This is a genomic window from Terrirhizobium terrae, from assembly GCF_030323265.1.
GTDB lineage: Bacteria > Pseudomonadota > Alphaproteobacteria > Rhizobiales > Rhizobiaceae > Neorhizobium.
The window spans coordinates 3,642,199-3,697,334 of record NZ_CP104992.1 but is presented as its reverse complement, the minus strand read 5'-3'; the positions used below and the strand labels follow the sequence as shown (position 1 = coordinate 3,697,334).

Here is a 55,136-nt window from a genome sequence, read left to right as displayed (position 1 = left end):
TAGGGCTCAATATAAGACGGGTGGTTGTGGCTCTCCATCTTGAAGACCACGACGTCTCCATCATCGATATCGACGACGCCGGCGTTTTCACCCGGTCCCTGGATGACGCGACGGCCCTTGGTCGGCAGCGTGCGCAGCCACTTCTTCGACGACTTGTAGGAGCAGTGCTCGTTCCACATGGCGGAAAAAATGCCGAGTTCGGTAAAGCTCGGTTCGCGGCCGATCAGGTCCAGGATGCGCTGGTATTCGTCGGGCTTGAGGCCGTGGGAGGCGATGAGTTCCGGGGTGATCTGGCGGGAATTGGAGATCGTCATCTTTTATCCTGGGATGGCTGCCGGTCGGGGCTTTTGGGCCTCTTTAGCCTAACTGCTCCACGAGTGCGACAGGAAAATCAGCCGCAGTGGGGAATGGTCGGGGATAGCGCGCGGCAGGGCGCAGGAACCGGCCCGGCCCTTCTAGCCGACGCTGTCGTAACCGGCCGAGCCGCTGTCCAGAAGGCTCCGCACGGTATTCAGTCCGTCAGCGACCTCCTGCCGTGAACGAGGCTGCGAGAAGCCGAGGCGAACGCGATGGGTGATCCGGTCGGATCGACCAGCCCTGAACTCGTCTTCGTCATCGAGCAAGACGCCTTCCGCATAAACTGCGTTCTTGAATGTGGCGGAAAGCCAGGGTTCCGGAAGCTTCAGCCAGAGGAAGGGAATGTCGGGACTGGAATTGAAATCGTAGCCGGAGAGAACGTCGCGGGCAATCGCTTCACGGGCGTTGATCTCCAGCCTGCAGCGTTCCCAGATTTCCTCGGCGGATCCGTTCAACACGAGCCGAGAACACAGTTCGGCCAGGAGGAATGGCAGGCCGCCGGTGATCATCTTGTGGGCGATGCGGACACGCTGGGCGAAATGGGGAGGGCAGGCGACCCAGCCACCCCGAACGCCGGCCGACACGGCCTTGGAAAGCCCATCGACGACGAAGGTTCGCTCGGGAGCGAGTGCTGCGATCAGCGGGATATCCTTCTTGTCCATCGCGCCATAGAGATTGTCCTCGATCAGCCAGATATTGTGCTTGCGGGCAATCTCGGCGATCGCCCGGCGCCGATCTTCCGGCATGGTGGCAAGTGTCGGGTTCTGCGCCGACGACATGAAGAAGGCGATCTTCGGATGCTGCTGTACGCAGGCGCGCTCGAAATCATCCGGCAGCACGCCGTATTCATCGGAGGCGACGAGCGAGATGCGGCGGCCGACGAGCCCGGCGGCGCGGCTGACCTGGGAATAGGTCATGTGCTCGAAGACGATGCGGTCGCCAGGATTGGTCAGAACGGTGATAATGGACATGATGCCGGCATGAGCGCCGAGTGTCGGCACGACCGCGTCCGCTTGAGGAGCCCAGTCGCCATAAGTCAGCCAACGCACGCCGGCCTGCTGCCAGCGATCGGGAAAACTGCGGGTATAGCCCGCAACCTCCAGCGGATGGTCACGCATGATGTCCTGCAGGAGAGCGGATATGGTCTCGCTCTGTCCGACATCCGGGGCTGCGGTGCTATCGAAGCGGATCTTGCCGTCCGGCGTGTTGAGCGGGCGGGTGCCGGCGAGGCTCGCGGTCACCGAATCCTGATGTTCCTGAGGCGCGGAGTCGTCATGTTCGAGAACATAGGTCCCGCGTCCGACCTCGCCGCTGACGAGGCCGCGCTCGTGAAGGAGCGAATAGGTTCGACTGATTGTGCCGATTGTCACCCCAATGTCATAGGCGAGATTTCTCTGTGGTGGCAGCTTGCCTCCAGCCGGCAATTGGCCGTCGGATATCGCCTTTTCCATCTGGTCGGCGAGACGGATGTAGAGCGGGCCGGAGCCCTCGCGAATATCGGGAAGCCAAGTTGTCATAGTGACAATTAAGTACATTGTACTCGTTATTGAGTCAATCTATCTACATTGCACCAGATGCAACGCGCTCAGGAAGGTGTGACATGCGCAAGCTCGATCAGTATATGGTGACAATCGATACAATCTATCCCGACGCCTATCAGCGCGAAGCTGGATTTGTCGTGACCGGCGATCTGATGGCTCCAGCCGCAATGCCTGTGCGCCACGGCGGGCTTGTCGGATTGTTCGACAGGGTGGGGAATTGGTTCGCGCGCCGCAAGGGTCGGCAGGCTCTGCTCGAGATGAGTTTGGAGCAATTGCGGGATATAGGCGTCAGCCGCGTCGACGCACGGAAGGAAGCGGCCAAGTCGCTGCTTCTCGGATAGTATTCAGAGTTCCTGCCCGATAAAGCAGGTCAGCACAGCCCATTCGGCATTCCCAACCGCCGGATGGGCTGTTCTTTAGCAGCTTGAGTTGCCTGCCGCCCAGCGCTTGACATCGCCATTGATGCGACCCGCGACGGGCTCGTTCATCAGTGGCCCGAAGGCGCTGAGCTGGGCCGGCTTGCCTTCCGCCTGGACCACGAGAAGAGGTCGGATATCGGCCGAGCCCTTGCGGGTCAGGAGGATGCGCGGGCGTCCGGAGAAGGAGGTCAGTTCCGGTGCAAAGGCATAGGATTTGAAGGCGGCGTCACCTGACTTGAACCAGCAGCGGTTGGCGGCGACAGCCACCTTTTCCATGATGTCCAGAGCCGATGGGCTCGACTGGACGACAGGCTTTGACTGGCATGCCGCCAATGCGGAGCCGAGAACGACGAGGAGAGGGCAGTCGAAAGACGGCGTGAAGTCCGCATGGCGTTCCCGGTTCTCTTGAGGGGGCTATCAGGCAGCAGCGATGACATCGAGGGCGGAGGCGAAGATGCCACGGCCATCGTTGCCGCCATGGGCTGCCTCGATGAGGTTTTCCGGATGCGGCATCATGCCGAGCACGTTGCCGCGAGCATTGACGACGCCGGCAATGTCTTCGATCGCGCCGTTCGGATTGGTGCCTTCGGCATAGCGGAAGACGACCTGGCCGTTGTCGTTCATGCTCTTCAGCGTGTCGGCGTCAACGAAATAGTTGCCCTCGTGATGGGCGACCGGGCAGCGGATGACCTGGCCCTTTTCATAGGCGCGGGTGAAGTCGGTCTCGGCATTAACGACTTCGAGCTTTACTTCCTTGCAGACGAACTTCAGCGAGGCGTTCATCATCAGCGCACCCGGCAGCAGGCCCGCCTCGACGAGGATCTGGAAGCCGTTGCAAACGCCGAGAACCTTGACGCCCTTTTCAGCTTTTTCCTTGATCGCCTGCATGACCGGCATGCGGGCAGCGATCGCGCCGCAGCGCAGGTAGTCGCCGTAGGAGAAGCCGCCCGGAATGACGATCAGATCGACGTCATCGGGAATGCTCGTTTCCGTCTGCCAGACGGTGATCGGCGCCTTGCCGGAAATCTTGGTGAGGGCGGCGATCATGTCGCGATCGCGGTTGAGGCCTGGGAGCTGGACGACGGCTGACTTCATGGCTTTGGTCCAAACCTTGCTTGGGCTTCCTGAAACTCGCGCAGTTCCAGGCGGTTTTCGATCCTCTCCATGCGTGCATCCAACTGATGCACCACATTGTAGAGATTGCTTATGTCGCTTTGCTGCGCCTGCATATTCAGGCGCATTGCATTTATCTCGTCACGCAAGTTCCGGATGGCCACATCCGATTTGTCCGCGCGTTGGTGAAGCCGCCTGAGCAGTTCAGTAAGGAATTCGTGTGAAATGTCAGTCAAGGACCGCTCCACTTGCCCCAAATCGATCACCAAAGAGCTTCTTCTTCAGTGCTTCGGTTTTGGCTCGACCTTCCGCTAGCTCCCGGTTTGTCTCTTTCATGAACAAGACAAGTTCTTCCAGGGCTTCCAGCGTGCGCTGACTGCGCGCGTCAAGCTTGAGCATTTCTTCGTAGAGCATTTCCTTTGTGACTTCGGACATCACACGCTCCGCAACCTTTAGTCGATTGCGATAGTGTAGTTCTCGATGACCGTGTTTGCCAGAAGCTTTTCGCACATGGCCTTGAGGTCGGTTTCGGCCTTCGCCTTGTCGGCTGTGTCGAGTTCGAGGTCGAAGACCTTGCCCTGGCGGGCCTGGTGAACGCCGTCGAAGCCGAGGCTGCCGAGAGCGCCTTCGATGGCCTTTCCCTGCGGGTCGAGAACGCCGTTCTTGAGCGTAACGGTCACGCGTGCCTTGATCACTTCAATTACCCCTGATTACTTGACCAGAACCGGACCCGTACCGCGGATCGGCTCGTTTTCATTGATGATGCCCAGACGGCGGGCGACTTCTGCATAGGCCTCGACAAGGCCGCCAAGATCACGGCGGAAGCGGTCCTTGTCCATCTTCTCTTTCGTCTCGATGTCCCACAGGCGGCAGCTGTCTGGCGAGATTTCGTCGGCCAGAATAATGCGCATCATGTCGCCTTCGTAGAGGCGGCCGCATTCGATCTTGAAGTCGACGAGCTGGATGCCAACGCCAAGGAATAGACCGGACAGGAAGTCGTTGACGCGGATTGCCAGCGCCATGACGTCATCAAGCTCGGCCGGGTTGGCCCAGCCGAAGGCCGTGATGTGCTCTTCGGAAACCATCGGGTCGGCGAGTTGGTCGGACTTGTAGTAGAATTCGATGATCGAGCGCGGCAGAACCGTGCCTTCCTCGATGCCGAGACGTTCCGACAGCGAGCCGGCGGCGACATTGCGCACGACGATCTCAAGCGGGATCATCTCCACTTCCTTGATCAGCTGCTCGCGCATGTTCATCCGGCGGATGAAATGCGTCGGAATGCCGATCTTGTTCAGGTGCGTGAAGAGATATTCGGAAATGCGGTTGTTCAGCACGCCCTTGCCGTCGATGACGTCATGCTTCTTCTTGTTGAAGGCGGTCGCGTCGTCCTTGAAAAACTGGATCAGCGTGCCCGGCTCCGGACCCTCATATAGGATCTTGGCCTTGCCCTCGTAGATACGGCGGCGACGGTTCATGATGTTCTTGTCTCGTTGTGGGCGGCAGCGGGGCCGCTGTGGATCGTGTTTGAGGCGGTCCCATATCCGAAAAGATTCGTTTTCACAATGCGGGCGTCTCGGAGCAGGCAAATTGCCGGATATTGGTCGGACATAGAATCAGCCCCTACAAACTACATTGGTTTGCAGGGTGGTGTTCGACGGTTTTTGATTTTCCACGACAGTTATCGCCCGGGAATGATCAACCATACGCTCCCGTAGCGGGGATCAGAAAGACCTGCGTGCCGGCCGCGCCACTCAGTCTGGTGGTTTAGCCATTGAAATGCGACCGCAATTTGTCGGTCTCCAATCTATGTCGTCGACGTCTGCGGGCATCAAAGGGAGCGATTGGTGGCTTCGGACGTTATGGCTTTCGCCGGAATTCAGGGAGGACCTTACAATGAGTGGCATGAGTGATCGTGAAAAGGCGTTCGAGAACATGTTCGCCCATGATGAGGAGCTTAAGTTCAAGGCGCTGGCACGCCGTAACAGACTGGTCGGACTATGGGCTGCGGGGCTGCTTGGCAAAGCCGATGCCGATGCGTATGCGCGTGATATCGTCATAGCGGATTTTGTCGAGGCCGGGGACGACGATGTCTTCCGCAAGCTCAGAGACGATTTTGCCCAGGCAGGTGTTGATATAGCAGACACCGATATCCGCACCAGGATGGTCGACCTGCTGGGCGAGGCCGCGCGTCAGGTCGAAAACGAATAGGCAGGCGACGAATAGGCCGAACACTCAGCCGGCTTTTGCCTGTGGCGAGAAGAAGACGCAGCGGTTACGGCCCTGACGCTTGGCCTGATAGAGCGCAATGTCGGAGTTTCTCAGGAGCTGGCGTACGTCGATGTCGCGGCCATAGTCGCTCGCAACGCCGATGCTCGCCCCGACGCGACAAAGTTGCCCCTCATAGGCCACTGGCCTGCCAAGGCGCCCGATGATGCGTGTTGCGGATGCGGGAAGTGATGCTTCCGAGTTGTCGATCGGCATAACAACCACGAATTCGTCTCCGCCGATCCTGGCCACAAAATCCTGCCGGCGGACCGACGAGCGCAGCACTTCGGCCGTATGGCGAAGCATGGCGTCTCCGGCGCCGTGGCCAAGGCTGTCGTTGATGTGCTTGAAACGGTCGAGGTCGATGTGGAGGACAGCGATGCCATCGCCGCTACGGTGGCATTCGGCGCTCATTCGATCGAGCACCTCGTCCAGATAGCGCCGATTCGGCAGCTCGGTCAGATAGTCGTGCATGGCGCTATGCTCGATCCGCTCCTTGGCGGCCTCAAGTTCGATATTGCGCGCCTCGGCCAGGATTTTTGCCCGCTCAAGATCGCGATGCAGGCGGACGTCTTCGGTGACATCCCAGTTGGCACCGACAGTCATGTCGTGGCCGTTATTGTCGACAAACGACATCGTTCGGGCACGAATGATATGTTCGGAGCCGTCGCGAAGCAGCACGCGGTACTGATCGGAGAAACGAGAGCCATCACGGACATGCTCGTCGACCTTGGCCAGTACGCGTTCGGCATCGTCCGGATGCAGCAAGGTCTCCCAGAGCCCGCCGACCCTGACATCCTCGCGACGGGAGAGGCCGTAGATGCGAAACATTCGCTCGTCCCAGTCGACGATACCGGTGGTCAGGTCGCATTCGTATACGCCGACGCCGGAGATCTCGAGCGCCATGTCCAGCCGCCGGGACATGCGGGCGGCGGCCTCTTCTGCAAGCTTGCGGGCGGTAATGTCCGTATCGGTGCCGACAATGTGGGTAGGCTTGCCGTTCTCGTCCCAAGCGACGCAATTGCCGCGGCATTCTATCCAGATCCAGTGGCCATCCTTGTGTCGCTCACGATAGTCGAAGACCGCATAATCCGGATCGCCTGCATTCTGGCGTTCGATACTGTGCAAGACGCGATCACGGTCGTCGGGGTGGAGAAGGTCGAGCCAGGCGGCGGTGCTGGCGGGCAGGGGATCGTCCAGTGTCATGCCGCGGATACGTCGCCATGTCGGAGAGTAATATTTCTGCCCGGTCGCCCAGTTGTGGTCCCATACTCCGGTGACGGAACTCACCAAGGCGTTGTTCCACCGGCTTTCAAGAGCGGAGAGTTCGGAAATCTGTTGCTTGAGGGCCGTGATGTCGGCAAAGGACGCTGCTATGAGTACAGCTTCGCCATGCATCGTAGACGGAGCGGCGAGCGTCACAGTGGCCCAGCGAAGCGTGCCATCCGGTCGGGGCAGGCGCAACTCGATGGCGGCAGTCGAACCGCCCTGCCAATTGGCGATGAGTGCATGGAGAGCCGGACCATCGTTGGGGTGGAGAAGGTCCGCAAGGAAATCAGGACGCGTCTTGCTCCAGTTCGCCTCGAATGCCCTGTTGAGATGCAGCAGTCGACCGTCCCTGTCGATCAATACCGTCGGGAAGGGAACCGCTTCGAAAACGGCGACAAGCAATCCGATATCGGATGAGGCTGGCACACTGTCTTGGGTATTCGATAGAGATGACATCGGATCGCCTGTGCTCGAAGCATTGGCGTATCTTAGAAATGGCGAATTAAGCCAACCTTAAAATTGTCCCTGCAAATGAATATGCCGACGACAGGTTGCGGAAGCCCGTGCGTCTTGCACATCGCGAGCCATCAGATTCAGCCCTTGAGCCGCCCCAGGAACTGCGCGAAGACCATGGTGCCTTCAGGCCAGGGGCCATGGCCGGATTCGGCATTGATGTGGCCGGATTCTCCGGCATCGATCAGCAACGATCCCCAGGCTGCCGTGATGTCGTCGGCATGCTCGTAGGAGCCGAATGGATCATTGCGGCTGGCCACAGTCAAAGACGGGAAGGGCAGCGGATCGCGTGGATAGGGCCCGAATGTCATCAGGTGCTTAGGCCGGATGCTCGGATTGTCGACCTCCGGAGGGGCGACGAAGAAGGCGCCCGCGACCTTCTTCTCGAAGCGGGGGATGGCATGAATGACCGTCGCCACGCCAAGCGAGTGGGCAACGAGCACGACAGGCCTTGTGGAGGCATTCACTTCCTCCACAAGCTTGTCGACCCAGTCTTCCTTCACTGGCTTCGACCACTCGGCCTGCTCCACCCGGCGGGCCGTTGCGAGCTTCTGCTCCCAACGGGTCTGCCAGTGGGTCGGGCCGGAATTGGTGTAACCGGGGACGATGAGGATATCGGCTTCTGATGCTTTCATGCGGCCTAGATGGACCTGACTGCCGTCGATATCAAGCTTCGCCAAACACGCGGGTGAAGATCGTATCGACATGCTTGGTGTGATAGCCGAGGTCGAACTTCTCGCGGATCTCTTCTTCGGAAAGTGCTGCGCGGACTTCTTCGTCCGCCAGGAGCTCTTCGAGGAAGTCCTTGCCCTGTTCCCAGACCTTCATCGCGTTGCGCTGGACGAGACGGTAGGAATCCTCGCGGGAGACGCCAGCCTGGGTAAGCGCCAGAAGCACGCGTTGGCTCATGACCAGTCCCTTGAACTTGTTCATGTTCTTCAACATGTTTTCGGGATAGATCACCAGCTTCTCGATGACGCCGGCAAGGCGGTTCAGCGCGAAGTCGAGGGTTACGGTCGTGTCCGGGCCGATGGCGCGCTCGACGCTGGAATGGCTGATATCGCGCTCGTGCCAGAGAGCAACGTTTTCCATCGCCGGGACAACCGACATGCGCACGAGACGGGCAAGGCCGGTGAGGTTTTCGGTCAGAACCGGATTGCGCTTGTGCGGCATGGCAGACGAGCCCTTCTGGCCCGGCGAGAAGAATTCCTCCGCTTCCAGAACCTCGGTGCGCTGCATGTGCCGGATTTCAATCGCGACGTTTTCGATCGACGAGGCGATGACGCCAAGCGTGGCGAAATACATGGCGTGACGGTCGCGCGGGATGACCTGCGTCGATACCGGCTCGGCCTTGAGGCCGAGGGCCGCCGCGACATGCTCTTCGACGCGCGGGTCGATATTGGCAAAGTGCCGACGGCGCCGGAGATGGCGCAGGTGGCGATTTCCTCGCGAGCTTCCAGAAGACGGGTCTTGTTGCGGTCCATCTCGGCGTAGAAGCGGGCGAAGGTCAGGCCCATCGTGGTCGGTTCGGCATGGATGCCGTGGCTGCGGCCGATGCGGACGGTGTTCTTGTGCTCGAAGGCGCGGGTCTTCAGAGCAGCGAGCACGCGGTCGACCCCGGCGAGCAGGATATCGGTGGCGCGGACGAGCTGGACATTCAGCGTCGTGTCCAAAACGTCGGAGGAGGTCATGCCCTGGTGGATGAAGCGGCTGTCGGGGCCGACGAACTCGGCAAGGTGGGTCAGGAAGGCGATGACGTCATGCTTGGTGACCGCTTCGATCTCATCGATGCGGGCGACGTCGAAAACGGCATTGCCGCCCTTTTCCCAGATCGTCTCCGCTGCCGACTTCGGGATGACGCCGATTGCAGCCAGTGCGTCGCAGGCATGCGCCTCGATTTCGAACCAGATGCGGAACTTGGTTTCCGGCGACCAGATGGCGACCATTTCCGGTCGGGAGTAGCGGGGGATCATGGGCAGCTCGCTTGCTAGACAAAAACGGTAATTGCCGCCGCTCTATCAAGAAGAACGGCGAAGCTCAATCTTTTAGGAAATCGAAGGTGCATAAGGCTGTTAGTGAGGCACGGCGCATGCGTAAGTTCCGCCCGCTCGCGTTGACTGCCGGGGGCTTTAGTCGCGTCCGCCGGCCGCTGAAACTAGTGCGGCAATATTTGCCTCGTAAGCCGACTTCTCACCGCCCTTGTAGATGGCCGATCCGGCAACGAAAACGTTGGCGCCGGCGCGACGTGCATCGCCGATCGTGGCAGGCGTGATGCCCCCATCGACTTCCAACTCGATTGGGCGGTCACCGATCAGTGACTTGATCCTGCTGATCTTGTCGAGGCAGGCCGGAATGAAGCTCTGGCCACCGAAGCCGGGGTTGACGCTCATGACCAGAATGAGGTCGACGTCGTCCAGCACGTTTTCCAGAACGGAAACAGGCGTTGCCGGGTTGAGCGTCACGCCGACTTTCTTGCCGAGCGAACGGATGGTCTGGAGCGAGCGATGCAGATGCACGCCTGCCTCGGCATGGACGGTGATGCCGTCGCAGCCGGCCTTGGCGAAGGCTTCAAGATAGGGATCGGCCGGAGCGATCATCAGGTGGCAGTCGAAGAAGGCGTCGGTGTAGGGTCGCAGCGACTTGATCACGTCGGGGCCGAAGGAAATGTTGGGCACGAAATGGCCGTCCATGACATCGAGATGCACCCAGTCTGCGCCCGCATCGACGACATCCTTTACCTCCTGGCCGAGTTTTGAGAAATTCGAGGCCAGAATAGATGGGGCGATGCGAAGCGGCAGCGTCATATTTCGGTTCTCCTGTGTCATCCGCCGACTAGCATTGCCTGTGGCCGGCCGCAATCGTCATTCGGTTTCGGGCGAGGGCAGGGTGAAATCAGCGCCGCGCCACTCGAGCAGGCGATAGGGATTGTCAGCGAGTTCGTGGTTCCGTTGAAAGCCCAGATCGCCGATCACCGTATGAAAGCGGATTTCCAGCAATATGTCGGTGATCTTTCTGTCGCCGCTCGCCTGTTCGGTGGCCTCATGGGCGACTTGTACCGCGGCATAGGCGGGCAGAGCATTACCATCGGGTTCGCCGCCGCGCTGCCTGAGTGCGGCGCTCGCCTCGGCGGCTTCCGGCAGCGACTGGTAGGTCGGGAGCGTTACCGCAAGGGCTCCTTCCCGCAGCGGAACGGGCCGGTTGGGCCCGCGCATCACATCGCCGCCCAGAACGGTCAGGGAACGCCTTCGGCCACTGCATCGCGCATAATGATCGAAACGTCATTGCGATCGGCGCCGATCAGGACATGCGTGGCGCCGGCCTTCTGCAGTCTCCTTACCAGCGCGATCTGCTGCTCCTGGCCGGGTCGCAGCGTGTCGGTGAAGACCGGGGTGATGCCGATTGGCGCTAACTTCTGTTGTACTGCATTGACGAGTTCGCGTCCGTAGATCGTTCCGTCGTCGATCAGCGCGATCGGATCCGCCTTCCAGCGTGCCGCGATGGCTGCTGCGACCTGCTCGGCCTCGGCGGCTTCGGCAGGCGCCATGCGGAAGAACGGCCAGTTGTTGCGTAACGCATCTTCCATGAGAATGGGTGAGCGTACCGAGATGGTGATTGCGGGGATATCGTGCACCGTTAGCGCAGGCATGGCGGTGGTCAGCGTCTCTACACAGAGAAAGCCGACGGCGACATCGACCTCGCCGTCAATGAGCGCTTTAGCCGCAGCCTCTCCGCCCGGTTCGTTGCAAGGTTCGTCCACTTCGACAAGCGTGTCGCCGTTATTCTCTGCAGCAGCGCGGGCGCCCTCGAAGACCTGCTGACCCAGCAGCGCATAGGGACCGGACTTTGGCGCCACGACGCCTATCGTTGCCGCCGATGCTGCATTGGCCAGCCCGACCAACCCTGCGGCGAGCGCGAACGAGGCGATGAGTTTCGTATGCTGTGGAGGCATGCCGGTCCCTGCTTTCATCCGTCGCACCTTTAACGAACAAGGCAAAGGCGTCAAAGTCTTTTGCGGATGTAATACGTCGGTGACGGCCAGCGGATGATGAGATGGATCATCAAGTGAATGATTTCCGTAATTTGGTGATCAAAATCTGCTGACCGCTCTGGCAGTTTTCCGATGCAGTCACCATTTCAGATGTGATCAATCCGCCATTTCCCGTAAGGATATTGTCATGAACCCAGTCGACGCCCTGGATCCGTTGCTGACTGCACAGCATTGGCGCGAAGCCGGACGGGATGTGGCGATCGCGACGGTGATCGAAACCTGGGGCTCTGCGCCACGTCCAGCCGGAAGCTGTCTCGTGATCGACGGCGAGGGCAATTTCGAGGGTTCTGTCTCCGGTGGCTGTGTGGAAGGTGCCGTGATTACCGAAGCGCTCGATGTCATCGGTTCTGGAGAGCCGCGCATGCTGGAATTCGGCGTCGCCGACGAGACCGCGTGGCGTGTCGGGCTCAGTTGCGGCGGGCGTATTCGCGTTCGCGTCGAAAGGCTTGCCTGATGCGGCTAGAAACGCTGGTGGCACTGAATGCGGCCCGCACAGCCCGCAAGGCAGCGGTTGTGGTGACGAACCTTTCCACTGAAAGTGTCGACGTCGTCGTGGAAGGGGCAATTCCTGCCTCGGCCCTGTCAGATGAGATCATCAATGCCATGCGCAGCGGCAAGGCGGTGACGATAGAGCGTGACGACGCGAACTATTTCATCAACCCCCATCTGCCACCGCCGAGGATCGTCGTGATCGGCGCGGTCCATATCAGTCAGGCGCTGGCGCGAATGGCGCCGATTGCCGGCTATGACTTGATGATCATGGATCCGCGAACGGCGTTTGCGACCGAGGAGCGATTCTCGGGCACGCGCGTGGTGGCGGACTGGCCGGAGGATGTGCTGAAGAGCGAGCCATTCGATGCATACACAGCTGTTGCGGCCTTTACCCACGATCCGAATATCGACGACATTCCCTTGTCCGAAGCCTTGAAGGCGAACTGTTTCTATGTCGGCGCTCTCGGCAGTCGCAAGACCCATGCAAAGCGTGTGGAGAGATTGATCGGGATGGGCCGAAGCGAGGAGCAGGTCGCTCGCATTGCTGCGCCGATCGGGCTTGATATCGGTGCCGCCAGTCCGGCCGAGATTGCCGTTGCAACACTTGCCGAGATCGTCGCCGCCTTTCGCAAGAGAGATCTCTCTGATGGCGGAATGCGCGCATGAGATATGGCGACTTCGAGATCGATGATGCCGAAGGCGCAATGCTCGCCCATTCCATTCGCCTAAAGCAGGGGCGTTTGCCCAAGGGACGCGTGCTTGGGGCAGATGACCTGTTGCGTCTGCGAGATGCCGGCGTACGATCGGTTGTCGCGGTAAAGCTCGAAGCCGATGATCTTGGCGAAGACGATGCGGCAGCGCAGATCGCAAATGCGATTGAGCTCGATCATCTCCGCTTCTCCGAAGCCACGACCGGACGGGTGAATATCTACGCCCGCCTGGACGGGCTTTTCGTGGCCAACAAGGCGGTCGTCGACGCATTGAACCGCATAGATTCGGCAATTACCATGGCCTGTTTGGCGGATCACGTGGCGATCAAAGCCGGCGACATGGTCGCGACGATCAAAATCATTCCGCTTTCCGTTGCCCGCGAGCGGGTGAGGGAGGCAGCCAACCTGTTGCGCGATGCGACGCCTTTCGAGGTGAAACCTTACTGTCCCCGATTGGTGACATTGATCGCGACCGAGCTGCCGTCTCTCAAGCCGTCGGTGATGGACCGGACGGCCAAGCTTCTTGCGCAACGCCTTGCCGTGTCCGGTAGCCGGCTCGTCAATGAAGTGCGCGTGCCCCATGTCAGAGGCGCAGTAGCCGAACAGTTACAGCAGTTTACGAAAACGCAAATTAATGAGCCGGCTATGATTGTCGTGTTCGGGGCTTCCGCTGTTGCTGATCCGGAGGACGTCATTCCTGCGGCAATCCGCACTGCCGGCGGGGTAGTCGAGCGCGTCGGAATGCCGGTGGATCCCGGCAATCTCATCGTGATCGGCCGTATCGGCAAAGTGCCTGTACTCGGAGCACCCGGTTGCGCCCGCTCGCCCAAGGAAAACGGTTTCGACTGGATCCTGAACCGCATCATGGTTGGCGAGACGGTGACGGATGCCGACATTACCGGCATGGGTGTCGGAGGCCTGCTGATGGAAATACCGACCAGGCCAAGGCCACGGGATGGAGATGGGGATGGCGACAGACCGATCGCCGTCGGCAGTGTGCTTCTTGCCGCCGGCCAGGCGCGGCGGATGGGAGCCGGCGGGCCGCACAAGCTGCTGGCGGAATTCGATGGCATTCCGTTGGTGCGGCGCTCGGCGCAGGTCTTGCTGCAGTCGGATCTGGCCTCGGTGGTTGCCGTCACAGGATATCGGCGGGCAGAGATGGAGCAGGCATTGTCCGGGCTCGATCTCGGCATCCGGTTCAATCCGGATTACGAAAGCGGCATGGCGAGTTCGCTGGTCTGCGGCTTTTCGGACGATGCTGTGGCCAGGCATGACGGCGTACTGGTGATGCTTGCAGACATGCCGGCAGTCTCGGCCGAGCAGATTTCCTCGCTGGTGCGGGCATTTCGTGAGGAGGGCGGCCAAGCGATCGTGCGCTCGGTGTTCGAAGGGAAACGCGGAAATCCAATCATATTGCCACGTTCGACCTATGCCGCCGTGCTAAGCCTCCAGGGCGATATCGGCGCGAGAGCGATCATCGAGAATTCGGGCCTTCCCGTGGTCGATGTCGATATAGGTCCGGCGGCACATATCGATGTCGACACACCCGAGGCCGTCATCGCGGCTGGCGGGGTTCTGAAGGAATGACCCGGGGAGTAGGGGATGGACAACGCTGCGATAGAAGAAATGTTCGAAGGCCTCGGTCCCGTCACCATCAAGCGGATGTTCGGCGGCAAGGGTATCTATCACCAGGGGCTGATCATCGCGATCGACCTTCGGGACGAGGTCATGCTCAAGGCCGATGCCACCAGCGCCTCGGCGTTCGAGGACGCGGGGGCCAGGCAATGGGCCTATGAAGGCAAGAAGGGCAAGCCGGTGCTGATGCCCTATTGGTCAATCCCGGACGAAGCACTGGATGACCCGGACGAGATGCGCAAGTGGGTGGTTCTCGCCTTTGAAGCCGCAATGCGCGCGCCTCGGCAGCAAAGCTGATTGCAGCACTCAATTTAATTGCCGCAAGTGCAAGATTTCGCGTATTGCGCAGAATGCTGCAGCGCGAGTATCTTTCACGGGTAATGGGGGATGTGGTTCAGCTACGGTTGGGCCGACGACAGCATCCGACGATACTCGCAAGCGATTTTCATCAAGGCAAGGCCGTCCTGGACATCCAGGACGGCTTTTTCATTTGGCGTTCAATTGTTCAAGTGCTTGTCTTGCGAACACCGACAATGGCTGCGGTAGGTGATCGATGTCGATCCACTGTAGATCGGAGTGTTTGTCCGGCTCTGTTAGCCGCGGCTCACCGCCGAAGTTCTCGGTGAGGTAGATGAGCGAAACCCAGTGCTGATCTTCCTGCCCAAGGATCGCCTCGACCACGCCGACAAAGTTGACCTGGCCGATTTGCAGACCGGTCTCCTCCTCTGCCTCCCGCCGGGCAGCATCGGCAGCACGTTCCATAAGGTCGATCTTGCCGCCAACAATGCTCCAATGGCCTGCCTCGGGAGCTTTGAGGCGCCGGCACATAAGAACCCGCCCGTCCTCGCGACGGATGATCAAGCCGACGCCTATTCCGGGGTAGTCCTGTCCGGGCAGAGCGTTTTGCGTCACGCTTTTACGGCGTTTGCAACGATCAGCATGAAGGCCGGGATATCATCGCCGAAACCTACCGGGGTCGGGCCGTCGTCGTGGTCGCGGTGGCGGCGGCGATCACGGTTGTCGTTGTTGGCCGAGTTGGGGCGGCGGTCACGATTGCCGTTGTTGGCAACCTGATCGCGCTTTTCAGGACGACGATCGGATCTCTTGTTTTCCTGCACTGCTTCCACGCTCGTTTCTTCCGCGACTGTCTGCTTTTCCTGGGAAACCGCCTGCTCCTGGCGACCGCCACGATTGCGATCCCGACCACGTTCACGGCCCTTGCGGCCGCGGTCCTGATCATGGCTTTCCATGGGGGCGGGTAGGGCGGAAATGTCGCCGTTCAGCCATTCGATCTTTTCGCCGATAAGCTTCTCGATCGCATCGAGGTATTTCGTGTCGGCGCGCGTTACCAAGGTGAATGCCTTGCCCGAACGTCCGGCGCGGCCGGTACGGCCGATGCGGTGGACATAGTCTTCCGCGTGGATCGGCACGTCGAAATTGAAGACATGGCTGACGTCCGGGATATCAAGACCACGAGCCGCGACATCGGATGCCACCAGCAACGTGATGTTATTGTCCTTGAAATTGGCCAGCATGGTCGTGCGGGAACGCTGGTCCATGTCGCCATGCAGAGCGCCCACCGAAAAGCCGTGACGCTCGAGAGAACGGAAGAGGTCGGCGACGTCCTTCTTGCGATTGCAGAAGATGATGCCGTTCTTCAGGTCGTCCTGGGTCTTGATGAGGTCGCGCAGCACGGCGCGCTTCTCATAGTCCTTGTTGTGCGATGAGACGAGACGCTGCGTGACCGTCTTTGCCGTGGAGGACGGCTTGGCGACCTCGACACGTTCCGGGTTCTGCAGGAACCGGTCGGCCAGTTTCTGAATCTCCGGCGGCATGGTGGCCGAGAAGAACAGGGTCTGACGGGTAAACGGGATCATCTTTGCGATGCGCTCGATATCCGGGATGAAGCCCATGTCGAGCATGCGGTCGGCTTCGTCGATGACCAGAATTTCGACGCCGGTCATCAGCAGCTTGCCGCGCTCGCAATGGTCGAGAAGGCGACCGGGCGTGCAGATCAGAACGTCTGCGCCACGTTCGAGCTTGCGATCCTGCTCATCGAAGGACACGCCGCCGATCAAGAGCGCCACGTTCAGCTTGTGATTCTTGCCGTACTTGTCGAAGTTTTCCGCGACCTGTGCAGCGAGCTCTCTCGTCGGCTCAAGAATCAGCGTGCGCGGCATACGTGCCCGGGCACGACCCTTTTCCAGAAGCGTCAGCATGGGCAGCACGAAGGATGCCGTCTTGCCGGTGCCCGTCTGCGCGATGCCGCAAATATCGCGGCGCTGCAGGGCATGCGGGATCGCTCCGGCCTGGATCGGAGTCGGCGTTGTATAGCCGGCATCCGTGACGGCGGAGAGTACTTTCTGGCTCAGGCCAAGATCAGCAAAAGTGGTCAAAGGAAATACGTTTCCGTTCCATTCAAGGAGAACACAACTCGTCGGCACGCAGAATTGGGGCGACAACAGGGCGCGACATATGACCAAAAAGCCCGAAAGTCAAGAAAACCGGGCCTGCTCAAGGTCTTTTTGGTGAATGAAAGCAATCAGGCGGCGATTGGCCGCAGAAAATGCCCGCCAGTCATTCAAGATAAGAGGTCAGTTTCATTCCGGCGTTGAGGAAGCGCATCGGATCGACAGCCATGCCGTTGCGGCGAACTTCATAGTGAACATGCGGTCCCGTGGACCTGCCCGTTGAACCCGCGCGGCCGACGACATCGCCGGTTTCCACCTTGTCGCCGACGCTGACGAGGATCCTCGACATGTGCCCATAGCGGGTGGAGATGCCGTGGCCGTGGTCTATTTCGACCATGTTGCCGTAGCCCCCGGATGGACCTGCTGCGACGACAGTTCCGGCGCCGGTGCTTTTCACGTCATCGCCCGTGCGCGCCTGGAAATCGATGCCGGCATGCAGTGCGAGCCTGCCTAGAAACGGATCCATGCGGTTGCCGAATCGGCTGGAAATGCCGTGGCCGGGAGCAGGGTTGGAGAAGGGAAGGTCACGCGCGGTTTCGCGCACGCTCTCGAGGCGGGTCAGTGCCGCGTCGAGTTCTCCCAGGGATGAATCAAAACGGCTTTCACCGAGCTCCGGCGCCACATAGGGTCCGCCGACACCTTCTTCGGCCTCTGCCGCCCCGCCTGCATCGGCAACCTGCTCGACCGCCACGCCGCTGCGCTTGATGATCGCCGTAATCGCATCAGCCGTCGCGGAAGCGCCCGTCGTCAGGTTGGCGATCTTCGCCAGCTGCTGGCTTTCGAGTGTCTTGAGCGAAAGTGTCACCTTGGAAAAGATGCGGTCGGCCCGGTCTGCTGCGCCTTCGCGGAGGCTGGTTTCGCCGATAATGGATGCGGCATTCAGAGGGCTCGCGTTTGAGGTGCCAGCGAGAAGGCCTGCAATGGCAGCCGAGCCGCCGCTCAAGGATGCGCGCTTGCCGTCGTCGGCAGGAGCGTAGGCGGCCGGCGCCGTCAGCGGGGCGTCCAGCCCGGATTGTTCCGCGCGATCGAGAAGCGAGCCGAGTTTCCCATGACGGGAGAAGATCGCGTCCTGCTGTTCCAGAAGCTTTTCCACTTTTTTCTCGACGACCTGCTGATCGAGAAGCTGACGGGAGGTGATGCGGTCGAGCTGCGCCCGCAGCGCTGCGATCCGATCCTCGTAATCGTGCTGCATGCGCGCCTGACGGGCGATCGTCGCGCCGATCAGGTCATCGCGAATGACGAGATAGGAGGTGGCGCCGAGATATCCGATCATGGTCACGCCCGCAAAGCAGAAGGCGAGGGCGACCATCCAGGGGCGCAGCGTCAGATGCCTGATCTTGTCGCCGCTCGCCAGAATCAGGACATGCTGCTGGGTGCGTTTGCCAAAGACCTTGTTTCCGGCACCCTGCGCCACGTGCTGCTCCTGAAAGACGAGTCAATTCCGATGCTTGTCCGGTGCGATTACACATCCTTAAGGTTAACGAACGCTTATTTAGGCGCCCCCTTTGCCACGCGGAGTTCCACGCCCGCGAAATATCATCACTTTTGGAGTGATTATCACCTGAAACGGTGCTAGTTGCGCTCTCGCAGTCAAAACACATCCACAGAGTAAAGAGATGTCCAGGTTCAAGTCCGATTTCCTTCGCACGCTCGACGAGCGCGGCTTCATTCACCAGATCTCCGACGAGGCAGGTCTCGACGAACTGTTCGCCAAGGAAACCGTGACGGCCTATATCGGGTTTGATCCGACCGCGCCCAGCCTGCACGCCGGCGGACTGATCCAGATCATGATGCTGCACTGGATGCAGAAGACCGGCCATCGTCCCATATCGCTGATGGGCGGCGGCACCGGCATGGTCGGCGACCCTTCGTTCAAGGATGATGCGCGCCAATTGATGACGGTGGACACGATCGAGAGCAATATCGCCTCGATCAAGCGTGTCTTCGCCAGCTACCTGAACTACGGCGAGGGTTCGCAAGACGCGCTGATGATCAACAATGCCGACTGGCTGCGCGGCTTGAATTATCTCGAATTCCTGCGCGATGTCGGCCGTCATTTCTCGGTAAACCGGATGCTGTCCTTCGATAGCGTCAAGACGCGTCTCGACCGCGAGCAGTCTCTGTCCTTCCTGGAATTCAACTACATGATCCTCCAGGCCTATGACTTCGTCGAGCTCAACAAGCGTTATGACGTGCGGCTGCAGATGGGCGGTTCCGACCAGTGGGGCAACATCGTCAACGGCATCGACCTCGGTCACCGCATGGGGACGCCGCAGCTCTATGCGCTGACTTCGCCGCTGCTGACCACGTCATCCGGCGCCAAGATGGGCAAGTCGATGAACGGCGCCGTGTGGCTCAACCCGGATATGCTGTCGGCCTATGATTTCTGGCAGTACTGGCGCAACACCGAGGATGCCGATGTGTCGCGCTTCCTCAAGCTCTACACCACGCTGCCGATGGACGAGATCGCACGACTTTCCGCGCTCGGCGGTTCGGAGCTCAATGAGGTGAAGAAGATCCTCGCCACCGAGGTCACCGCCATGCTGCACGGTCGCGAGAATGCAGAGAAGGCCGCCGAAACCGCTCGCAAGACCTTCGAAGAAGGTGCGCTGGCCGATAACCTGCCATCGATCGAAGTCGCTGCCGCTGAACTGGAAGCCGGCATCGGCCTCTTGGCACTGATCGTCAAGGCAGGTCTCGCGTCGTCGAATGGCGAAGCCCGCCGTCACGTTCAGGGCGGCGCTGTGCGTATCAACGACGTTGCCGTCTCGGATGAGCGCAAGGTGATCGGGACCGGCGAAGTCACGGCCGATGGCGTCATCAAGCTGTCGCTCGGGAAGAAGAAGCACATCCTGGTGCGCCCGGTCTGATCAAACGACAAGCAATCTAAATTATTGGAAAGGCCGCCTCAGCGCGGCCTTTTTTCATTGATGGGTGCGATTACTGGAACTCGAAGATCTGCCGGAAGACACCGGGCGCGATGATCGACAGCGGATTGACCGAGAGCTTCGGCTTGTCGAACGGTCCCTGCATCTTGAAGGTGATGCCCAGCAGTCCGCGATCCCTGCCATTACCAAGGATGGCGCCGATCAGTGGGAGTTCGCCGAACAGGCGGTTCAGGCCATAGGCGGGCATGAATGTGCCGGTCAGGTCCATGGCGCCGCTGGCATCGCGAACCGTGCCCTGGAAGGTCGCGCCGATCTGCTCGCCGCGGACCACGCCGTTGGCCACGCCGAGGGCGCCGTTGCGATAGACGAGCGAGGCATAGGCCCGCTGAAACCGTGCGGAGCTGACGTCGATGTCGCGCTTGACCGCCGAGTTCAGGCTCTGGCCATTCTGCCCCACGGGCGTTGATACCAGCGACTGCAGGCGTTCTTCATTATTGATGGCGAAACTGCGGATATCGACAGCCCCGTCCCAGTCGTCGCCGCGGGCCTTCAGCTTGAGGTTCAAAAGGCCGCCGCGCAGATTGTCGTAAAGATCGGCGAAGCGTACGATCGCGCCGGCGTCTCCGCTGGTGACCGAGATCGTATCTCCGCGGGTCATCTCGCTCACCAGCGCCTGTCCGCTACCCGTGACTGCCGTGATATCGGCCCGCGATATGGTGTCGCCACGCATTGAAAACGCGACGTTGACGTTGGACAGAGCTTCGTCATTGAAACCGACTGCCCGATCAACCTTGGCGCGCAAGGTGGTGCTATCCCCTTTACCGCTACCACCACTGCCGCCCGTACCCTTGTCGTCGCCGGCGCGCATCCTGGTGATCAGTGGCCTGATATCAACGCTCTCGCCGTTGATGGAAACGTCGTAGGCACCTGAGGCGCGCTTGACCACGACGCTGTAATTGTCCGCTGGGGAAAGCTGGACTCGTGTCAGACTGGCTGTCGAAAGGCTGCCTCCCGACAGCTGGAATTCGCCCCTCGCACCAAAACTGTCGCCCGAAAGCTGAAAGTCGCGGATGTCGGTCTGTTTCGCGTCGCCGGTCACGACATTGAATTGGGCCTTTGCCCCAATCCCGCTGCCTTTCGTCCAACCGATCATCGGTGCTGTGAGAACAGCGCGGGTGAGATCCAGCGTGACTGCCTGACGCTTTTCGTCGACGCGGGTTAGCTCAGCGACAATCGTGCCGTTGACGATATCGGAGAGGCCCGGCACAAGCTTTTCGCGCTGCTGATTATCCAGGCTTGCCTTGATGATCCGCTCGCGCTTGACGGTCGAATTCGCGTCAACCGGTTCCGTCAGCGTAATATCGGCAGGCACCTCGTCGATCGTGCCACGAGCGGAAAGTCGGGCAGCCTGCGTATCGACATCGAGCGAGCCGGTCAGAGCGGCAATCTTGTGGCCTTCCATCTCAGGCTGCAGATTGACGCCCTCCAGGGCGATACGGGCGTTCCATGTCGGCTTCGGCGGGTTCTGGTCGTTGATCAAGCCAATGCGGGCCTGGATATCGGCCTTGGCGCCACCAGAGAAGTCTTCCGGTTTGAAATCTGTACCTCTTAAAGCGCGCACCGGTGCGAAATTGGCGAGTTCCGTAACCGCGTCGGCATTGCCGGAAAGCTGTAGCGCCATGTCGGCCATAAGCGGCTTTTCATACGTGTTCGGAAGAGAAAACGACCGCCATTGACGGTGACAATCCTGCCGGAAGGGGCGTAGGTCGCAGCTTTGCTGAAATCCACCGCCAAATTCTCGCCCTTGAGGGCAAAGCGCGCGTTTATATCGCGCAGGGGCGGGAAGTCGCCGGGTAGATTGAGGCGTGAATCGGCGAGGTCGAAGCTGATCTGCAGTTCGTTGCCGTCGAGTTCCATCGGAATCCCGGGCCCCTTCATGCGCCCGGCCGGAATGAAGACGGCGATGGTGCCGTCGGTTAACTCGCCGCCGAATAGATTCTGCATGATCCAGTCGCGGGGTTTGCGCGCCATCCAGAAGGGCCAGAGCTGTTTGACGCCCGTGACCTGAAATTTCGGCAGTTTGCCGCCGAAGCTGATCTCGGGTGATTTGTCGCCAAACTTGACCTTCAGCGAGGCCGCCATGTGGCCAAGGGGCTAGACAGGCCCATCTCGTCGAATTCGAGCTGCCGATCCCCGGATAGATAGCGACCGGTCGCTTTGAGATCGAAGAATGCCGGCTGTTCGCCATCGGTCGCGCCCACAGCAGTCGCGCCACTGACCAGAATGTCGAGGCCAAACCCGAGCCTCGCATCCGCGGTGTTCAATCGGTTGAGATCGATGATTGCACCGGTGAAGGGAAGAATGGTAGGGCCGAAACGTGCCTCGGATTTCAGGATCTCAATGGAGTTCTTGTCGAAATCATAGGCGACGTTGATGGTGGCGCCGCTGAAATCCTGCTCGATTCCGTCGAAATAAAAGTGACCTGGCGCATTGCGGAGGGTGGCCTGCATGGCGGGCTGCTGGGCGTCACCACGGGCGCGGGCGGCCTGGAGGTCGAAATCCAACGAGCTTTCCAGGCCCTCTCTCGGCAAACCGTCGTCCGTCCTCTGTAACAGGAAGGGCGTGACTTCAAGGCCAGACAGGCGTGCGGAGAGCGCCGCGGTGACGCCGTCGACCGTCTTCGAAGCAGCCGTCAGATTCTGCAACGCGGCCGTTGACCGTAATTGTGCCGTCGACGCCGATTTCACCTGTCTCGGTCCGGGCGAGCCTGAGATCGGTGACCTCAAGGACGGTCGGGTTGCGTCCCGGCGGTGCCGGAAGCACAATCTCGATACCGGCCAATCGAATGGAGGCGGTACCGGTTCGTTCGATCAGGCCTCTGGCTTCATCCAGACGCTGGAAAGCTTGCTCAAGCAGCTGCGGTACCGCGTCCACTCGCACCTTGGACAAAGCGATCGGGTCGCCAGAAGGGAGCTGAGCTGTTTCCAGGCGGATTGACTGCGCCTCGATATTGTTGATCGAGATCCGGCCGCCGAGCAGCGCCAGCGGATCGATCGCCATGCGCAGCGCACCGGCCCGGCTGAGATGCTCGCCGGTTGCCTGCTCGACTATGTCCACGTCACGCGCCTCGATGGCGATACGGAAATCCGAATCAAAGCGGATCGCGGTCGAGCCGACCGTGGAGACGTAACGCGGGCCTATGGCATTATTCAGTGCTGCCTGGGCGCGGTTTGTCAGCGTGCCATCGACAATGCCGCCTTCGATGGCGAAGACGGCGCTTCCGATCGCCACCAGGACCAGCATGACGAAGAGCACTACCGTCTTGCCGAATCGCCATGATCTGGTGCGATGGGGCGGGCAGTGAACGATGATCGGATCTTCGACCTGCGCAGACGGAAGGTCATGCAGCGGAACGATATCTTTCCGGCTGAAATTGATCTTCTCTCCGCGAATTTCGGCCATTCAGTGCAGAACTCGTCCTTGGCATCCACCGCTGATCTGGACGCGTCAAATGTCAGTATATACCCATTGCGGCGACAATCTCTCAAGATGCTGGCGAAAGAAAGGACACCGATGACCGATCTCGCAATTGGCGCAAAAGCGCCCGAATTCGAACTGCCCGGAAACAACGGAACGATGATTTCCTCGGCAGCTTATGTGGGCAAGCCGTTCGTTGTTTACTTCTATCCGAAGGACGACACGCCGGCCTGCACGACCGAGGCGATTTCCTTTTCACAGCTTCTGCCGGAGTTCGAGAGAGGGTGCAGCCGTGGTCGGCATATCGGCAGACAGCGTCAAGAGGCATGACAATTTCACCAAAAAGCGTGAGCTGACCGTCGCGCTCGGCTCGGACGAGAATACCGAGGTCTGCCAGAGCTACGGCGTCTGGAAAGAGAAGAGCATGTACGGCAAGACCTATATGGGAATCGAGCGGACGACGTTCCTGGTGGACGCAGACGGCAAGATCGCCCGCATCTGGCCGAAGGTGAAGGTTGCCGGCCACGCCGAGGAAGTGCTGGAGGCGGTATGCGCGCTGTCGCGGTGAGCGCGAGCGGCCCACAGACTATTCCGTTCTCTCAGGAGGAGGCGATCAAGGGCCAAACCTCGGTCGCACCTTCATAAATCATGGTCGCCGCTACATAGACGATCACCGCAAGACCTACATAGGAGATCCAACGGAATCGGTGAAGCAGCTTTGCCACGAAATTTGCCGCGACGCCCATCAGCACGATCGATACGACAAGACCGATGATCAGCACCGGCACATGATCCTGCGCCGCGCCGGCGACGGCCAGCACGTTGTCGAGCGACATCGAGACATCGGCAAGGACGATTTGTGTCGCGGCCTGAAAGAAGGTTTTCTGGTTGGACTTGCGGGGCGTAGCGCCCGCCGACAGTTCATGAGGAGTATCCTCGCCGCCCTGGCGAAGCTCCGACCACATTTTCCAGCAGACCCAGGAAAGCAGCAGGCCGCCGACCAGCTGAAGGCCGACAATGCCGAGAAGGTAAGTCGTTGCCGCGGCGAAACAGATGCGCAGAACGGTCGCTACCGCAATGCCGAACATGATCGCCTTCTGGCGCTGCTCTGCCGGCAATCCAGCCGTGGCAAGCCCTATGACGATGGCGTTGTCACCGGAGAGCACGAGATCGATTGCAATGACCTGAAGAAGCGCGGCAAGGCCGGCTGCTGTGAAGACTTCCATCATGAGGCCGAGGGCTCCGGCAGTTGAGGGATTGCTGGTAAAGGCGGGACACGAAAACCAAGGCAGTGCAGCGATGGACACTTCGTCGTTCTGTGCAGGGAGTTATGCCCCATATGGCGACATGGCAAGTGCACAGTCGGGCAGATGCGCAGGCGGAACGAAGATCGGCCAGCGGTGTTCTTCTCCATCTCATGGAGGATGACATGATCAGAGTTGCCATCGCATTCGTGACCATCGCGTCGCTTGCCGCACCCGCCCTTGCGCAGACCCGTGGCGATACGGCGACGCAAAGGATCATCGAGGCCGCGCCGGCCATCGCGCCAGGTCAGCAACCCGCCGATACGAACCTGCCGGGCGTCGATGGCTCGGCAACGACCGGCAGCACAGGCGACAGCGAATCGATGCCTGAGGAGCGGTGCGAACTGCCCGGCACCGACGCCAATGCTAATCCGACTGCAGAAGTGCCGAGCGTGAAGGGCGCGGACCCCACCTGCCGATAGAACAGACCGATATCGCGGCTGATACAATTGCCAGCAAAAATCGGGGCAGGGGTAGCTTTTCCCCTGCGTTCCGAAATGTTACCCCGGTGCAAGTGCCGATCCATGTCGGTAGGCAGGAACGGAGGATGAGTATGGCGCAATTCAATCTGGTCGGATTCTCGGGCAGCTACAATCGTCCATCCAAGACGTTTGCCCTTGTCGACTATGTGGCGGAACTCGCCAGCGCCAGATACGGCCTGACGAAAGCCGTTTACGACCTGGAAGATCTTGGCAAATCGCTGGGCAATGCCAAGTCTCAAGCCGATCTCGACAGCAATGCTGCGGCCGTGCTCTCTGCAGTCGTCGATGCCGATATTCTCGTCATGGGCTCTCCGACCTATAAGGGTAGCTATCCCGGCATGTTCAAGCATTTCATCGACCTGATCGAGCCTGAACAGCTGCGCGGCAAGCCTATCCTGATTACAGGAACAGGCGGTGGAGAACGCCATGCGCTGATGGTGGAGCACCAGCTGCGCCCTCTGTTCGGCTTCTTCATGGCGCACACGATCCCGACGGCGATCTACGCTTCGAGCCGGGATTTTACGGGCACGGAGATTACAGCGCAGCCGCTGCAGGAACGGATCGGTTTTGCGATCGACGAATTGTCCGCATTCGTATCCGTAAGCCGGCCCGCGCTACTGAGGGACCGCGGTTAAAGCGTCAAAATACGGGGAGAAACGGCCATGTCGCTTGAACAGGATATTGAACTGATCGCGAGACAGGAAGGGACGCTTGTCTTCGACGCGTTCGATGCATCGACAGCGTGGCAGCTTGGGTGTGCCCTGCAGGCGCTCGCGAGAACCCGCGGCCTACCTGTCGTGATCGACATAAGCTTGCATTCCATGCCTGTCTTTTACGCGGCGATGCCCGGTTCGACGCCGGATAATCCGCGCTGGGTACGCCGGAAGCGCAATGTCGTGCTTCATTTCCTGCAGTCGAGTTATGCCGTGGGTCGCAGGCTGGCTCTGCAGGATGCGACGCTCGAGTCGAAGTTTGCTCTCCCTGATGCCGAATATGCCGCCCATGGCGGGAGCTTTCCGATCACTGTGAAAGGCGCCGGCTGCATTGGCGCAGTGACCGTTTCCGGCCTTCCGCAGCGTGACGACCATAATCTCGTCGTGGAAGCACTTGCGAGCGTCCTCGGATACGAAGAGCGGGAGCTTGCGCTCCCGCAGTAAATTCTTCTTGTCGTGTAGATCCGCCGGTCGTCAACGCCTGAACATGCGTGCGACCGCAATCAATATGCAGGCGCCGATGAAGCCCGCGATCAGATAGCCGATCCAGCCGCCCAGAACGACGCCGAAGACGCCGAGGATCGCATTTGCGACGATTGCGCCGACGATCCCGAGAATGATGTTCATGAAGACGCCCATGTCGCTCTTCATGAACTTTTCCGCCAGCCATCCTGCGATGCCGCCGATGATGATGGCTGCGATCCAGCCGATACCTGCTTGTTCCATTTCCTTACCCTCGTTTTTCACTGCGAGAACTAACGCGCCACAATGTTCCCAAGTTCCACTGCTTTGCAGCAGGGGCTAACATTCCTTTTCTTCGCCTTGAACTGCTTCTATTTTCGCAGTCGATTCGGTCAGCAAGAGCAGAGAGAACATTGATCTCATATACATTCCCTCGCAGGACGAAGACGTCCGTCCCGACTTTGGCGCTTCTAATGGCGCTGATCTGCTCTCTGTCGATTGCGGGGGCGCCGTCGCACAACAGCCATCAACTCAGGCGCCGGCCGAATTGGCAGCTCAGGTGGATGTGACCGGAGACTCCATCAATATCGAGATGCGGGACAAGCTGCAGGGCCTGCGCCAACAGCTCGACTCTTTCCGACAGGATGTACAGCAGGCTCCCGATGACGACGCCAGGCTCGCGGATATCCGCGTGAGGGCCGAGGAGATCGTCGGCGAGATGCGGGCAGCGTCCGATGCCATGAAAGTCCGAGTGGAGCAGATTCAGGCGCGCCTGACGAGCCTCGGGGAGCCGCCGGCCGCCGGTCAGCCGCCCGAAGCACCGGCAGTGGTTCAGGAGCGCACGAAGCTTGAGAACGAGCGTTCCGAACTCAACATCATCGTCGATGACGCCGGCAGTCTACAGAACTCAGCAACGCAGCTCGCCAATACCATTACCAACCTGCGCCGGACGCTTTTTGCCCAGACCCTTTTCCGGCATACGGAACTGACGCCCGAACTCTTCGTCGAGGCCGGCCAGGCATTTTCCACCGAGGTCAGCAATTTCGGCTCCACTATGGGCAGCTGGCTCAGCTTTGCCTGGCGATACAAGACGCTGGCCTTCCTCGGCGCAATCGGGCTTTCCTTCGGCGCGGCACTGCTCTTCCTTATCGGCGGATACCGGGTGTTCGGCCGTTTCCTGCGACGCCATCCAGAGGACAATCCGGCCTATATCAAGCGGCTGTCCTACACGTTCTGGTCGACGATCATCCAGAGCATGTCACTCGCCGCCTTCCTGATGACGTCCTATCTCTTCCTCGAAGGGTTCAATATTCTGAGGCCTGACGTGGCGCCGATCATAGCCACTTTCTTCGGCTTCGTCTGGTTCGTGCAGTTCGTCTGGAAGCTCACTTATGCGGCGCTTGCACCGGATGAACCGGCATGGCGTCTGGTCAGGATCACGGATGGTGGCGCGCAGCTTCTCAGCCTTGCAGTTATCGCCATGGCGGTCGTCAACGGCCTGGATTATCTGCTCGGAGCAGTGAGCGAGGCGCTCAACTCGCCGCTGGTCCTGACGATCGTGAAGAGCCTGTTTGCGTCACTGATCATCGGTCTAATCCTGATCGCAATCTCCTTCATCAAGCCCGTGGTGGGGCGAGGGGAGGATGCAGGGCAGCGGGGTCGTCCATGGCCGCGCTCTTTCTCCATACTACTGCGCGTCATGGGCGGTGTACTGATCTTCTGCGTGGCAACAGGCTATATCGGCCTGGCGCGCTTCGCCTCGACACAGATCGTCCTCACCGGTGCCGTCGCGGTCCTGATCTATATCGGCATCCTGTCGGGCAAGGCGATTTCGAAGCGTGGCGCGTTCAACGATACGCTGCTCGGCCGTCGGCTCACCGACCGATACAAGTTCGGCGAAGTTGGCCTTGACCAGGCAGGCCTGCTCGTTGGCCTTGGAATTTATGCCGTGGCTCTCATCCTCGGCATTCCGCTGATCCTGCTGACCTGGGGGTTCCAGTTCGCGGATATCGAATCCTGGATCATAAACTTTTTCACCGAATTCCGGATCGGGTCGATCTCGATCTCGATCGTCGGCATATTCGGCGGCGTCCTGCTATTCGCTCTCGGCTACGTCATAACCCGCTGGATCCAGAAATGGGTGGACGGCAATGTGATGGCGCGCAGCCATGTCGACCTCGGGGTCCGCAACTCTGTCAGGACGGGTATCGGCTATCTCGGGATCGGACTTGCCGTGATCGTCGGCGTCTCGGCGGCGGGGATCAACCTCTCCAGCTTCGCGCTGGTCGCCTCGGCCCTGTCGGTCGGTATCGGTTTTGGTCTGCAGAACATCGTGTCGAATTTCGTCTCGGGCCTCATCCTGCTCGTCGAGCGTCCGTTCAAGGTCGGCGACCATGTAGTGACGGGGACGACCGAAGGCATTGTCAAGCGGATTTCGGTGCGCGCAACCGAGATCGAGACATTCCGCCAGCAGGCGATCATCGTGCCGAATTCCGACCTCATCAACGCACCTGTCGGCAACTGGACACTGAAGAACCGGATACAGCGCGCCGAGATCAAGGTTTCGGTCAGCTATGACAGCGATCCTGAGAAGGTCATCGCGATCCTGCTGGAAATCGTTGCCGACATTCCGGAAATTTTGAGAAATCCGGAGCCGCACGTCGACTTCCTGGCCTTCGGTGGCTCATCGCTCGATTTCGAGTTGCGTTTCCATCTGGCCGATATGTCGAACGGGATCCGTATCCGTAACGACGTGCGCATCGAGATCCTCAAGCGTTTCCGCGAGCAGCATATCGAGATACCGTTCCCGCGCTCGGAAGTCGTTTTCCATCGTGGCCCGCCGATCCTCTCATCCGAGGAGGATGGAGATCAGCGGGGCGGGGCGTGAGCGAAGCTTGAACGGCCAGAAAACAATGGAGAGGGCTGCGGTCGGAAAACGACGGCAGCCCTTTTTCTTTTGCGCGCAGACCCCGGACGCCATCAAACTTCGCAATGCATTAAGCGTAAATCGTCAGTCATCATTGACCGTAAGTATCTCGTCGAAGGAATACTTGCCTATTTTCGCGTGTCGCGTCCGGCGAATTAACTGTTCTGCAAATCATTGGAAGTAAAGGAAAAAGAAGGGCTGAATTTCTTTATCGGTAAGGGTTGTTATGACATTCCTCGGCATATCCGGCATGCAGTATTCCGGTGAATCTCTGGGTGGTTCACGTATTCTTCTTGCAGAAGATTCCAATGTTTTCACCTCGATGATCGGGACGCGGCTGAAAGAGCTTTTCGACATCGATGTCGAGATCTGCCGCAATTTCGAGGACCTGCAGCTTGCCTATGATCGCTCGACCGATCCGATCACGCTCGCCATCTCCAATATCAACCTGCCGGGCGCCGAGAACGGCGAGGCGCTCGAATATCTGATCGACCTGTCCGTTCCGACGATCGTGTTCACCGGCACGTTTCACGAGGAAACCCGCGACAAGTTGCTGACGAAGGACATTGTCGACTACATTCTCAAGGACAACGTCTTCGCTGTCGACATGCTGGCAGAATCGGTCTGCCGCTTCCTCACCAACCACCGTCACCACGTGCTGATCGTCGATGACAGCCCGACGGCGAGGGCGCTGCTTTCCAGCCGCCTGAAGCGCTACAATTTCCGCGTCAGCGTGGCCGATAGCGGTGCCAAGGCGCTCGAGATCCTGAAGAAGAACAGCGACATCGGTCTCGTCATTACCGATTACAACATGCCCGATATCGACGGCTTCGAACTGACACGGCGCATCCGCTCGGTCCGAGGTTCGCATGAGCTGCGCATCATCGGCGTATCCTCGTCTTCGAACCGCCTGCTTTCGGCACGGTTCCTCAAGGCCGGCGGCAACGACTTCATGCTGCGGCCATTCATCGACGAGGAGTTCTACTGCCGCGTCAACCAGAACCTCGATACGCTGATCCAGATCTGGTCGAACCAGGCGAAACGGTCAGCAGGCGCGGTGAAGAGCGTCGCTTAAGTCGCACGCGGAACATGAATCAATCAAAAAGGCCGGAGCGTTGAGCGTCCGGCCTTTTTGATCTCGCTGTATTTCGGGAGCGTTGGCTAAACCACGACGCCCGTTCTCGACGTGTTGAGCGTCAGTTTACGCTCGGCTCGTTCCTGCTGGGGCGAGCGGTTGTAGACCTCGCGGTAGCACTTGGAGAAATGCGAGGCCGAGACGAAGCCGCAGGCGACCGCTACCTCGACGACCGGCATGGACGACTGCACCAGTAAGTGCCGCGCGCGGTCGAGCCTTATCTCCAGATAGTAGCGGGCCGGCGAGCGGCCCATTTCCTGACGGAAGAGCCTTTCGATCTGGCGGCGCGACAGGCCGGCATCATCGGCGATCTCGACCAGCGACAGCGGTTCGGCGAGATTGTTCTCCATAAGTTCAATGATCGAGAGAACCTTGGAGTTCTGCACACCGAGGCGGGCGCGCAAAGGCAGACGCTGGCGATCGTGCGGGTTTCGGACGCGATCGGTCAGCTGCTGTTCGCAGACGCGGTTGACGAGGTTCTCCCCAAAATCCTGGCCGATGAGATTGAGCATCATGTCGAGCGAGGCAGTGCCGCCGGCACAGGTATAGAGATTGCCGTCGACCTCGTAGAGATCGGCATAGACCTCGGCCTGCGGGAAGGCTTCGGCGAAGCCGGGGAGGTTTTCCCAATGGATTGCGCAGCGCTTGCCGTTGAGAAGGCCTGCCTGGGCCAGAACATGGGCACCGGTGCAGAGGCTGCCAACGGCGATTCCGCGATTATAGGTTTCGCGCAGCCAGGCGTTGACGGACTTGTTGTTGAATTCCTCTACATAGATGCCGGAACAGACCAGCACCATGTTCGGGCGGTTTTCACCAGCGAGATAGCGGCGCTCGTCGGCCAGCGACGAATTGACCTCTATGCCGATGCCGCTGGATGAATATACCTTCTGCCCGTCGGCGGAACAGAGCCGCCAGGTATAGGCGTCATAGCCCAGCATGCGGTTTGCGATCCGCAGCGTCTCGACCGCCGCCGAGAAGGGCAGCATGGTGAAATGCGGGACCAGAAAGAAGACGATAGACCGCTTCTTTCCCGGATTCTTGCTCATCAGATCCATTGTCGTTCCCCTTGCTGCCGCTTGATGCGGTCTTGCACGTCTGAATGCGACATTCGCACGGACGTAGCGGATTAGAAGAGCTTTTGACGACAGGGAAATGGCATTTTTGCGACATGCAGGCGTCGCACAGGTGACAGGTGATCGGGTAGGGGAGGCCCTGACTATTGCCGAAATGCGACATGGCCTGCGGCTTGGTTTCCGCAGGCCATGTCCGGCAGTTTATCGAACATCTGAAGCCTTACTTGCTGATGGTTGTCGGCCAGCCGATGTCCTTACGAATTTCCTGCGGCAGGCTTTCAAGCATCCGCTCCGTCTTGCGCCGCTGCCAGGCGACAGTGATCCGCGCGACCAGCACGCGAAGCGCGTCGAGGGCCGACGGTTCATGGGAATGCGTCTTGCGCGGATGATGTACGTGCAGGGAGGTTACCGTGCTCATCATTTCTCTCCTTCGTTTCCTGGGTGCTTCATGGCCAGTCGGTGAGACGTTGCGCCAATCCATCTTTTGATCGAAGTCCGCCTTAACATCCTCGGGTTGAGTACACTCGACGTCCGCTTCGATGTTTTGGAGTATCTTCCCGATTTGACTTTCAATCAAACGAAATGATATGGTCCTTACGTTCAGATTTTTTGATGGAGGATCTGATGACTGTTCCTTTCCGCCCCCGCTTCAACTTCTCGACAATGATGTCCTGAGAACGTTTGTCGCCATTGCCGAAACGGGTAACTTTTCGACCGCCGCCGATGTTGTGCTGCGCACACCCTCGGCCGTGTCCATGCAGATCAAGAAGCTCGAGGAGCAGCTGAAGACGACGCTGTTTCTCAGGGACGCGCGCTCGGTGACGCTGACCCAGCATGGCGAAATGCTTCTGACTTACGCCCGCCGGATGATTGCGCTGTCGAACGAGGCGGTATCGCGCTTCGTCATGCCGGAACTTTCCGGTGTGGTACGGCTTGGAGCGCCGGACGATATCGCTGAACGGCTGCTGCCGAAGCTGCTCAAGGACTTCGGCGAGAGCTTTCCCGGCATCATGGTGGATGTCACGGTGGATCAGAGCCTGCTTCTGCGCAAGCGCATGGATGAGCAGCGGCTCGACCTGGCGCTTATCAACTGCGCAACCCGACCATTCCCGACCATCGGCGAGGTTATTCATACTGAGCAGTTGGTATGGGCGGGTGCAAAATGCGGTAATGCGCATCTGCGTGACCCTATTCCGGTCTCGGTCTGGGAAGAGGGTTGCGTCTGGCGGAACGATGCGTTGACGCAGCTCGACAAGCACAAGCGCGCCTATCGCATCGCCTATGCCAGCGCCCACACGATGGCGCAGCGTGCGGCGGTGGTCTCCGATCTGGCGATCGCGCCATTCCCCTTATCCTACATAACCGATGACATGCAGATTCTCGGTCCGAAGGAAGGCATGCCGGAACTGATCAGCTTCGATATCCGGCTGCTGACATCGCCGAACCTTTCCATTCCCGGAAAGGCTGTGGCGGAAAGCATCAAGGAAGCATTCAGTTCAGCGGTCGCGGCCGCTGCCTGATCAGTACCGCATCGGAGCAGCCGGGTTCCCCGGGCGCTCCCTATTCCCGCGACCGGCGACGTCTGCGTCCGCCTTCGCCGCCTGCTTCAGCCACAGCCTTCTTCTCCGGCAAGGTGACGACAGTCGCGAGATTAGGGAAGGCGTCCACCTTGTTCGGCAGAGCCATGGCATCGACGAACAATTGCTGGAAGTTCGGTTCCAGTGCGGTCTCGATCTTCTCGATGCGCTTGACGGTCTCTTCGATCTCACGACGGAAATCGCGGTTGAGAAGCGCCATCAGAGCGCCCGTGCCGGCGGCGTTGCCGACGGCCTTGACCTCCGCCAGATCGCAGTCGGGTATCAGGCCGAGCACCATGGCATATTTCGGATCGATGAAGGAGCCGAAGGCGCCGGCGAAGCGGATCGTGTCGATCGTCTCGACACCCTGCTTTTCCATCAGCAGCTTGATACCGGCATAGAGTGCCGCCTTGGCGAGCTGGATGGCACGAACGTCATTCTGCGTCACGACGATGCGGGGCGCGCCATCATGCAGAAGATAGGAGAATGTGCGGCCGTTCTGCAGGATGCGCGGGCTGCGCTCTGCCATCTGGCCGTCGACGACGCCGTCCTCGGAAATGATGCCGCAGAGATACATTTCCGCGACGACCTCGATGATGGCCGAACCGCAGATGCCCGTGACACCGACCTTCTCCGCGGCCGGCCAGAACCCTTCCTCATCCGACCATTGCTCCACGCCGATCACCTTGAAGCGCGGCTCAAGCGTCAGCGGATCGATGCGGACACGCTCGATGGCGCCGGGTGCCGCACGCTGACCGCCCGATATTTCAGCGCCTTCGAAGGCCGGACCGGTGGGCGAGGAGGCGGCCACTACGCGGTTGCGGTTACCGAGCACGATCTCGGCATTGGTACCGACATCGACGAGCAGCATCATCTCGTCCTGCCGGTGCGGGCCCTCGGAGAGCGTTGCTCCTGCTGCATCCGCCCCGACATGGCCGGCGATGCAGGGTAGCAGATAGACACGGGCGCCGTGATTGATGGCGAGATCGATCTCTCGCGACCACGTATGGACCGCGCCGGACACCGCGAGTGCAAACGGCGCCTGGCCGAGTTCCGTCGGGTCGATGCCGAGAAACAGGTGGTGCATGATCGGGTTGGCGACAAACACAGCGTCGAGGATGTCGTTCGGGTCGATGCCGCTCTCCTGACAGACTTTTGCCGTCAGCTCGTTGATCGCCTGACGCACCGCCGTCGTCATCGCCTCGCGGCCGTCCGGGTTCATCATCACATAGGAGACGCGGCTCATCAGGTCTTCGCCGAAGCGGATCTGCGGATTGGGCGCGCCGGAGGAGGCGACGACCCGACCCGACAGCAGCGATACGAGGTGCATGGCGATCGTCGTCGAGCCGATGTCGCAGGCAATGCCATAGGCTTCATTGTGCAGGCCAGGCCATAGGGCGATCAGGTTGGGGCGCGAGCCCTCGATATCGCGGTGGATCGCAGCGGTGACGCCCCAATTGCCTTTGCGCAGCGTCTTCTGCACATCCGGCAGCAGATGCTGGGCGACGAGGATGTTTTGGAACCCCCAGTCCTTCTCCAGCATCACGTTCAGGCGGTCGAGATCGCCGAGCGGCTTGTGCATATCGGATTCGTCGACCTCGACATAGCAGAGCTGGATCGCCGGATTTCGGTCAAAAGTCTTGTCGGTGGCCGCCTTGCGGATGACCTGCGCATTGACGACCGTATCCTGCGGCACATCGACGACGAGATCGCCGAGGATCTGTGCCGAACAGGAGAGGCGTCGGCCGGCGGGGATGGTACGCACATCCGCATAGCGCTGCTCCTTCGGTCCGACAGGCGAGATGTGATCGGCGGCGGAGGTGATGCCGTGTTTGGCGAAATTGCCTTCCTGCACCTCGATCTGACAGCGGCCGCAAGTGGCGCGGCCGCCGCAGACGCTCTCAACATAGACGCCGAGTTGGCGCGCGGCATCGAGCACCGACGTGCCGACCGGAAACCGGCCGCGCTTGCCGGACGGCATGAAGAGGACGAGGGGATCTCTTTGCGAAATATCTGCCATTCTATCCTGCTTACTCGGCCCGCGCTCCGGCGCCTGCCCGGGCTGCACGCCCACCCCGACGTCCGCCGCCTGCGGATGGGGCCGCGGTGCTTGCCGCGGCAGCGCCGCCCTCAGCCGGTTTGTAGTCGCGATAGGTCATGATCCAGTTGCTGCAGTTCTGGTCGGTGCCATTCAGAACATTGGCGGCCCGCACCGCTTCCATTTCCTGCGGGCGGCAGGGGTTCATGATGGCGGAGGTCATGCCGGCGCCGATCACCATCGGGATGAAGCCGGCATTGATGCCGTGGCGGTGGGGCAGGCCGAAGGAGATGTTGGAGAGGCCGCAGGTCGTATTGACCTTCAGTTCCTCGCGCAGGCGCCGCAACAGCGCAAAGACCTGGCGTCCGGCATCGCCGAGCGCGCCGATCGGCATGACCAGCGGATCGACCACGATGTCATGGCTCTTGATGCCGTAATCGGCGGCGTGTTCGACGATCTTCTTGGCGACGGCAAAGCGGACATCCGGATCCATCGAAATGCCGGTCTCGTCGTTGGAGATCGCCACGACCGGAACGTCGTATTTCTTGCAGAGCGGCAGGATCGCCTCGAGCTTTTCTTCCTCGCCGGTGACGGAATTGACCAGCGGTCGGCCCTTGGCAACTTTCAGCGCCGCCTCGATGGCCGCAGTGACAGAGCTATCGATCGACAGCGGCACGTCTACGAGGCCCTGCACGATCTCGAGCGTCTGGACGAGGAGGCCGGGCTCGGTCTCGTTCGGGTTGACGGAGGTTACGCCGGCATTGACGTCGAGCATGGTCGCACCCGCCGCCACCTGTTCCAGCGCATCCTTGACGACGGTATCGAAATTGCCCTCGATCATTTCCGCCGCAAGCTTCTTGCGGCCAGTCGGATTGATCCGTTCACCGATGACGCAGAAGGGCTGATCAAAGCCGATCACGACTTCCCGGGTTGCGGATGCGACGATGGTGCGGGTCATATCTTTCTCCGGCTATGGGGGAGGATGATGAGATGTGCTTGGATATCAGGCTGCTTCGCGTCCGCCTGCCTTGACCAGCGCGACAAGCCGTTCCTTGTCGTAGGCGGCTTCCAGTTCGGCCGCGGCCTTGTCCGCCTCGGCTTCGAGATCATCGGAGACAGGGACGGGATCGGCCTTGCGCCATTCCGCCAGATAATCTTCGGTTTCGGCCGCGCCGGTGCGCATCGCACACATGTCGATCGCCTCGGTGAAGCGTAGCGAAAGCTCGCGCTTGGCCGTCTGGCGGCCCTTCTTGATGATAACCTGCGCGGGGATATCCCGCCAGTAGACGGTAATGCGGTCTGCCATGTACTCCTCCGGTAGACCGCGAGCATGCACCGGCAGCGCGGCCGGGACTGCGCTTGGCACGACGTCGCAGGCGACCAAAAGCGACGTCGCTACCAGATGCCTTTGGTAATCCCGTGCCAGAGCCACATCCAGATCGTCGGCGGATATTTCAGTGCCGATTTTCCCGAGGGGCGATAAGGCCGCAAATTGCCGGATATTGCGTCCTCGATCGCCCTTATGGCGATGCCGGTCGAGGCTGCGGTGATCAGCAGCGGATAGGTGGCGATCATGTCGGACTTTGCGGGCGACACGCGCTGTTCGTAGAGGCTCTCACCCGTATCGATACCGGCATCGACGAGATGCACCGTCGCGCCGAAATTTTGTTCGTCTCGTTCTACGCGCGACCAGTAACCGCCCATCTGACCGCGATACATGGGGTTGATGCCGGCATGGAAATTGATGATCGGGCAGGGGATCGCAGCAAGGGTCGCCTTCGAAAGGATGCGGCAAGAGATTGTGAAAACTACCAACGGAGCGAGGCCGGTCACCGCTGCGTGACACTCGGCACTGTTGAGCGAAGTTACCTGCGTGACCGGAATGTCGGGCTTCGGTTCGCCGGATAAGCCGTATTGCCGGAGGATCTCCTGGCTCCGCCGCGCCGCGAGTTTCTTGCTCAGCCGCGAGGCGATCATCGTCGCCATTTGGCCCGAGGCATTCAGCCATCCGAGATTACGTGTACGACGCCTGAGGATTTCTCCCTTGGTCTCCGGTCGCTCCTCGATGACATGCAGATCGGTGAAATGCGCTGCCAGCTCATTGATCATCACCTGCGGATTCAAGCCGCCCGCGGTCATCACCACGATCTTGGATGAGGTGGTCTGCTGCATCTGCCGCTCCGGATCGGACTTGGGTTTTCTCGACCCTCGCCGACAAGCCAAGAAGAAAGCGTTAAGCGGAGCGCATTGCGGTTGTCAGATCGCCGTAGCCGGTGAAGCGGTATTCATACTCCAGCCCGAGGTAGTCGGCCGCCTCGTGCGCTTTGCGCTGAAGGTCGACGTCCTCCTCCTGGCTGAGATAGACCAGCTTGCGGTAATTGCCGAAATACATGTCCTTCAGCTCCGGATGCCGGTCGAGGCCCAGCGGTTCGACGACGAAGGCGCGGAACTGGCGGGCGAGAAAATCCGTCAGGAAGAAGGAGAGAAGATCTTCGTCTGCTTTTGCGTCGAAGACATCGTTGCCGGAGAAGAACGAGTAACAATGCGGTCCGGCGATGCGCGCAATGCCTACTCGCTCGCAGAGGCGGTCGATATCTCCGCCGGTGCCGCAATCGGCATAGGCAAAGAAGATGCGCATAAAGCCGTTTTCACGCGCCTCAGTGACGGCTTTTTCCAGCCCGGGGACGATCTTTTGCGGATAGGCGTGCCAGATGGCCGGCAGGCAATTCAGGTCGATATGGTTGAGGCCGTGCTGTCTGGAAACGGCCAAAATTTCACGGGCGATCGCACCGCACGCAATTACGTGAACCTTTTCCGACTTCAAACGTTCCATAGCCGGAAAATCACTTTCCAACACATTTTGATCCTTACCCATCGGAGTATTCCATCATGACGGCCAAGACAGTTACCGTTATCGCTGCTCTTTTCGCTATTACGGCTTCCCTCAGCTCTTGCGGCAACACGATCCGCGGCATGGGTCAGGATACGGCCAATACCGTGAACGCCACTCAGGATGCAGGCCATCGCGTCGGCAAGGCTGCCCAGTAACGGAATACCGCAATCGCGGCATCTATTGCACCGCGCTCGTCAGATGATGAACGCGGTGCGAAACCCCAGCTATCTAGCACGAAATCACGCCGTGCTCACATCCGGCAGATATCCTCAGGCTCCTGCAGCCAGTTGGTTGTGCCTGCGTGAAAGAAAGTCCTTGGCCGTCTCGACCGCAATGGCGGCATCGCGGCAATAGGCATCGGCACCCACGGCCTTGCCGAATTCCTCGTTCAGCGGCGCGCCGCCGACCAGCACGACGTAGTCTTCGCGAATGCCCTTTTCCTTCATCGTGTCGATCACGACCTTCATATAGGGCATGGTGGTCGTCAAAAGCGCCGACATGCCGAGAATATCCGGTTTTTCCCGTTCGATCGCGTCGAGATAGTTCTCGACCGGATTGTTGATGCCGAGATCGACGACGTCGAAACCGGCGCCCTCCATCATCATGCCGACGAGGTTCTTGCCGATGTCGTGGATGTCGCCCTTGACCGTGCCGATCACGACCTTGCCGAGCTTCGGCGCACCGGTTTCAGCCAGAAGCGGTCGCAGGATCGCCATGCCCGCCTTCATCGCATTGGCGGAGAGAAGCACTTCCGGCACGAACAGAATGCCGTCGCGGAAGTCGATACCCACGATGCGCATGCCCTCGACAAGCGCCTGGGTGAGAACGTCATAGGGCGTCCAGCCGCGCTCGAGCAGGATATTGGTCGCCTCTTCGATCTCCTCCTTCAATCCGTCGTAGAGGTCGTCATGCATCTGCTGGACGAGCTCTTCGTCGGAGAGCTCCGCAAGAATGATTTCGTCGTCGGACATGAATTCTCTTCCCTAGGTTAGAGGCGATGGTTCAAATCGCATTGACACCTGCAACTATGTCTAGCCGCAAACTGTTTCGCAATTTCTTTTGGAAGCGACAGGCCGACGTCGGAAAGAGAATGGTTCGGGGCTCCTGTCGCAAATGTCTGTCTTGTGCAAATGCGTGACGCAGAGAGGCAGGAGGGGACTTGCCGGGAGGCCTAGCATTGACCATCGAAACAATGGGAATGCGTGCAAGGCTGACCAGGAGCCAATAGCGCGGAGGCGAGGAGCATCATGGACGACATCAGCCAGCAGACCGATGTGGGCGGTTCGGGACGGCGCGGGCGCGGCGAACGGGGAGCGGCCGGCAGGCGTGCCGCACGCACGGGCGGCGGTCCCGGCGCATCGCTTCCTATATCACCCGCAAGATCGGCGCGTATGAAGTGCTCGACGAGGCAGGCCTGTCGCTCATCGAGCATAATGCCGATGTGATCCTCGAAGAAATCGGCATCGAATTCCGCGACGACGAAGAAGCGCTCGAACTTTGGGCCGCGGCCGGGGCCGACGTTCGGGGCAGCCGCGTGCATTTTCCAAAAGGACTGTGCCGCGAACTTCTGAAGACCGCGCCGAAGGAATTCACCTGGCACGCCCGCAATCCCGAACGCAGCGTCCATGTCGGCGGCAAGGCAACGATCTTCGCGCCGGTCTATGGACCACCCTTCGTGCGCGACCTCGACGGCAACCGCCGCTATGCCACGATCGAGGATTTCCGCAATTTCGTGAAACTTTCCTATCTGGCGCCGTCGATGCACTCCTCGGGTGGGACGGTCTGCGAGCCGGTCGACGTGCCGGTGAACAAGCGCCATCTCGACATGGTCTACAGCCATATCAAATATTCCGACAAGCCTTTCATGGGCTCGGTAACCGCGCCGGAGCGCGCCGAAGATACGGTCGCCATGGCGAAACTCGTCTTCGGCGACGAGTTCGTCGAGAACAATTGCGTGACGCTGAACCTGATCAACGCCAATTCGCCGATGGTGTTCGATGGGACGATGCTCGGCGCCTTGAAGGTCTATGCGCGGCATAACCAGGCCTCGGTGGTCTCGCCCTTCATCCTGTCGGGTGCGATGAGCCCGGTGACGGTTGCCGGCACGCTGACGCAGATCCTGGCCGAGGTGCTGGCGGGTGCGGCGACGACGCAGCTTATCCGCAAAGGCGCGCCGGTCCTGTTCGGCACATTCGCTGCATCGATCTCCATGCAGTCGGGCGCCCCCACCTTCGGAACGCCGGAGCCCTCGCTCGTTTCCTATGGGGCGGCCCAGCTTGCCCGCCGTCTCGGCCTGCCGTTCAGAACCGGCGGCTCGCTTTGCGCCTCCAAGGTGCCGGATGCGCAGGCAGCACATGAATCGGCCAATACGCTCAACATGACGCTGCTGGCCGGTACGAATTTCGTTCTCCATGCCGCCGGCTGGCTCGAAGGCGGGCTCGTCTCGTCCTACGAAAAATTCATGATCGACCAGGACCAACTCGGCATGATGCAGAAGATGGCCGAAGGCGTTGACCTGTCGGCCGAAGGCCAGGCGCTTGACGCCATCCGCGAAGTCGGGCCGGGAAGCCATTATCTCGGCTGCACCCACACCCAGGCACATTTCCAGACGGCCTTCTACCGCTCTCCGCTCGCCGACAACAATTCGTTCGAGCAGTGGGAGATCGAAGGTTCCAAGCGGATCGAGGATCGCGCCAACGCACTTTGCCGCTCTTGGCTGGATAATTACGAGGCCCCGCCGCTCGATCCTGCGATTGACGAGGCGCTGATCGCCTTCATCAAGGATCGCAAGGATTCGATGCCCGACGCGTTTACTTGAAGAGAGCCCGAGGCCGCCAGGGAGCAAGGCGGCGCCCGGATGGTGGCCGACTTCATCCAGGGAGTGTCTGGCGACCGCACTATGAATACAAGGGCCCTCGTTGAGACGAAGATGAGCGGCCCTTCCTCCCTCTGTCGCGAGATCGAAGCAGCGCTGCATCCGAGCGGCATCCTGCTTCGCGGCACGGCGGATTTTGACGCGGGCGAGGGACCGTTTCTCGCGCATGGCGGGCGGGCCGCCTCCGTCCTCCTGTTCGGCAATGTAGGTGGTTCGATCTGGCCCGCTTTCTCGGAGTGGAGGCAGAGTTACGAGGGGCCACATCCGCTCGACACATGGTCGAAGGAGATCATTCGGCCGCTGGCGGAAAAATACGGCGGTACGGCTTACTTTCCTTCCGATCCGCCCTGGCAACCGTTCCAGCAATGGGCGATGCGGGCTGAGCGGCTGAAACCTTCGCCACTCGGCATTCTCATCCATCCGGAATATGGCCTCTGGCACGGTTATCGCGGTGCAATTGGCTTTCCATGGGCTGTCGGGAGAGACGTCACCATCGGCAGACATGCCTGTGACGTTTGCGAAACCAAGCCCTGCATCACCACCTGTCCGGTTGGTGCGATCGATATCGATCCGGCGAAATTTGCGCTCCGGGACTGTCGCAGCCACCTCCGGACACAGGCGGGCAGGGAAGGCTGCATGGTTTCCGGCTGTCTTGCCCGCAATGCCTGTCCCGTCGGGGCTGAATATCGCTACCCGCCGGAGCAGCTGCGGTTCCATATGGAGAGCCTTGGCTAGGCCGCGTCACAATGGACATTGCGTCCAGGAATGGACGCGCTAAATTGATAAGGCACGACCATATAGAACCACCTGGGAGGAGTGATTTTATGAAGCGGATGTGGCCCAAAGAATTCGACTACGTTCTGGAAAATGCAGAAGAGGTGACGCTTGAGGCGCCAGCATATGTGGGCAAGGATGGTCTGCAGCATGAGGCGATCAATCGGAAAGCGTTGAAAATCCGCATAGCGGAACAGGACTTTCAGCAGATATGGCCGCTTGCCGAAGCGCGCTATCGGCTCGGCGGAACATTTGCCGGCAAGGCCGTGACGCTAATCGCCAACAATCCCCATTATCACAGCTGGCATCCAGCCGATGGCGGCACCGACGATACCGTGTCAGAGAGCGGTACCAAGCACACGGTGAAATATGTGGTTGCGCATTTCCTGCTGGACGATGTGCGGGAACCGGCTGTCGCCGCCTGACGCCTTTCGTCTAGCCAACCGAAGAACTGCTTCCCGCTCAAATGAAGCGGGAGCAGAGGTCAGATCGGCGCCTTTGGATAGGCTCGCTCGAGGCCGCCGGAGCGGGTCAAGCCATCCTTGAATGCCTGGTGTGCCGGGTGCTGGCTGGATTTCGCGGCTTCCGCCAATCGGATCTGCAGACGGTCGGGGGCAGCGTTGCCAAGCCATTCGCCGCATTTCTGCAGTTTGAGCGTATTGAGAAATCGCGCTTCGGAAGCATGGTCGAGATAGAGATGCAGTCCAGCGAGCATCAGGTCGTCGCTCGCCGGATTTTCCATGAGAAGCTTCAGCCAGTTCTGTTTGTCGTCAGAAAGGCCGGTCAATCCCTCGGCCACCGTTTCCCGGCTTCCGATCGGCGATATGCTGCTCATGCTTTTCTCTCCGCTGTCCTTCAGATGCGGCGACGACGGCGTTCTCGGCCTGAATCGCCACCGGATCTCGCTGGCGGTCTTATTGCGGAGCGGGCCGATCTTGTCGACGATTTCCTCGATCGTCGGGCGAGGACGCGGTGTATAACTGTCGAGAGCGACGCGCATTGCCGCCAGATGCTCGCAGGACGTGCCGCAGCAGCCGCCGATGATCTTCGCGCCGGCGTCCCGGGCAAGCCTCGCATATTCGGCCATTAGCGGCGGAGTGCCGGAATAATAGATCTCCGAGCCGCGGAATTCAGGAATGCCGCAATTGCCCTTGACGATGGTGATCGCGTTCGGATCGGCTTCCGTCATGTCGAGCAGCGAGGAGAGGATATCGGATGCGCCGACGCCGCAGTTCGCGCCGACCGCCTCCGGGCCATTTCCGACATCGCTTGCGACCTGATGAATGTCCTTCGGATTGAGCCCCATCATCGTCTTGCCGGCTGTGTCGAACGAACCGGTATAAGTATAGGGCAGGCCGACCTTCGTGGCTGCTTCCGCGGCAGCACGGATCTCGTCCGGCGCAGACATGGTCTCGATCCAGGCGACATCGACGCCGCCAGCCTTAAGGCCCTCCATCTGCTCGACGAAGGCTGCGACAGCATCTTCATAGGACAATGCGCCGAGCGGGATCAGCAATTCGCCGGTCGGGCCGACGGAGCCTGCGACGATGACCTTCCGGCCGGCGCCGTCAGCAACTGCACGAGCGATCTCCGCTGCCCGCTTGTTGAGATCGAATACCCGATCCTGCGCGTGATGGAGCTTCAGGCGATGACGCGTGCCGCCGAATGTGTTCGTCAGGATGATATCGGCGCCCGCATCAACGAAATCCTGATGCAGCTTGGTGATCCGTTCCGGATGTGCCTCGTTCCACATTTCCGGTGCTTCGCCGGCTTCGAGGCCAGCGGAAAACAGGTTTGTGCCTGTCGCGCCATCCGCCAGAAGGACGCCTTTTTCAGCAAGCAGATCGGTCAGGGCATTGGTTGTCGGCATGGCATCCTCCTGAAAATCGTAGAGCAGATATAAAGATTCCTTTATATGCTTTCAACTCAGAGGATAGGCGCCGGCTGCGACGCCGACGCCTCTTGTTACGTCGTTCGTTCGACATCGCGATTATTCGGCTGCCATCCTGGATGCTTCGGAACCGGCCGGCGTCACCATTGCGGCGATCATCGTCTGGAGGTCGAGTGTGCCGATCGGCGTGCCTGCCTCGTCGACGATGGTTGCCTTGCTCTGTCCGCTCTCGGTCATCACCTTGGCAGCGCTTTCCAAAGTCGTGGTCGCCTCGATGCGGGCACCGTCCGCCTGACCATCAAAGGGTGCCATGACGGTCTTAGCCTGGATGACACGGCCGCGATTCACTTCCTTGACGAAGGCGGTGATGTAGTCATCGGCCGGTGACAGGACGATTTCCTGGCCCGTTCCCTGCTGCACGACCTTGCCGTCGCGCAGGATGGCGATCTTGTCGCCGAGCCTCAGGGCCTCGTCGAGATCGTGGGTGATGAAGACGACGGTCTTCTTCAATTCCGCCTGGAGGTCGAGAAGCACGGTCTGCATGTCGACGCGGATCAGCGGGTCGAGTGCCGAATAGGCTTCGTCCATGAGCAGGATGTCTGCGTCGTTGGTCAGAGCGCGGGCGAGACCGACGCGCTGCTGCATGCCGCCTGAGAGCTGGTTCGGATAATGGTTCTCGAAGCCGGCAAGGCCGACCCGCTCGATCCAGTATTGCGCCTTCTTGGTGCTTTCCGAGCGGGAAATGCCCTGGATGTCCAGACCATAAACGGTGTTTTCGATGACGGTCCTGTGCGGCAGAAGCGCGAATTTCTGGAACACCATCGCCGTTTTGTGGCGGCGGAATTCGCGCAGGTCGCGCTCGTTCATGCTGCAGATGTTGACGCCGTCGTAGATGACTTCGCCGGCGGTCGGTTCGATCAGCCGGTTGATGTGGCGGATCAGCGTCGACTTGCCGGAGCCGGACAGGCCCATGACGACGGTGATGCCGCCGGCAGGCATGGAGATGTTGATGTCCTGCAGGCCGAGGACATGGCCGAACTGGGTATTGAGCTCGGCCTTGGACAATCCATTGCGACAGGCCTCGACATGCTCGTGCCCGTTGGGGCCGAAGATCTTGTAGAGGCCTTTGATTTCAATGCCGTGACTAGCCATGGACCACCTCCGAATGACGCTGAAGACGCTTGCCGAAGGCTTGGCTGGTGCGATCGAAGATGATGGCGATCGCGACGAGGGCAAAGCCGTTGAGGAAGCCGAAGGTGAAGAACTGGTTGTTGATCGCCTGCAGCGTGTTGCGGCCGAGGCCGCCGACGCCGACCATGGAGGCCACGACCACCATGGCGAGCGACATCATGATCGTCTGGTTGATGCCGGCCATAATGGTTGGCAATGCCAGCGGCATCTGCACGTTCCAGAGCTTCTGGCCGGGCGAGGAACCGAAAGCATCGGCCGCCTCCAGCACTTCCTTGTCGACGAGCCGGATGCCGAGATTGGTGAGGCGGATCATCGGCGGTACGGCGTAGATCACGACCGCGATCAGGCCCGGCACCTTGCCGATGCCGAAGATGACGACGACGGGGATCAGGTAGACGAAGCTCGGCATCGTCTGCATCACGTCGAGGATCGGGTTGATGACGCCCTGAATGCGGTCGGAGCGGGCCATGAGGATGCCGATCGGCAGACCGATGACGATTGCGATCAGCGTCGAGACGGTGACGATCGCAAGCGTCGTCATCGTGTCTTCCCAAAGACCGAATATGCCGATGAAAACCATGCCGACCGCAGTGCCGATGGTGATGCGGACACTACGGCTGCCGAAATAGACGATCAGCAGCATGACGATCAGCACGACCGTCCAAGGCGAGCTGGTGAAGAGCCGTTCCAGATAGTTCAAAAACCATTGGAGCGGGCGCACAACGATATCGATGACGCTGCCATATTCTCGGACTAGGCCCTTGAAGCCGTCGTCGATCACCTGGCGCGCCTGGCGGATATAGCTGTCGCTGATGGCCGGGAACCTACAGAGGGCTCGCGGCAGGAACTCGCAGATCGCCATGCTTTTCCCCTTTATATATCTGTTCTTCTCTGTATCCGGGCACCGTGCTTCGACATGGCTTTCGGTCACGGCCTGTCACCCGAAGAGGCAGTATCACGAAGCAGTTCCCCGGCCACGTGGCCCACTGCGACATGCGGCAAGGCCTCCGCGACGCATAAGGGGCGGTAATCGCCTACCGCCCCTTGATATCATAGCATCAAAGCGATGCCTTTACCTTTTCGGCCACATCTGGAGCGACCCACTTTTCCCATACTTCCGGCATGGTTTCGAGGAAGTGCTTGGCGGCGTCCTCGTTGGTGCCCTGGTTGTCGGTCTGCCATGCGAGGATCCCGTTGACCGTGGCGTTGGTCCACTTGCGGGCCTTGACGTAATCCATCGCCACGCCTGCCTTGTCGGCGAATTGCTTGGTCACGACGGTGAAGGCTTCCGAGGTCGGATAGGAATTGACCTTTGGGTTGGCGCAATCCGGAACGGCAGTGCACGCATCCCAGTCGGCCTTGTCATGGGGTACGTCGAAGGAGAGCTTCACCATCTCGTACTTGCCGAGGATGGCGGTCGGTGCCCAATAGTAGCCGAGCCAGCCGGTCTTCTTTTCAAAGGCGCTGGCAATCGAGCCGTCGAGGCCCGCAGCCGAGCCGGTATCGACCAGGTCGAAACCCTTCTCCTTGGCGCCGAGCGCCTTGTAGAGATTGGCGGTGGAAACCTGGCAGTTCCAGCCGGAAGGGCAGTTTGTTACGGCAGCCTTCGACGGATCTTCCGGTGCAGGGAAGAGTTCCGGATGGGCAAGCGCTTGCTCGACGGTCTTGATGTCCGGATGGGCGTCGGCGAGGAATTTCGGGATCCACCAGCCCTCGACCGCGCCGTCGGCGAGGATTTCGGCGGCTTCTATCAGGCGACCTTCCTTAACGGCGGCGTCGAGCGGCGTGCGCACGGCATTGACCCAGAATTCGGGGGCCATGTCCGGCTGCGCCTTCTCGTTCATGGAAGTGAAGGTCGGCATCGTGTCGCCCGTGACGAGCTCGACAGTGCAGCCATAGCCTTCTTCTAGGATGATCTTGTCGACATTGGCGGCGACGCCGGCCGAAGCCCAGTTCATTTCAGCGATCGAGATGGAACCACAGTCTGCCTGTGCTGCTCCGGCAAACGCGTAGAGACCGGCTGCGAAGGCAGTGGAAGCAAGGAGTTTTTTCATCGTAAGACCTCCCAGTCTTATTGTTGACAACCAATACGCGGAGCCGGGTTTACCGAAATCCGTTAGCGGATATGTGTCAGGAGCAGCCAGGGCCGCTCCAGTGAAGAGCTGCCGTCCACGTGCATCTTCTTTGCTATCGCGGCTGATGCCTCGGATAGGGCGCATTTGCGTGTCAGCCGGATTACCGTACGGCTTCCATCAAATAAATCAACAGCAGCTGTCAGCGCCGTTGAATCGCGAAATGGCCTTAACTCGTTGGAAGAACGTGTTTTGTAGTGCTCGGAAGGTCTAAAAACGATCAAATGCCGTCAATATGCGCTGTTGTACTTACGGCGATGAGCCGACAATCAGAAACGGCTCGAAAGTCACGCCCGAGATTTGACGTTTAGTAGCCGATTAGCGCCGCGTTTACGCTGCACAAAAAATGTAGTCTGATGAAAAAAGAGGTAGTCGGCGACGATTAAGGCTCTCCGGTCGTCGTCAATAACCATCCGGTAAGGATGTCGCGCTATTGATCTGCCCGCGGACGGATGTCCGTCAGTGGCGCCGGCTTAGGTAAAGCGTACCGGCTGCCCCTTTACCCCGCGCCGTCGCATTCGCGACGCATCTCTCCCGACAGGGGCCGGGAAAGTCCATTTGTTGCTATACTGGAAAGGTCAGCCGAGGTTTGGCGTGCGGGCAAAGCCGATCGCTGTCAGCAGGCGTTCGCTGACGGTCGGGCGGCGATCCCGAGGCGTGCGAGGAGCTTCGGAATTCCAGGCGATCTGAACGCCATTGCTGTTCTTGAAAACATAAAGCATCGGATGTTTCCTCAAGGGCCGCGAGCCGTCTCGTCGACCTCATATTTTAGCGATGCAATACGCTTGGCCGGGGCGCCCCACAACTCAGTCTTCCGCCACTTTATGTCGCAAAAGAGATAGTGCTGCGAATTGCTCAGATGCGATGTTTTCCAGGCACTCTCGGCAGGGGCAGGTTGACTTCGGGTGGACGAGTCGGCACGATGATGTCGCAATGATTATCCAGACAAACCCTAACACGGGCCGGACGCCTCTCAGATCTACGAATCGTCCGGTCTCGTCTGGCTTCAGAATGATCCTCTCCCCATGATCTCGACCGGCAGGACCGTCCTTGTTCTCGGAGGCGCCCGCTCCGGAAAATCCGCCTTCGCGGAAAGGCTGTCGCAGGAAAGCGGGCTGGAGCGGCACTACATCGCCACCGGCCGGGCCTATGACGACGAGATGCGCGAGCGGATTGCCAGGCATCGCGAGGATCGCGGGCCGGCCTGGATCACCCACGAGGTTCCCCTCGAACTGAGCGAGACGCTTGTCGCGATGGACGCACCGGAACGCGTCATCCTGGTCGATTGCCTGACGCTATGGATCACCAATCTCATGATGGAGGATGCCGACATTCCGGCACGCAGCGCGGGACTTGTCGCCTGCCTGTCCCGCTGCAAGGCACGGATCGTGCTCGTGTCCAACGAAGTCGGTCTCGGGATCGTACCGGAAAACAAGATGGCCCGGGAATTCCGCGACCATGCCGGTCGCCTGCATCAGCAGATAGCGGCCGCCGCCGACGAGGTCTTCTTCATTGCTGCTGGCCTGCCGCTTCGGATGAAGGGCTAATTGCGGCTACCAGCCGAGCCAGAGGCGGGCAGGGTGGCTCGGATCGGCCAAGAGCTTCGTCGCCAGCGCAAGACACGACAGCACCAGAAGCGGCTTGATCAGCTTTGCGCCTTTCTTCATGGCGAGGCCCGAACCGATCTGCGCGCCGATGAACTGCCCAAGCCCCATCATCAGGCCGACCTTCCAGAGGATCGAGCCCGTTGCAGCGAAAACCAGAAACGAACCGAAGTTCGAGCCGAAGTTGATCAGCTTGGTGTGGGCGGTCGCCTTCAAGAGACCGAAGCCGGCGAGCAGCACGAAACCCAGCATGTAGAACGAGCCGGCGCCGGGTCCGAACACGCCATCATAAAGTCCGACGATCGGCACCACTGTGAGGCCGAAGACGAAAGGCGTCACTCTCCGGTGACCATCGACATCGGCGAGGTTGGGCTTGAACGCAAAGAACAATGCGATCGCGATCAGCAGGAAGGGGATGGCGGCGGCAAGCATCGATGCAGGTACCAGCGAGGCGAGCAGTGCACCGGCCGCTCCGCCAGCCATTGCCATCACCGCCATCGGCATCTGCTGGCGCAGGTTTATGTGGCCCTTGCGGGCATAGGCGATCGTTGCGGAGGCAGACGCGAACTGCGACTGCAGCTTGTTGGTGGCGATCGCTTCGAGCGGCGGAAGACCCGCGATCAGCAGGACCGGAATGGTGATCAGGCCACCACCGCCGGCAATCGAGATCGACGAAACCGGCAAAGCAGGCGGCAAGGAACAGGAGCAGCAGAAGCTCGAAGGCGATATCTGGCACGGGAGGGCACTCGCGGGGCAGGAAATGCAGGAAAGAGCCGCCTTTTGGCACCGAAGCCGATTGCGGGCAAGAGTACCCACAGCACAATCCGCCAGTCGTGAGCGGCGGGATTGCACCTTGCTGCAATGCGGCTATGGTGCGCGGCCTTAATAGCAGCATCAGCAAAGTTGGACAGGCGCATGCAGAAAGTCATATTCGACACCGATCCCGGCGTGGACGACGCAATGGCTCTTCTCTACCTGCATCGCCATCCCGAGATCGAGCTCGTCGGCGTGACCACCGTTTTCGGCAATGCCGCGATCGAACTCACGACGCGCAACGCACAGTTCCTGCACAAGGAATGGGGCATTTCGGCTCCGATCGCCAAGGGAGCGGGAACCGCATTCGACGAGGCCCGCGATTCCGCTCATTATGCCCCCGCTGTTCATGGCGAGGATGGGCTCGGTAATATCGGCGTACCTTTGGATATCGACCATCCGCTGGACGAGCGTTCGGCGGCCCAGTTCATCATCGACACGGTGAGAGCCGATCCCGGCAAGGTGACGATTGTCGCCGTCGGCCGCATGACCAATCTGGCGCTGGCGCTGAAGGCCGATCCCGGCATCGCGGCGCTGGTGAAGGAAGTGGTGATCATGGGCGGCGCGTTCGACGTCAACGGCAACGTGACGCCGGCAGCCGAGGCCAATATCCATGGCGACCCCGAAGCCGCGGACGCCGTTTTCATCGCACCATGGAAGGTGACGATACTCGGCCTCGACGTAACGATGAAGACACGGATGTCGTCCGACGAGATGGCCGAAATGGTCAAGGCCGGCGGCCCGGATCTGAAGCTTCTTTCCGACCTCTCGCAATTCTACATCGACTTCTATCGTCAGCGCGTCGGCCTCGACGGCATGGTGCTACATGACAGCTGCGCCTGCGTTTATCTCACCGAGCCGCATCTGTTCGATACCCGCACCGGCCCGGTCCGGGTGGTCTGCGGCGGGCTGGCCGACGGCAAGACCATCCAGGCGCCCGATCAGGGGCGCAAGTTCGTCGGCAGCGCCTGGGATGGTGTGCCGAGCCAGATAGTCTGCACCGATGTACGGGCGGAAGGCGTTCTCGACGCGATCCGCGCCGTTCTGGTCGAAGGCCGCGCACCCTGAAAATGCGGCGGGTGAGGGTTAGTCTCCGCCCGCTGCCACTGCCAATCGGTCGAAATCCGGCACGATGACATGACGGTTGTTCTCGATATGGATGATGCCGTCCTTGCGCAGCTTGGTCATCTGGCGGCTGACGGTCTCGATCGTCAGGCCGAGAAAATCGGCGATATCCGCCCGTGACAGCGGCAGGTCGAAGGCGCAGTCGCGGCTCTGGTCCGGTTCCGTGTGGGTGGCGATCAGCACCAGCAGGCTGGCGACCTTCTCGCGGGCGGATTTCCTGCCCAGTGTCAGCATCCAGTCGCGCGCTTCATCAAGCTCGATCAGAGCCTGTTTATGAAGCTTGGCACCAAGCTCCGCCGATTCGGAGATCATGCGTTCGAGCAGTCTGCGCGGCAGGACGCAGAGTTCGGTATCTGTGGCGGCCTCGGCCGTCATCAGGCTTTCGCCAAGGAAGGGCCGCCCCATGAAATCAGGAGCAAATTGCAGGCCGACGATCTGCTGACGGCCGTCCGCCATAATCTTCGACAACTTCACGACGCCGTTCAGCACATTAGAGTAGGACGTCACAAGCTCGCCCTGACCGATCAGCTCGGTGCCGGCTTCGACCGCACGGCGCTGGGAATGCTTGTTGAGTTCGGCGAGCTGTTGCGTGGTCAGGGTGGAGCAGATGCCGCCGTGCCTTGCTTCGCAGGAACGGCAGACGAGCGGGATCTCGTGTGTATCCGGCAGTTTCAGCTGTGCATCCATCTTCCTGTCCTACGATTCGGGCTCCCCTCCGTGGTTTGACCTTGGTTCACATGACGTTCTCTTGCTTGATCCAGGTCAAAGTCGCGAAAATATTCCCCGGCTACCTCTGGAGCCGCAGAAAAGAGGTGCGCGATGAACGAGAGGCTGCTTGCTAAATATTCCGGTGCGGTACCGCGCTATACGAGTTATCCGACAGCCCCTCACTTTCACAGTGGGGTGAATTGCGACATCTATTCGCAGTGGCTGTCCGAACTCGGCCAAGGCAACAGCCTGTCGCTCTACCTGCACATTCCCTATTGCGACCGGCTCTGCTGGTTCTGCGCCTGTCATACCAAGCAGACGCTACGCTACGAACCGATCACCGCGTATCTGAAATCGCTGCGAAAAGAGATCGCAACTGTAGGTGCAAAAGTCGGCCCCGGCGCCAAAGTCACAGCCATCCATTTCGGCGGTGGTTCTCCGACCATGCTCAAGCCCGAGGACATGGTCGATCTGATGGTCTGTCTGCGCGCCTCGTTCGACATGGCGGACGAGGTGGAGATCAGCGTAGAGATGGATCCCAACGATCTCGACGACGCCCGCTATAACGCGCTGGCCGCGATCGGCCTGACGCGTGCGAGCCTCGGCGTGCAGGACTTCGATCCCGTCGTGCAGAAGGCGATCAACCGGATCCAGACCTTCGAGCAGACAAAGTCGGTGGTCGACGCCGTGCGGGCGAGGGCGTGACTTCGGTCAATTGCGATGTCCTCTATGGATTGCCGCATCAGACGCTGGAGAGTGTGGACCGCACGCTCTCGAACATCCTGTCGCTGTCACCGGATCGTGTGGCCCTGTTCGGCTATGCCCATGTGCCATGGATGAAGAAGCACCAGACGATGATCCCGGAATCGGCGCTGCCCGATTTCACCGCGCGGTTTCAGCAGAGCACATTCGCTAGCGAAAAGCTGCTCGCGGCGGGTTACGAGGCGGTCGGCATCGATCATTTCGCCAAGCCCGACGATTCGCTCGCCATCGCGGCGCGCAACGGACGCCTGCGGCGGAATTTTCAGGGCTATACGACCGACAGTGCAGACGCGCTGATCGGGCTTGGTGCATCTTCGATCAGTCAGCTGCCGCAGGGCTATATTCAGAACATGCCCGCGACGGGCGAATATCAGCGCATGGCCGAAAGCGAAGGGCTTGCGGCTTTCCGCGGCGTGGCGTTCTCGGAGGATGACCGCGTGCGTGCCTATGTCATCGAACGGCTGATGTGCGATTTCGGCTTCGACTTCCTGCCGTTGCGGGCGCTTTTTTCCGATGGGGCAGATGACGTGATCGCCGAGGCGAGAGCCTTCGCCCGCCAGGACCGCGACGGCATCTGTCAGGTGAGCAACAGAGCATTCCGCATAACGACGGACGGGAAGCCCTTCGCGCGGACCATCGCTGCCGTTTTCGACCGCTATTTCAATACCGGCCGGGGGCGGCATTCCATCGCAGTGTGAGGAAAACTGCTGTTTCGACTGCTGTTTGGGCAACAGTTTCGGTGCAAATTCGGGCTTCGAAAAACGAAGCCATTGGCATTTGGAACCGTTTTCCCTATGTGGAACTCTGATTTACATATTCTTCAGAGGACATGGGCGTGACCGCTACATTCGACAAAGTTGCCGACATCATTGCTGAAACCAGCGAAATCGACCGCGAGACCATCACTCCGGAAAGCCACACGATCGATGACCTCGGTATCGACAGCCTGGACTTCCTCGATATCGTCTTTGCGATCGACAAGGAATTCGGCATCAAGATCCCGCTCGAGCAGTGGACCCAGGAAGTCAACGAGGGCAAGGTTTCGACCGAGGAATATTTCGTCCTCAAGAACCTCTGCGCCAAGATTGACGAGCTGAGGGCGGCCAAGGGCTGACGCCCTGCCGTAAGCCCTCATGCTGCTCGAATATTTCCAGATGATCGATCGGGTGGAAACGCTCGATCTCAGCGGAAAGACACTGAAGGCGCGGTCGACCGTGCCGGCAAAGAGCCCCGTTTTCGAGGGGCACTTTCCCGGCATGCCGCTCGTGCCCGGCGTGCTCCTGATCGAAACCATGGCGCAGGCCTCGGGCATGCTCGTGCTCGCCGCCACCAATTTTGCCGCCATGCCTTTCCTGATGTCGGTCGATGGCGCCAAGATGCGCGCCTTTGTCGAACCGGAGGCGGTTCTCGACATCGAAGCCTATCTGGAGCATGAAGGCTCGGGCTATGCCGTGACCAAGGCGAAGATCTCGTCTGCCGGCAAGAAGGTCTGCGACGCGCAGCTCAAGCTGCGCACCATGCCGTTTACGGAAATTCCGCTGGCGCCGATCGTGCGCAAGCGCGCCGAAGAAGTCGGCCTTGTGGCCGCGATGGAAGCCGGCGGCTGAAGCCGCCCGCTAACCTCCGCAAAGAGGACAGTTATGAAGTCTGACAATGATGTTGTGATCACCGGCGTCGGGATCGTGACCTGCCAGGGCGTCGGCAAGGATGCGCATGTCGCGTTCCTGTCGCAGCCGGCGGTCGGCGCACCGAAGGTCGAAGTCGAACGCTTCAAGCCCTATCCCATCCATCCCATGCCTGAAATCGACTGGTCCGCGCAGATCGCCAAGCGCGGCGACCAGCGGCAGATGGAGAACTGGCAGCGCCTGGGTGTCTTCACCGCAGGTCTGGCGCTCGATGACGCAGGCCTCAAGGAAAACGCGGAAGCCTGCGCCTCGATGGACATGATCGTGGCTGCCGGTGGCGGCGAGCGCGACATAAAGGTCGATCTCGCTGATCGCCGACGAAGGTCTGAAGCGCAACGACCGCGACGTGTTGCTCAACGAAAAGCTGACGACGGAACTGCGTCCGACGCTGTTTCTGGCGCAGCTTTCCAACCTCATGGCCGGCAATATCTCGATCGTCCACAAGGTGACGGGATCGTCGCGCACCTTCATGGGCGAGGAATCGGCCGGCATTTCCGCCGTTGAGACGGCCTTCCACCGGATCAAGGCCGGCCAGTCGAGCCACAGCCTCGTCGGTGGCGCCTTCGTCGCCGAACGCGCCGACATCATTCTGCTGGTCGAGGGCATTTGTGCCCATGCGACCGGTGAGTGGGAAGCGCTCTGGTCCCGTTCGCCCGATAATGGCGGCGGCATGATCATGGGTTCGGTCGGTGCATTCCTCGTGCTCGAATCCCGCGCCCATGCCGAAGCGCGCAGCGCCCATATTTACGCGACGATCGACGCGGTCGAAGGCGATCGCGGCAATCGCGACGACGGACGTCTTGAAAAGCGCCTTTCGCGTCTGTCCGAGGTTGGCTCCACACTCAACGCTGCCGACACGGTCGTGTTTTCCGGCGCAAGCGGTCTGGTGGACCTTTCGGCTCGTGAGAAGACGGTTCTGGAACAGGCTTTCCCGGGTGCTGCCATCCGCGGCTTCGGCGGCGTGACCGGCCATGGCATGGAAGCGCAGTTCCCGCTCGGTCTGGCACTCGCGGCCCTGGCGCTCGACGGCAAGAGCAATGTGCCCGCATTTGACGGCAAGAACGAACAAGCCATGTCGAAGCCTGCCGCCCATGCGGTGGTGACAACTGTCGGCTATACGCGCGGCGAGGGCGTTGCAATCCTCTCGACCGACGCCTGAAGGAGCGAAGCATGAGTGACAACCGCTTCAAGGATCATCTCGGACGTCCGCTCGTCGCCGTGACCGGCATGGGTGTGATCACTTCCCTCGGACGGGGGCTGACCGACAACTGGGCAGCGCTGACCTCAGGCACGTCGGGCATCCACAAGATCACCCGCTTCCCGACCGAAAAGCTCTCGACCCGCATCAGCGGCACCGTCGATTTCATCGCGGTTCCGGCAAACAACGCGGTCGAGCGTTCCTTCGCCTTCGCCCGCGAGACGACCAAGGAAGCGCTGGCGCAGGCCGGCCTGTCAGGCGATTTCGAAGGTCCTCTGTTTCTCGCGGCTCCTCCGGTCGAACCGGAATGGGAAGACCGTTTCGCGCTCGCAGATCGCGCGCCGCCGCCGAGCGTCGAGGGCGATGCCTATGATCGTTTTCTCACCGCGATGCGCGAGCGTCCTGACCCGGTCTTCCTCGAAGCCGTACAGTTCGGTTCGATCTCCGAGCGTCTCGCCGACACTTTTGGCACGCGCGGATTGCCCGTGACGCTGTCGACAGCCTGCGCGTCTGGCGCCACCGCGATCCAGCTCGGCGTCGAAGCTATCCGTCAGGGCCGCACGGACAAGGCGCTCGT

54 protein-coding genes and 9 pseudogenes (2 of these 63 only partly in view) are annotated in these 55,136 nt (G+C 60.2%); 25 read left to right on the top strand and 38 right to left on the bottom strand.

What is annotated here, in order from left to right; translation table 11 throughout:
- Both purL and N7E02_RS26305 read right to left on the bottom strand, forming a co-directional pair.
- Window positions 1–314, bottom strand: the 5' portion of a protein-coding gene (purL, locus tag N7E02_RS26310) for a phosphoribosylformylglycinamidine synthase subunit PurL (RefSeq protein WP_286580688.1). The gene continues 1,894 nt to the left of window position 1, outside the view; 314 of the gene's 2,208 nt are visible here — the first part of the coding sequence; it begins with the start codon at window positions 312–314; its stop codon lies beyond the left edge, outside the window.
- 141 nt (window positions 315–455) lie between these two features.
- Complete coding sequence (locus N7E02_RS26305; RefSeq protein ID WP_286580687.1) at window positions 456–1,874, bottom strand: aminotransferase-like domain-containing protein; 1,419 nt, start codon at window positions 1,872–1,874, stop codon at window positions 456–458.
- Between the two features lie 83 nt (window positions 1,875–1,957).
- On the opposite strand from N7E02_RS26305, the gene N7E02_RS26300 reads away from it, so the two are divergent.
- Window positions 1,958–2,239: a DUF1127 domain-containing protein gene (locus N7E02_RS26300; RefSeq protein WP_286580684.1), complete on the top strand. Its 282-nt coding sequence runs from the start codon at window positions 1,958–1,960 to the stop codon at window positions 2,237–2,239.
- 75 nt (window positions 2,240–2,314) lie between these two features.
- Here N7E02_RS26300 and N7E02_RS26295 read toward each other — a convergent pair whose 3' ends face one another.
- From N7E02_RS26295 to purC, 6 genes are all read right to left on the bottom strand, one after another.
- A complete protein-coding gene (locus N7E02_RS26295) occupies window positions 2,315–2,593 on the bottom strand; it encodes a hypothetical protein (RefSeq protein ID WP_286580681.1) in 279 nt (92 codons plus the stop codon).
- A 141-nt stretch (window positions 2,594–2,734) separates the two neighbouring features.
- Window positions 2,735–3,412: a phosphoribosylformylglycinamidine synthase subunit PurQ gene (purQ, locus tag N7E02_RS26290; RefSeq protein WP_286580679.1), complete on the bottom strand. Its 678-nt coding sequence runs from the start codon at window positions 3,410–3,412 to the stop codon at window positions 2,735–2,737.
- Window positions 3,409–3,666: a hypothetical protein gene (locus N7E02_RS26285; protein ID WP_286580677.1), complete on the bottom strand. Its 258-nt coding sequence runs from the start codon at window positions 3,664–3,666 to the stop codon at window positions 3,409–3,411. The genes purQ and N7E02_RS26285 overlap by 4 nt, the downstream gene beginning before the upstream one ends.
- Window positions 3,659–3,865 (bottom strand): hypothetical protein, encoded by a 207-nt coding sequence (locus tag N7E02_RS26280; RefSeq protein ID WP_093000311.1) that lies wholly within the window; start codon window positions 3,863–3,865, stop codon window positions 3,659–3,661. The genes N7E02_RS26285 and N7E02_RS26280 overlap by 8 nt, the downstream gene beginning before the upstream one ends.
- Window positions 3,866–3,882: 17 nt before the next feature.
- Window positions 3,883–4,125 carry a phosphoribosylformylglycinamidine synthase subunit PurS gene (gene purS / locus N7E02_RS26275; protein ID WP_093000310.1) on the bottom strand — a complete coding sequence of 81 codons (243 nt, stop codon included), beginning with the start codon at window positions 4,123–4,125 and terminating at the stop codon, window positions 3,883–3,885.
- Window positions 4,126–4,140: 15 nt separating this feature from the next.
- A complete protein-coding gene (gene purC, locus N7E02_RS26270) occupies window positions 4,141–4,905 on the bottom strand; it encodes a phosphoribosylaminoimidazolesuccinocarboxamide synthase (protein WP_286580673.1) in 765 nt (254 codons plus the stop codon).
- 418 nt (window positions 4,906–5,323) lie between these two features.
- Here purC and N7E02_RS26265 point away from each other — a divergent pair, with 418 nt between their 5' ends.
- Window positions 5,324–5,638 (top strand): DUF1476 domain-containing protein, encoded by a 315-nt coding sequence (locus N7E02_RS26265; protein WP_286580670.1) that lies wholly within the window; start codon window positions 5,324–5,326, stop codon window positions 5,636–5,638.
- 24 nt (window positions 5,639–5,662) lie between these two features.
- Here the strand turns inward: N7E02_RS26265 and N7E02_RS26260 are convergent, their stop codons facing one another.
- The 5 genes and pseudogenes from N7E02_RS26260 to N7E02_RS26235 all read right to left on the bottom strand — a co-directional run bounded on the left by N7E02_RS26260 (window position 5,663) and on the right by N7E02_RS26235 (window position 11,426).
- Window positions 5,663–7,366 (bottom strand): sensor domain-containing protein, encoded by a 1,704-nt coding sequence (locus tag N7E02_RS26260; RefSeq protein ID WP_286580669.1) that lies wholly within the window; start codon window positions 7,364–7,366, stop codon window positions 5,663–5,665.
- 191 nt (window positions 7,367–7,557) lie between these two features.
- Entirely contained in the window at window positions 7,558–8,112 is a 555-nt protein-coding gene (locus tag N7E02_RS26255) for an RBBP9/YdeN family alpha/beta hydrolase (RefSeq protein ID WP_286580668.1), read from the bottom strand.
- A gap of 31 nt (window positions 8,113–8,143) precedes the next feature.
- Window positions 8,144–9,450: pseudogene (gene purB, locus N7E02_RS26250) on the bottom strand (adenylosuccinate lyase).
- Window positions 9,451–9,606: 156 nt separating this feature from the next.
- Entirely contained in the window at window positions 9,607–10,281 is a 675-nt protein-coding gene (gene rpe / locus N7E02_RS26245; RefSeq protein WP_286580667.1) for a ribulose-phosphate 3-epimerase, read from the bottom strand.
- 57 nt (window positions 10,282–10,338) lie between these two features.
- Window positions 10,339–11,426 (bottom strand): annotated as a pseudogene (locus N7E02_RS26235) (branched-chain amino acid ABC transporter substrate-binding protein).
- 226 nt (window positions 11,427–11,652) lie between these two features.
- On the opposite strand from N7E02_RS26235, the gene N7E02_RS26230 reads away from it, so the two are divergent.
- From N7E02_RS26230 to N7E02_RS26215, 4 genes are read left to right on the top strand one after another with little or no spacing between them, the layout of a single operon-like run.
- A complete protein-coding gene (locus N7E02_RS26230) occupies window positions 11,653–11,979 on the top strand; it encodes an XdhC family protein (protein ID WP_286580661.1) in 327 nt (108 codons plus the stop codon).
- Window positions 11,979–12,683: an XdhC family protein gene (locus N7E02_RS26225; RefSeq protein ID WP_286580660.1), complete on the top strand. Its 705-nt coding sequence runs from the start codon at window positions 11,979–11,981 to the stop codon at window positions 12,681–12,683. The genes N7E02_RS26230 and N7E02_RS26225 overlap by 1 nt, the downstream gene beginning before the upstream one ends.
- Window positions 12,680–14,314, top strand: coding sequence for an NTP transferase domain-containing protein (locus N7E02_RS26220; RefSeq protein ID WP_286580657.1), 1,635 nt, complete (start codon window positions 12,680–12,682; stop codon window positions 14,312–14,314). The genes N7E02_RS26225 and N7E02_RS26220 overlap by 4 nt, the downstream gene beginning before the upstream one ends.
- 15 nt (window positions 14,315–14,329) lie before the next feature.
- Window positions 14,330–14,659, top strand: coding sequence for a TfoX/Sxy family protein (locus N7E02_RS26215; RefSeq protein ID WP_286580655.1), 330 nt, complete (start codon window positions 14,330–14,332; stop codon window positions 14,657–14,659).
- A 189-nt stretch (window positions 14,660–14,848) separates the two neighbouring features.
- Here N7E02_RS26215 and N7E02_RS26210 read toward each other — a convergent pair whose 3' ends face one another.
- The 3 genes from N7E02_RS26210 to N7E02_RS26200 form a co-directional block, all read right to left on the bottom strand.
- Window positions 14,849–15,223 carry an NUDIX domain-containing protein gene (locus N7E02_RS26210; RefSeq protein WP_286580653.1) on the bottom strand — a complete coding sequence of 125 codons (375 nt, stop codon included), beginning with the start codon at window positions 15,221–15,223 and terminating at the stop codon, window positions 14,849–14,851.
- Between the two features lie 47 nt (window positions 15,224–15,270).
- Window positions 15,271–16,758, bottom strand: a complete 1,488-nt coding sequence (locus tag N7E02_RS26205) for a DEAD/DEAH box helicase (protein ID WP_286580652.1) — start codon at window positions 16,756–16,758, stop codon at window positions 15,271–15,273.
- Between the two features lie 181 nt (window positions 16,759–16,939).
- Entirely contained in the window at window positions 16,940–18,247 is a 1,308-nt protein-coding gene (locus N7E02_RS26200; protein WP_286580651.1) for a M23 family metallopeptidase, read from the bottom strand.
- A 202-nt stretch (window positions 18,248–18,449) separates the two neighbouring features.
- Here N7E02_RS26200 and tyrS point away from each other — a divergent pair, with 202 nt between their 5' ends.
- Complete coding sequence (gene tyrS / locus N7E02_RS26195; RefSeq protein ID WP_286580650.1) at window positions 18,450–19,703, top strand: tyrosine--tRNA ligase; 1,254 nt, start codon at window positions 18,450–18,452, stop codon at window positions 19,701–19,703.
- 70 nt (window positions 19,704–19,773) lie between these two features.
- On the opposite strand, the gene N7E02_RS26190 is transcribed toward tyrS, so the two are convergent.
- From N7E02_RS26190 to N7E02_RS26175, 4 genes are all read right to left on the bottom strand, one after another.
- The gene (locus tag N7E02_RS26190) at window positions 19,774–21,411 is read right to left on the bottom strand and encodes an AsmA-like C-terminal region-containing protein (RefSeq protein ID WP_286580648.1); all 1,638 of its coding nucleotides are present in this window, start codon (window positions 21,409–21,411) and stop codon (window positions 19,774–19,776) included.
- On the bottom strand, window positions 21,330–21,863 hold the full coding sequence (locus N7E02_RS26185; protein WP_286580647.1) for a YhdP family protein: 534 nt from the start codon (window positions 21,861–21,863) through the stop codon (window positions 21,330–21,332). Before N7E02_RS26185 ends, N7E02_RS26190 begins: the two co-directional genes overlap by 82 nt.
- Complete coding sequence (locus N7E02_RS26180) at window positions 21,848–22,285, bottom strand: hypothetical protein (RefSeq protein ID WP_286580645.1); 438 nt, start codon at window positions 22,283–22,285, stop codon at window positions 21,848–21,850. Before N7E02_RS26180 ends, N7E02_RS26185 begins: the two co-directional genes overlap by 16 nt.
- Before the next feature lie 64 nt (window positions 22,286–22,349).
- Entirely contained in the window at window positions 22,350–23,183 is an 834-nt protein-coding gene (locus N7E02_RS26175) for an AsmA family protein (protein ID WP_286580640.1), read from the bottom strand.
- Window positions 23,184–23,294: 111 nt separating this feature from the next.
- On the opposite strand from N7E02_RS26175, the pseudogene bcp reads away from it, so the two are divergent.
- Window positions 23,295–23,766 (top strand): annotated as a pseudogene (bcp, locus tag N7E02_RS26170) (thioredoxin-dependent thiol peroxidase).
- Between the two features lie 31 nt (window positions 23,767–23,797).
- On the opposite strand, the gene N7E02_RS26165 reads toward bcp, so the two are convergent.
- Complete coding sequence (locus N7E02_RS26165) at window positions 23,798–24,424, bottom strand: TerC family protein (RefSeq protein ID WP_286584048.1); 627 nt, start codon at window positions 24,422–24,424, stop codon at window positions 23,798–23,800.
- A 203-nt stretch (window positions 24,425–24,627) separates the two neighbouring features.
- On the opposite strand from N7E02_RS26165, the gene N7E02_RS26160 reads away from it, so the two are divergent.
- The 3 genes from N7E02_RS26160 to N7E02_RS26150 all read left to right on the top strand — a co-directional run bounded on the left by N7E02_RS26160 (window position 24,628) and on the right by N7E02_RS26150 (window position 26,141).
- The gene (locus N7E02_RS26160) at window positions 24,628–24,924 is read left to right on the top strand and encodes a hypothetical protein (protein ID WP_286580638.1); all 297 of its coding nucleotides are present in this window, start codon (window positions 24,628–24,630) and stop codon (window positions 24,922–24,924) included.
- A 131-nt stretch (window positions 24,925–25,055) separates the two neighbouring features.
- Window positions 25,056–25,619, top strand: coding sequence for an FMN reductase (gene msuE, locus N7E02_RS26155; RefSeq protein ID WP_286580636.1), 564 nt, complete (start codon window positions 25,056–25,058; stop codon window positions 25,617–25,619).
- A 27-nt stretch (window positions 25,620–25,646) separates the two neighbouring features.
- Entirely contained in the window at window positions 25,647–26,141 is a 495-nt protein-coding gene (locus N7E02_RS26150; RefSeq protein ID WP_286580633.1) for a heme-degrading domain-containing protein, read from the top strand.
- A gap of 30 nt (window positions 26,142–26,171) precedes the next feature.
- On the opposite strand, the gene N7E02_RS26145 is transcribed toward N7E02_RS26150, so the two are convergent.
- Window positions 26,172–26,423 (bottom strand): GlsB/YeaQ/YmgE family stress response membrane protein, encoded by a 252-nt coding sequence (locus N7E02_RS26145; protein ID WP_286580632.1) that lies wholly within the window; start codon window positions 26,421–26,423, stop codon window positions 26,172–26,174.
- Between the two features lie 295 nt (window positions 26,424–26,718).
- Here N7E02_RS26145 and N7E02_RS26140 point away from each other — a divergent pair, with 295 nt between their 5' ends.
- Both N7E02_RS26140 and N7E02_RS26135 read left to right on the top strand, forming a co-directional pair.
- Window positions 26,719–29,046, top strand: a complete 2,328-nt coding sequence (locus tag N7E02_RS26140) for a mechanosensitive ion channel family protein (protein WP_286580630.1) — start codon at window positions 26,719–26,721, stop codon at window positions 29,044–29,046.
- Between the two features lie 265 nt (window positions 29,047–29,311).
- A complete protein-coding gene (locus N7E02_RS26135; RefSeq protein WP_286580629.1) occupies window positions 29,312–30,160 on the top strand; it encodes a response regulator in 849 nt (282 codons plus the stop codon).
- An 86-nt stretch (window positions 30,161–30,246) separates the two neighbouring features.
- On the opposite strand, the gene N7E02_RS26130 is transcribed toward N7E02_RS26135, so the two are convergent.
- Together N7E02_RS26130 and N7E02_RS26125 are read right to left on the bottom strand one after the other, a co-directional pair.
- Window positions 30,247–31,266, bottom strand: a complete 1,020-nt coding sequence (locus N7E02_RS26130) for a GlxA family transcriptional regulator (protein ID WP_286580627.1) — start codon at window positions 31,264–31,266, stop codon at window positions 30,247–30,249.
- A 247-nt stretch (window positions 31,267–31,513) separates the two neighbouring features.
- Entirely contained in the window at window positions 31,514–31,711 is a 198-nt protein-coding gene (locus tag N7E02_RS26125; protein WP_286580624.1) for a hypothetical protein, read from the bottom strand.
- A gap of 164 nt (window positions 31,712–31,875) precedes the next feature.
- Between N7E02_RS26125 and N7E02_RS26120 the strand changes: the two are divergent.
- A pseudogene (locus N7E02_RS26120) lies at window positions 31,876–32,813 on the top strand (LysR family transcriptional regulator).
- Window positions 32,814–32,853: 40 nt separating this feature from the next.
- On the opposite strand, the gene N7E02_RS26115 reads toward N7E02_RS26120, so the two are convergent.
- The 5 genes from N7E02_RS26115 to N7E02_RS26095 all read right to left on the bottom strand — a co-directional run bounded on the left by N7E02_RS26115 (window position 32,854) and on the right by N7E02_RS26095 (window position 37,762).
- On the bottom strand, window positions 32,854–34,890 hold the full coding sequence (locus N7E02_RS26115; protein ID WP_286580619.1) for an ASKHA domain-containing protein: 2,037 nt from the start codon (window positions 34,888–34,890) through the stop codon (window positions 32,854–32,856).
- A gap of 10 nt (window positions 34,891–34,900) precedes the next feature.
- Window positions 34,901–35,866, bottom strand: coding sequence for a methyltetrahydrofolate cobalamin methyltransferase (locus N7E02_RS26110; protein ID WP_286580617.1), 966 nt, complete (start codon window positions 35,864–35,866; stop codon window positions 34,901–34,903).
- Window positions 35,867–35,911: 45 nt separating this feature from the next.
- Entirely contained in the window at window positions 35,912–36,214 is a 303-nt protein-coding gene (locus N7E02_RS26105) for a virulence factor (RefSeq protein WP_286580615.1), read from the bottom strand.
- Between the two features lie 89 nt (window positions 36,215–36,303).
- Window positions 36,304–37,080 (bottom strand): formyl transferase, encoded by a 777-nt coding sequence (locus N7E02_RS26100; protein WP_286580613.1) that lies wholly within the window; start codon window positions 37,078–37,080, stop codon window positions 36,304–36,306.
- Window positions 37,081–37,141: 61 nt separating this feature from the next.
- Entirely contained in the window at window positions 37,142–37,762 is a 621-nt protein-coding gene (locus N7E02_RS26095; protein WP_286584047.1) for a DUF1638 domain-containing protein, read from the bottom strand.
- Between the two features lie 35 nt (window positions 37,763–37,797).
- Here N7E02_RS26095 and N7E02_RS26090 point away from each other — a divergent pair, with 35 nt between their 5' ends.
- Complete coding sequence (locus N7E02_RS26090; RefSeq protein WP_093000283.1) at window positions 37,798–37,956, top strand: entericidin domain-containing protein; 159 nt, start codon at window positions 37,798–37,800, stop codon at window positions 37,954–37,956.
- A 114-nt stretch (window positions 37,957–38,070) separates the two neighbouring features.
- Here N7E02_RS26090 and N7E02_RS26085 read toward each other — a convergent pair whose 3' ends face one another.
- Window positions 38,071–38,772: a cobalamin B12-binding domain-containing protein gene (locus tag N7E02_RS26085; RefSeq protein ID WP_286580611.1), complete on the bottom strand. Its 702-nt coding sequence runs from the start codon at window positions 38,770–38,772 to the stop codon at window positions 38,071–38,073.
- Window positions 38,773–39,048: 276 nt separating this feature from the next.
- Between N7E02_RS26085 and N7E02_RS26080 the strand changes: the two are divergent.
- The 3 genes and pseudogenes from N7E02_RS26080 to N7E02_RS26070 all read left to right on the top strand — a co-directional run bounded on the left by N7E02_RS26080 (window position 39,049) and on the right by N7E02_RS26070 (window position 41,875).
- A pseudogene (locus N7E02_RS26080) lies at window positions 39,049–40,619 on the top strand (trimethylamine methyltransferase family protein).
- A 111-nt stretch (window positions 40,620–40,730) separates the two neighbouring features.
- Entirely contained in the window at window positions 40,731–41,411 is a 681-nt protein-coding gene (locus tag N7E02_RS26075) for a 4Fe-4S dicluster domain-containing protein (RefSeq protein WP_286580609.1), read from the top strand.
- A 98-nt stretch (window positions 41,412–41,509) separates the two neighbouring features.
- Window positions 41,510–41,875, top strand: coding sequence for a hypothetical protein (locus N7E02_RS26070; protein ID WP_286584046.1), 366 nt, complete (start codon window positions 41,510–41,512; stop codon window positions 41,873–41,875).
- Between the two features lie 59 nt (window positions 41,876–41,934).
- Here N7E02_RS26070 and N7E02_RS26065 read toward each other — a convergent pair whose 3' ends face one another.
- The 6 genes and pseudogenes from N7E02_RS26065 to N7E02_RS26040 form a co-directional block, all read right to left on the bottom strand.
- Window positions 41,935–42,285 (bottom strand): hypothetical protein, encoded by a 351-nt coding sequence (locus N7E02_RS26065; RefSeq protein ID WP_286584045.1) that lies wholly within the window; start codon window positions 42,283–42,285, stop codon window positions 41,935–41,937.
- Between the two features lie 20 nt (window positions 42,286–42,305).
- Window positions 42,306–43,320, bottom strand: a pseudogene (gene bmt, locus N7E02_RS26060) (betaine--homocysteine S-methyltransferase).
- Window positions 43,321–43,440: 120 nt separating this feature from the next.
- Entirely contained in the window at window positions 43,441–44,493 is a 1,053-nt protein-coding gene (locus N7E02_RS26055; RefSeq protein ID WP_286580608.1) for a quaternary amine ABC transporter ATP-binding protein, read from the bottom strand.
- Window positions 44,486–45,394 (bottom strand): ABC transporter permease, encoded by a 909-nt coding sequence (locus N7E02_RS26050; protein ID WP_286580607.1) that lies wholly within the window; start codon window positions 45,392–45,394, stop codon window positions 44,486–44,488. The genes N7E02_RS26055 and N7E02_RS26050 overlap by 8 nt, the downstream gene beginning before the upstream one ends.
- 196 nt (window positions 45,395–45,590) lie before the next feature.
- Window positions 45,591–46,586, bottom strand: a complete 996-nt coding sequence (locus N7E02_RS26045) for an ABC transporter substrate-binding protein (RefSeq protein WP_286580606.1) — start codon at window positions 46,584–46,586, stop codon at window positions 45,591–45,593.
- A 656-nt stretch (window positions 46,587–47,242) separates the two neighbouring features.
- Window positions 47,243–47,386 (bottom strand): hypothetical protein, encoded by a 144-nt coding sequence (locus tag N7E02_RS26040; RefSeq protein WP_286580605.1) that lies wholly within the window; start codon window positions 47,384–47,386, stop codon window positions 47,243–47,245.
- 303 nt (window positions 47,387–47,689) lie between these two features.
- Between N7E02_RS26040 and cobU the strand changes: the two genes are divergently transcribed.
- Complete coding sequence (gene cobU / locus N7E02_RS26035; protein ID WP_286580604.1) at window positions 47,690–48,211, top strand: bifunctional adenosylcobinamide kinase/adenosylcobinamide-phosphate guanylyltransferase; 522 nt, start codon at window positions 47,690–47,692, stop codon at window positions 48,209–48,211.
- A gap of 6 nt (window positions 48,212–48,217) precedes the next feature.
- On the opposite strand, the pseudogene N7E02_RS26030 reads toward cobU, so the two are convergent.
- Window positions 48,218–49,004 (bottom strand): annotated as a pseudogene (locus tag N7E02_RS26030) (TSUP family transporter).
- Between the two features lie 179 nt (window positions 49,005–49,183).
- Here N7E02_RS26030 and N7E02_RS26025 point away from each other — a divergent pair.
- A complete protein-coding gene (locus tag N7E02_RS26025) occupies window positions 49,184–50,149 on the top strand; it encodes a nucleoside hydrolase (RefSeq protein WP_286580603.1) in 966 nt (321 codons plus the stop codon).
- 18 nt (window positions 50,150–50,167) lie between these two features.
- On the opposite strand, the gene N7E02_RS26020 is transcribed toward N7E02_RS26025, so the two are convergent.
- The gene (locus N7E02_RS26020) at window positions 50,168–50,893 is read right to left on the bottom strand and encodes a Crp/Fnr family transcriptional regulator (protein WP_286580602.1); all 726 of its coding nucleotides are present in this window, start codon (window positions 50,891–50,893) and stop codon (window positions 50,168–50,170) included.
- Window positions 50,894–51,025: 132 nt separating this feature from the next.
- On the opposite strand from N7E02_RS26020, the pseudogene hemN reads away from it, so the two are divergent.
- From hemN to N7E02_RS25995, 5 genes and pseudogenes are all read left to right on the top strand, one after another.
- Window positions 51,026–52,374, top strand: a pseudogene (gene hemN, locus N7E02_RS26015) (oxygen-independent coproporphyrinogen III oxidase).
- 131 nt (window positions 52,375–52,505) lie between these two features.
- Window positions 52,506–52,790, top strand: a complete 285-nt coding sequence (locus N7E02_RS26010) for an acyl carrier protein (RefSeq protein WP_003495848.1) — start codon at window positions 52,506–52,508, stop codon at window positions 52,788–52,790.
- 19 nt (window positions 52,791–52,809) lie between these two features.
- On the top strand, window positions 52,810–53,283 hold the full coding sequence (locus N7E02_RS26005) for a 3-hydroxyacyl-ACP dehydratase FabZ family protein (RefSeq protein WP_286580600.1): 474 nt from the start codon (window positions 52,810–52,812) through the stop codon (window positions 53,281–53,283).
- A gap of 33 nt (window positions 53,284–53,316) precedes the next feature.
- Window positions 53,317–54,520: pseudogene (locus tag N7E02_RS26000) on the top strand (beta-ketoacyl-ACP synthase).
- Window positions 54,521–54,531: 11 nt separating this feature from the next.
- Window positions 54,532–55,136, top strand: the 5' end (the start) of a protein-coding gene (locus tag N7E02_RS25995; RefSeq protein WP_286580599.1) for a beta-ketoacyl-ACP synthase. The gene runs 682 nt beyond the window's last position; only the first 605 of its 1,287 coding nucleotides appear in the window; it begins with the start codon at window positions 54,532–54,534; its stop codon lies off the right edge, out of view.

What these genes read in the sequence shown, in the direction of transcription:
- N7E02_RS26305 (WP_286580687.1), bottom strand. Translation starts at nt 1,874, where the DNA reads ATGACAACTTGGCTTCCCGATATTCGCGAGGGCTCCGGCCCGCTCTAC.
- N7E02_RS26300 (WP_286580684.1), top strand. Translation starts at nt 1,958, where the DNA reads ATGCGCAAGCTCGATCAGTATATGGTGACAATCGATACAATCTATCCC.
- N7E02_RS26295 (WP_286580681.1), bottom strand. Translation starts at nt 2,593, where the DNA reads ATGGAAAAGGTGGCTGTCGCCGCCAACCGCTGCTGGTTCAAGTCAGGT.
- purQ (WP_286580679.1), bottom strand. Translation starts at nt 3,412, where the DNA reads ATGAAGTCAGCCGTCGTCCAGCTCCCAGGCCTCAACCGCGATCGCGAC.
- N7E02_RS26280 (WP_093000311.1), bottom strand. Translation starts at nt 3,865, where the DNA reads ATGTCCGAAGTCACAAAGGAAATGCTCTACGAAGAAATGCTCAAGCTT.
- purC (WP_286580673.1), bottom strand. Translation starts at nt 4,905, where the DNA reads ATGAACCGTCGCCGCCGTATCTACGAGGGCAAGGCCAAGATCCTATAT.
- N7E02_RS26265 (WP_286580670.1), top strand. Translation starts at nt 5,324, where the DNA reads ATGAGTGGCATGAGTGATCGTGAAAAGGCGTTCGAGAACATGTTCGCC.
- N7E02_RS26255 (WP_286580668.1), bottom strand. Translation starts at nt 8,112, where the DNA reads ATGAAAGCATCAGAAGCCGATATCCTCATCGTCCCCGGTTACACCAAT.
- rpe (WP_286580667.1), bottom strand. Translation starts at nt 10,281, where the DNA reads ATGACGCTGCCGCTTCGCATCGCCCCATCTATTCTGGCCTCGAATTTC.
- N7E02_RS26230 (WP_286580661.1), top strand. Translation starts at nt 11,653, where the DNA reads ATGAACCCAGTCGACGCCCTGGATCCGTTGCTGACTGCACAGCATTGG.
- N7E02_RS26225 (WP_286580660.1), top strand. Translation starts at nt 11,979, where the DNA reads ATGCGGCTAGAAACGCTGGTGGCACTGAATGCGGCCCGCACAGCCCGC.
- N7E02_RS26220 (WP_286580657.1), top strand. Translation starts at nt 12,680, where the DNA reads ATGAGATATGGCGACTTCGAGATCGATGATGCCGAAGGCGCAATGCTC.
- N7E02_RS26215 (WP_286580655.1), top strand. Translation starts at nt 14,330, where the DNA reads ATGGACAACGCTGCGATAGAAGAAATGTTCGAAGGCCTCGGTCCCGTC.
- tyrS (WP_286580650.1), top strand. Translation starts at nt 18,450, where the DNA reads ATGTCCAGGTTCAAGTCCGATTTCCTTCGCACGCTCGACGAGCGCGGC.
- N7E02_RS26190 (WP_286580648.1), bottom strand. Translation starts at nt 21,411, where the DNA reads ATGGCCGACATGGCGCTACAGCTTTCCGGCAATGCCGACGCGGTTACG.
- N7E02_RS26185 (WP_286580647.1), bottom strand. Translation starts at nt 21,863, where the DNA reads ATGGCGGCCTCGCTGAAGGTCAAGTTTGGCGACAAATCACCCGAGATC.
- N7E02_RS26175 (WP_286580640.1), bottom strand. Translation starts at nt 23,183, where the DNA reads ATGGCCGAAATTCGCGGAGAGAAGATCAATTTCAGCCGGAAAGATATC.
- N7E02_RS26165 (WP_286584048.1), bottom strand. Translation starts at nt 24,424, where the DNA reads ATGGAAGTCTTCACAGCAGCCGGCCTTGCCGCGCTTCTTCAGGTCATT.
- N7E02_RS26160 (WP_286580638.1), top strand. Translation starts at nt 24,628, where the DNA reads ATGATCAGAGTTGCCATCGCATTCGTGACCATCGCGTCGCTTGCCGCA.
- msuE (WP_286580636.1), top strand. Translation starts at nt 25,056, where the DNA reads ATGGCGCAATTCAATCTGGTCGGATTCTCGGGCAGCTACAATCGTCCA.
- N7E02_RS26150 (WP_286580633.1), top strand. Translation starts at nt 25,647, where the DNA reads ATGTCGCTTGAACAGGATATTGAACTGATCGCGAGACAGGAAGGGACG.
- N7E02_RS26145 (WP_286580632.1), bottom strand. Translation starts at nt 26,423, where the DNA reads ATGGAACAAGCAGGTATCGGCTGGATCGCAGCCATCATCATCGGCGGC.
- N7E02_RS26135 (WP_286580629.1), top strand. Translation starts at nt 29,312, where the DNA reads ATGACATTCCTCGGCATATCCGGCATGCAGTATTCCGGTGAATCTCTG.
- N7E02_RS26130 (WP_286580627.1), bottom strand. Translation starts at nt 31,266, where the DNA reads ATGAGCAAGAATCCGGGAAAGAAGCGGTCTATCGTCTTCTTTCTGGTC.
- N7E02_RS26125 (WP_286580624.1), bottom strand. Translation starts at nt 31,711, where the DNA reads ATGAGCACGGTAACCTCCCTGCACGTACATCATCCGCGCAAGACGCAT.
- N7E02_RS26115 (WP_286580619.1), bottom strand. Translation starts at nt 34,890, where the DNA reads ATGGCAGATATTTCGCAAAGAGATCCCCTCGTCCTCTTCATGCCGTCC.
- N7E02_RS26110 (WP_286580617.1), bottom strand. Translation starts at nt 35,866, where the DNA reads ATGACCCGCACCATCGTCGCATCCGCAACCCGGGAAGTCGTGATCGGC.
- N7E02_RS26105 (WP_286580615.1), bottom strand. Translation starts at nt 36,214, where the DNA reads ATGGCAGACCGCATTACCGTCTACTGGCGGGATATCCCCGCGCAGGTT.
- N7E02_RS26100 (WP_286580613.1), bottom strand. Translation starts at nt 37,080, where the DNA reads ATGCAGCAGACCACCTCATCCAAGATCGTGGTGATGACCGCGGGCGGC.
- N7E02_RS26090 (WP_093000283.1), top strand. Translation starts at nt 37,798, where the DNA reads ATGACGGCCAAGACAGTTACCGTTATCGCTGCTCTTTTCGCTATTACG.
- N7E02_RS26085 (WP_286580611.1), bottom strand. Translation starts at nt 38,772, where the DNA reads ATGTCCGACGACGAAATCATTCTTGCGGAGCTCTCCGACGAAGAGCTC.
- N7E02_RS26075 (WP_286580609.1), top strand. Translation starts at nt 40,731, where the DNA reads ATGAGCGGCCCTTCCTCCCTCTGTCGCGAGATCGAAGCAGCGCTGCAT.
- N7E02_RS26070 (WP_286584046.1), top strand. Translation starts at nt 41,510, where the DNA reads ATGTGGCCCAAAGAATTCGACTACGTTCTGGAAAATGCAGAAGAGGTG.
- N7E02_RS26065 (WP_286584045.1), bottom strand. Translation starts at nt 42,285, where the DNA reads ATGAGCAGCATATCGCCGATCGGAAGCCGGGAAACGGTGGCCGAGGGA.
- N7E02_RS26055 (WP_286580608.1), bottom strand. Translation starts at nt 44,493, where the DNA reads ATGGCTAGTCACGGCATTGAAATCAAAGGCCTCTACAAGATCTTCGGC.
- N7E02_RS26050 (WP_286580607.1), bottom strand. Translation starts at nt 45,394, where the DNA reads ATGGCGATCTGCGAGTTCCTGCCGCGAGCCCTCTGTAGGTTCCCGGCC.
- N7E02_RS26045 (WP_286580606.1), bottom strand. Translation starts at nt 46,586, where the DNA reads ATGAAAAAACTCCTTGCTTCCACTGCCTTCGCAGCCGGTCTCTACGCG.
- N7E02_RS26040 (WP_286580605.1), bottom strand. Translation starts at nt 47,386, where the DNA reads ATGCTTTATGTTTTCAAGAACAGCAATGGCGTTCAGATCGCCTGGAAT.
- cobU (WP_286580604.1), top strand. Translation starts at nt 47,690, where the DNA reads ATGATCTCGACCGGCAGGACCGTCCTTGTTCTCGGAGGCGCCCGCTCC.
- N7E02_RS26025 (WP_286580603.1), top strand. Translation starts at nt 49,184, where the DNA reads ATGCAGAAAGTCATATTCGACACCGATCCCGGCGTGGACGACGCAATG.
- N7E02_RS26020 (WP_286580602.1), bottom strand. Translation starts at nt 50,893, where the DNA reads ATGGATGCACAGCTGAAACTGCCGGATACACACGAGATCCCGCTCGTC.
- N7E02_RS26010 (WP_003495848.1), top strand. Translation starts at nt 52,506, where the DNA reads ATGGGCGTGACCGCTACATTCGACAAAGTTGCCGACATCATTGCTGAA.
- N7E02_RS26005 (WP_286580600.1), top strand. Translation starts at nt 52,810, where the DNA reads ATGCTGCTCGAATATTTCCAGATGATCGATCGGGTGGAAACGCTCGAT.